The organism is Shewanella salipaludis (assembly GCF_012911865.1).
Taxonomy (GTDB): Bacteria; Pseudomonadota; Gammaproteobacteria; order Enterobacterales; family Shewanellaceae; genus Shewanella; species Shewanella salipaludis.
Window position 1 is genome coordinate 57,672 of sequence record NZ_JAAXYH010000010.1, and the last position, 57,036, is coordinate 114,707.

Consider the following 57,036-nt stretch of genomic DNA (forward strand, 5'->3'; position numbering starts at 1 on the left):
AATATCCCAGTGCCAGGGTCAGCAATATGGTCAGCATCACAGCGGTCGCCGCCGCATTGATGAACTTGTCTATCAGCGTCGCCAGATGGTCGGTACGGGTGGCGATGAGCACCGGCCCGTAGCGGGTCAAGACTATGCCGCCCGTGAGTATATGCAACTTGTCCGGGCCCCCCGTCAGTATCGGGAAGTCCCGGGTCTGGGGCAGCAGGGGCATGTTGTCGGGGATCAGGCTGAGGGCACCGACCATGTCGACGCTGTTGCGCCAGGCGATGAGCGCCGTCTTGGGATCTGCGGCCCGGATCTGGGCCGCGAAATTGCGCCGGCTCACCGTCAGCGCCAATTGCTGATAACGGAGTTTTTCCGATGCCAGGTGTTGCGCGACCTGGTACTGCTGCTCTATCACCAACTGACGATAGAGGGAAAACAGCAGCGCGCCTATGATCAGGGTCACCAAGGTAGAAAAGATGATGGTAATGCGCCAGGCGCTGCTCTGGTAAGGCTTAATGCCTTTGACGTAGGCGATAACCCGCTCCCCTGACGGTTTCGATCAGCTCGCCATGGCCCAGCTCTTCGAACTTGCGTCTGAGCTTGGCGATATGCACATCGATCACATTGGTTCTGGGATCGAAATGATAATCCCACACGGCCTCGAACAGGAGGGTGCGGCTGATGACCTGATTGGGATGTTCCATCAGATACTTGAGTAACTGGAATTCTTTGGGTTGCAGCAGCAGCTCCTGCCCCTCCAGGGTCACCCTGCGGGTCAACAGCTCCATCTGCAACAGGCCGACAGTCAAATCCGTCTGCTGCGGCTGCGACTGACCGCGCTGCATCAGCTTCTCGGCTCTGACCAGTAATTCGGAGAAGGCGAAGGGCTTGGTCATATAGTCATCGCCACCGGCACGCAGCCCCTTGACCCGCTCATCCACATGGCCGAGGGCCGACAAGATCAGCACAGGGGTCTGGTCGCCGGTGGCGCGCAATGCCGCCAGCAGCTTGAGGCCATCGAGCAGGGGCAACATGCGATCCAAAATCACCAGCTCATAGTGGCCGCCGGTCGCCAACAGCAAGCCCTGATGGCCGTCACTGGCCGTGTCTATGCTATGGCCCTGCTCGAGGAAGCCTTTGGCTATATAGTCGATCGTGGTCTTGTCGTCTTCAACCAAGAGTACTTTCATGTGCTCGATTCTCTCCCTTCGCGCCGCAGCGGCGCACTAGTCCCATTTGAGTAACGGCAAGGGCCGCAGATTGGCGATGTCGAACGCCAGCTTATGCCTGCCGGCGGCGCTGAGCAGTTTGAGTTCGAGATAGCTGATCCCCAGATCATGATCCAACTGCGCCTCGATCAGATAGGCATCCAGATCCCCGGTCGCCAGGGTGACGAGTTGGGAAAATTGCAGCTTCTGCTGCCGCATCAAGGTCACGGCGGCCAATTCTTCCAAATCGTCGGACTCGAGCTTGGCGACTTTTTGCTCCAACAGGCTGCCATCGGCCGCCTTGAAGGCGAAGCCGACTGTGGTCTTGGCATCGGGATCCAGCATGTTGAACTCATAGATGAGCTCGCCATTCTGCACATCTATGTCGAATTGGGTGATCACCCCAGGGTAATGCTGCTCCAGTTGCAGCATCACCTGCATAGGCGGCCGATATTGTCCCTGGGACAAGAGGCTGTACAGGCTGGGAGCCGCGACGCTCATCCAGGTCAGCAACGACAAACTCAACAACCAACGTGCCATGAACCCTCCACAATAATGGATAATCTCAGTATCTTATGAGACAAACGCCGAGAAGTCGATGCCGGCAAGCCTGGCTGGGTTGACCGCCAAACTGACCCGGCCACGGCCGGGTGCGGCAGCTATGCTTGATACTCTAACAGAAGTGTACCCGACCGCGGATGGCGACGAGATGAAGTTTTGATCATCTTGCCAACCTGGGCGCTACAGCAGGGATTCGACCGCGGGGATCACCAACACGTTACTGCGGATCCGGCTCAACAAAGATTCGACCGTGTTGCCTATCATATGGCCCAGCAATCCCTGTCGCTGTCGACAGCCTATCACCAGGTAACGACTCTTGATCCTGCATGCCAGTTCATACAGGCACAGATCCGGCTCGCCGACAAGCATGTGCACATCATCGGGACCCAGCCCCAGGTTGCTCAGCTGCAGCTGATGCCGCTGATGGGCCTCTTTGGCCAGGGTGCGGGTATTGATCAGATCCATGTCCCGGATCATCTTGGGTACCCGGATCACATGTGCCAGATGCAGCTGGGTATCGGTGGCTTTGGCCAACAGCTGCCCCTGATGGATCACCGCCTGATTCAGCTGTTGCTTAAGGGGGGCATGACTGTCGAGATCGACCGCTATCAGGGTGGCATTGCCGCGGTGCAGGGGGGTGTCTGTCAGCAGCAACAAGGGGATCTGGACATGGCGGATCAGATGCCAGTCATGGGGCTGATAGTGTTCCGCATGATGTACCGCCTTAACCATATAATCGAAACCGTGACGCTGTGAGTAGTCGCAGGCATGTTCAAACAGATACTTGGCCCAGACAAGGTGCAGGGGAATGTCATCGGCATCCAGCGCCGTCAAATGACGGCGCACCTCGAGTTCCCTTTGCTGCAACAGCTGTTGCCGGGCTGCCCCTTTGAGACGTGGATTGTAGCGTTCACCGCCACTAAAGTCCTCATAACAGTAGGCAAATACTTCGGCGTCTTTTTTCATCGCCCGCGCCAGCAGGATCCCGGTTTCTATGGCATTGGTATGAGCATCTTCTTGCTGTGCAATAATAAACACCTTATCCATTGTTCTCTCCCGCCACTATTGACTACCTTTAGCTTAGACTGGCTGTAGCCCTTCTGTCGCAAAACAACATGACAGGGATCACGCCGGCCTACTTGTGCAGAGGGCGCCATGGCGATCGACCATTTTTTAATGTCAATGTTTTTAATCCTGCTGTTGGGACGGCTGCTGAGTGAGCTGGGCCATCGTCTGGGTTGGCCCAGTGTCGTCGGCGAGATCCTTGCCGGATTACTGATAGGACCGTCGTTGCTCAACTGGGTAACACCGGACCCTACCCTGGCAATTATTGCCGAACTCGGGGTGATCCTGTTGCTGTTCGATATCGGCTGCAAGACCTCGATGAAACACCTCTATCATTCGGGTCGTTCGGTGTTTTGGGTGGCGCTGCTGGGGATCATACTCCCCGGCGTCAGCACCGGCCTGGCGGCGGCATACTGGCTCGAACTCTCGACCTTCAGCGCGATCTTCTTCGGTTGTGCACTGACAGCAACCAGCATAGGCATTTCGCTGCGGGTACTGACCCAGGCGGGCCAACAGCAGAATCCGGCCGGGCACATTATTCTCGGCGCGGCTGTGGTGGATGATATCGTCGGGGTGGCCCTGCTCAGTCTGATGTTCAACTTTGCGATCTCCGGCCGTATCGATTTGGCTTCGACAGCCCGTCTGAGCCTAGTGATAGTGGCTTTCCTGCTGCTGTCACTGATCGCCACCAGAATGCTCATCTACCTGTTTCGCGCGCTGCAGCCAAGGGCGAAGCATTCAGGCTATGAAACCCTGGCAGCGATGTCACTCATCTACCTCTTTACCTGGTTGGCCCACTGGGTTGGCGCGCCGACATTATTGGGGGGCTTCATCGTCGGTATGGCACTGTCACGCCAGTTTGTTTCCCCCATCAATCGTTATCTGCAGAACCCCTTCTCCTTTACCCACCAGCTGGAGCAAGCCACCCGTCCCTTGGTCGACATGTTGGCACCTGTGTTTTTCGTCTATATAGGTATCAGTCTGGACCTGAGTCAGTTGCACATCTCCTGGTCCGGCCTGGCCATACTGCTGTGGCTGAGCCTGATAGCCATAGTCAGCAAACTGCTGGCCGGCCTGGTGGTAAAGGGAAACTGGCGTCAGAAACTGTTGATCGGCAGCGCCATGATCCCCCGCGGTGAGGTAGGACTGGTATTCGCCAAGCTGGGGCATCAGCTGGGCGTGCTGCCGCCCAAGCTGTTTGCCGAACTGATACTGATCATTGCCATCACCACACTGATCGGCCCCTTGCTGTTGAAGTGGGTGCTGTCGGGCCAGCAGACCCACAGCTGAACTGCCAGCCCGGGGCTATCTTAATCTATCGGCAGGAAGCCAGCCCCAGACTGACACCCGAGGCCGTCATGTCCGGCACTGAGACAACGGCTATTCCTGCCACCGCCCGGCGGCGTCCTGATCCCTATCCCTGGCTTCGACCCAACGACGTTCATGGTTATCGGCCTCCAGTTTCCAGAAGGGGGCCTGGGTCTTGAGGAAGTCGATAAGATACTCACAGGCGGAAAATGCCGCCTGGCGGTGGGCACTGCTGACGCCGATGAACACGATTTGCTCGCCCAGTGCCAGCGTGCCGACCCTGTGGATGACAGTCACCCGCCCCAGCGGCCAGCGTGCCCGCGCCTGGGCCACTAAACGCTCGAGCACGCCTTCCGTCATGCCGGGGTAGTGTTCCAGGCTCAGGGAGGTCACCGTCCTGCCGTCATTGAAATCACGCACCTTACCGACGAAGGTAACCAGGGCGCCGTCGGCCGCATCCCCAGCTAGGCGGGCATATTCGTCGGCCACGCTGAAATCCTGCTGCTGCACCCGAATGAGATCCTGCCCGTGTTGGCGCCCGTCACCCCCGGCACTCATGTTAAGCTCCCGGCTCATGTTAACCTCCCGACTCATGTTAACCTCCCGTCATGGGCGGAAAGAAGGCGACCTCATCACCGTCCCGGATCTCGGCATCCCAGTCGCTCAGGGTCTGGTTGACGGCCACCAGCAGGCGCTCCGATGCCATCACCCTGGCCCAGAGCTCGTCTCTGGCCGCCAGCGTCGCCCGCAACGCCCCGGCATTGCGGGTATCTTGACCCGCGGCCAAGGTCAGGCTTGGGGTGTCGAGCAATTCCCGCACCTGCGCAAAAAACAACACCTTAATCATGAGCTGCTACTCTCGTCCACCGTGTCGGCATAAAAATCCCCCGACTTGCCGCCCCGTTTCTCCAGCAGCCTTATCCGGGAAATCACCATGTCCTTCTGCAACGCCTTGCACATGTCATAGATGGTCAGCGCCGCGACCGAAACTGCGGTCAAGGCCTCCATCTCGACCCCTGTCTTACCCGCCAGCTTGCACAGGCTGGCCACCCGCACCCTGTTATGTGCCGGCTGAGGTTCCAGTGTCACTTCTACCTTGGTCAGCATCAGCGGATGGCATAGGGGAATGAGATCCGCCGTCTTCTTCGCCGCCTGAATACCTGCGATGCGGGCGGTGGCGAACACGTCGCCCTTGTGATGGCTGCCGCCGAGGATCTGCGCCAGCGTACTGGCATCCATGTCGATATAGGCTTCGGCGCGCGCCTCACGCTCCGTCACCCCCTTGGCTGTGACATCGACCATGTGAGCATGGCCGGCGGCATCCAGATGGGTAAATTCCTGGGTCATTTCGCTTTCCTTTAACACTCGTATTCCGAGGCATGTCGTGCTATCGAGAGTAAAATCTCATATTGATTGAGACACTCGTTGCCATTTAATTCAGTTTAAATTCCAATTCCCATTGCCATTCCAGCCCTAGCCTCCGATCGAGGCGAGATGCTGAGTCACCCCCGTGAGTCCCTGGTGCAGCATATGGGTCGCCTGTTTATGCTGCAACTGGGCATGCAGGCGTTCGATCAGCTCTCCCTGCTGCGCCCTGGTCTGCAACAAGTCACGCAAGTCTATCCCGGCTTCGGTAAACAGGCATAAGTGCAGCTTGCCCTTGGCCGATACCCTCAGCCTGTTGCAGCTGGCACAGAAGTTTTTCGCGTAGGGCATGATGAGGCCGATGCGCCCCTGGTAATCCGGGTGACTGAAGTTCTGCGCCGGGCCATCGTCGGGCGCCGGGGTCTGGTATTGCCAGCCTTCGGCCAGGAGCCGCGCCTTGATGGCCCCACCCGCCAGGTGATGGGCGTTAAAATAGTCCCGCCCCAAGCCGGTTTCCATCAGCTCTATGAAGCGCAGGTCTATGGGGGTGTGTTTAATCCAGTGCAGGAAGCGCGGCAGGTCCTTGTCGTTCAGTCCCTTGAGCAGGACGCTGTTGATCTTAACCCGTTCGAAACCGGCTTCCAGGGCGGCGTCTACCCCGCGCATCACAGTATCGAATTTATTCTCGCCTGTGATCCGGTAAAACATCCTGGGGTCCAGGCTGTCGACCGAGACGTTGATGCGCCTCAGACCCGCGTCATACCATTCCCTGGCATTTTGTTCCAGCCGATAGCCGTTGGTGGTGGTCGCCAGGGTGCCGATCTTGTCGTTGGCGGCAACCAGCCTCACTATGTCGGTGAAGTCCCGCCTCAGGGTGGGCTCTCCACCCGTGATGCGGATCTTCCGGGTGCCGACGGCGGCGAAGGCCGCCACCAGGTGCTCTATCTCATCCAGAGACAGGAACTTGGGTTTACCCTGGGGATGGTAACCGTCGGGCAGGCAGTAGCTGCATTTGAAGTTACAGACATCCGTGACCGACATGCGTAAATAATGGAACTTGCGACCTAGGCCGTCCTGAAGTTGCGACATGAACACCTTTCCAATTACCTGGGGAGAGTGCTTGCTCTACTCACCCTGTAGCACTATTGCCACGCCCTGAAATCCCTATCTGTTTGATGCAGGACAATATAGGAGCAACGCCATGGGGCCATTATAGGCATAAAGCCGCTGCAGACGACAGTCGGCCTAGGCTAAATGACATAGTGGCCCGGCCGGCGTTAAGGATCTGTGACAATAGACCGGCGAAAGCAGATTTGAATTGCAACGCCCCATGCATGAATCCACTGTGCCACAAGCCAATTTTGAGGTAAGGTGAACCAAAAGTAGAAACACTCGTTTGGTACTAAATTTTAACATACTAGAACACCCGGTTAGAATCGGGGGTAGTTGAAGAAGAGGTGAGCAGATGGAACGCGAGTCAATGGAATTTGATGTTGTTATCGTCGGGGCGGGGCCGGCCGGACTGGCCACTGCCTGTCGTTTAATGCAAATTTCCCAGAATGCAGGTAAAGAAATCAGCGTCTGTGTCGTTGAAAAAGGCTCGGAAGTCGGTGCCCATATTCTTTCCGGTGCCGTGTTTGAGCCCAAGGTCCTGGGGGAATTGTTCAGCGACTGGCGCGAGACAGGTGCTCCCCTGCTCACGGAAGTGACCCAGGATGATATCTATCTGCTCAATTCGGCCACTCAATCCAAGCTGATGCCACAGGCCTTAGTGCCCAAGACCATGCATAACGAGCATAACTATATCATCAGCGTAGGTAACCTCTGTCGCTGGCTGGCCGAGCGCGCCGAGGCGCTCGGAGTGGAAATCTTCCCCGGCTTCGCCGCCAGCGAACTCTTAGTCAACGAAGACAATAGCGTCAAGGGCATACTGATAGGTGACATGGGCGTCGGGGCCGACGGCCAACCGAAAGACAGCTACATGCCAGGGATGGAGCTGCATGCCAAGTACACGGTATTTTCCGAAGGCTGCCGCGGCCACCTGGGCAAGCAACTGATCGAAAAATACCACCTGGATAACGGCAAGACGCCCCAACATTATGGCCTGGGCTTCAAGGAAATCTGGAAGGTGCCGGCGGAACAGCATCAACAGGGCAAGGTGGTGCATACGGGTGGCTGGCCACTGACCCAAGGTGCCTCGGGTGGCGGCTTCCTCTATCACATGGAAGACAACCAGATAGCGGTCGGCCTGATAGTAGATCTCAACTATCAGAACCCACACCTGAGCCCCTTCGATGAGTTCCAGCGTTACAAGACCCATCCTGTTATCGCCCGGTACCTCAAGGGCGGCGAGCGTCTGAGCTACGGTGCCCGCGCCATCACCAAGGGAGGCCTGAATTCGTTGCCCAAGATGAGCTTCCCAGGGGGTCTCATCATAGGCTGTGATGCCGGCACCCTGAACTTCGCCAAGATCAAGGGCACACACACGGCCATGAAGAGCGGCATTGTCGCCGCCGAGACCCTGGGCGAGGCGTTGATGGTCGGGGTGGAAGCCGGCAAAGATCTCAATTGCTTTCAACAGAGGTTCGAACAGAGCTGGCTGCAGCAGGAACTCTATCGTTCCCGCAACTTCGGCCCTGCCATGCATAAGTTCGGCACCTTCTGGGGCGGCGCCTTCAACTATGTGGATCAGAATTGGTTTGGCGGCAAGTTCCCCATCACCCTCAGGGATAACACTCCGGATTATGCCCAGATGGCGACCGTCGATGCCTACGCCAAGATAGATTACCCCAAACCCGATGGGGTACTGACCTTCGACAAGCTGTCTTCCGTGTATCTCTCCAACACCTTCCACGAAGAAGATCAGCCATGTCATCTGCGCCTCAAGGATGCCGGCATTCCCATAGCGGTCAACCTGGTCAAATATGACGAGCCGGCCCAGCGCTATTGCCCCGCGGGTGTGTATGAAGTGGTGGAAGAGGCCAACCAGCCCAAGTTCGTGATCAATGCCCAGAACTGCATTCACTGCAAGACCTGCGACATCAAAGATCCCAGCCAGAACATCACCTGGGTGACACCCGAGGGTGGCGGTGGCCCCAACTATCCCAACATGTAGTCAGCAGCATGACAAGACGCGCCCTCGGGGCGCGTCTTGTCCTTATATGCCCGGGCTTTTTTCGGCCTCAATGGTGCCAAGGCCCCTTGCATCTGGCACAAAAAATCGCCATAATCGCCGCCTCAAAATGAGAAGTATAAATTTCAACCTGAAATTCATATACCTGCCTATACTCTACAGCGTTAATTCATCGACTCGACTGCATAGCTGCAGTTTGCCCTAAAGTTTCAGCGGCAAACTGTCGATATAGTGATCTGCGGTTAACTTTTTCAACCGAGTATTCACCCGGACTGGCTGACATTTATGAACTTGAACACCCTCACCATTAAACAAAAAATTCTGCTGACAGTGACCCTGGCGGTCTTACTGTCTACCGCCTTGGTTGGTGTTCTCAGCCAGCGCAGCGCAAAATCTGTGGTCGAACAACGCATGCTGGACTCGGAAATGCCCAGCCTGCTGATGCAGATCCGCCACAAGATAGAGCTGGAAATCGCGCCGCTGATGAATGCCGCCGAGCAACTGGCCAACAACCGCATGCTGCTCGCCTGGCTGGAAAACAACAGGCCACAGGCGCAGGAGGCGCTGGTCACGAGCCAGCTGGGTGATCTGGTTAGCCAATACAAGTTGGCCCAGGCGTCCTATGCAGATAAGCAGACGGCGGCCTACTACACCCAGGACGGCTTCCTGCGGCTCTTGACCCAGGCACAGGATGGCTGGTTTTTCGATTATCGCAACAGTGGCCAGGAGCGGATGCTCAACGTCTTCACCGAAGCCAACGGCGAGGTCAAGCTCTTCATCAACTACCAGCAGCCCAATGGCCGTGGCCTGGTCGGCCTGGCCAAGTCCATGGCCGATATGGTCAGCCTGCTGGGTTCATTCAAGATAGAGAAAAGCGGTTTCGTCTACCTGGTCGATGCCCAGGGTCAGGTCAAGCTGCACCAGGACAAGCGCCAGGTTGGCAAGGCCAGCCTCAACAGCCTCTACAAGAGCAGCAACGCGGCTCAACTGCTGCACAAGAGCGACTTCAATCTGGTCAAGACCCGGCTCGATGGCGAAGATATGCTGGTCGCCAGCAGTTATATCCCCTCCATGGACTGGTATCTGGTCGCCCAAGTGCCGGCCGCCGAAGTCTTCGCCCTGCTCAATGAGTCCGCCTATCAGATACTGATCTGGACCCTGGTCATCGCCATCGGCTTCATCGCCTTGGCCACCCTGGTTGCCGGCTCTGTCAGCCGTCCTATCGCCAGGGTTGCCGAGATGTTCCGCAACATAGGTGAAGGAGAAGGCGACTTGCGCCAGCGGCTGCCGGTCAATGGCGAGGATGAAATAGCTCAGCTGGCTCAGGGCTTCAACAGCTTCATCAGCAAGATCCAGGAGACAGTCATAGAAGTGGCCCAGACCAGCGAACAACTGGGGAACTCGGCCAAGGACGTGTCCAACCAGGCGCAACAGACGCTGGAAGACAGCCACGATCAGAAAGACCGCACCGTCATGGTGGTCACCGCCATCAATGAAATGGGGGCCACAGTCAACGAAATCGCCAGCAATGCCGCCCAGGCCGCAGTGGCCGCCAAGGATGCAGATACCGAATCCGACGGCGGCCAGCTGGTGGTGACCCGCGCCCGGGATACCATCAACAGGTTATCCCAGGACGTGGAACAGGTCGGCGAAGTGATAGAGTCCCTGGCGACTCATACCAAGTCCATAGGCGGCATTCTGGATGTGATCCGTGCCATCTCGGAACAGACCAACCTGCTGGCGCTCAATGCCGCCATCGAGGCCGCCCGTGCCGGTGAGGCGGGTCGTGGCTTCGCCGTGGTCGCGGATGAGGTGCGCAACCTGGCCTCGCGCACCGCGGCATCGACCAACGAAGTCCAGGGCATGATAGACAAGCTGCAATCGGAAGCGGGACGCGCCGTCAGCGCCATGGCCCAGAGCCGCAGCCGTTCCCATGAAGGGGTCAGCGCCGTCGACGAGGCCAGCCAGTCACTGTCGGGAATAAGCGAGCGTATCGGTCTCATCAGCGACATGAACATTCAGGTGGCGGCGGCGACCGAAGAGCAATCGACAGTGGTGGAAGATATCAACCGCAATGTCACAGAGATCAACGACATCACCCAACGCACGGCAGACACGGCCCAGGCGGCGGCCCAGGCCAGTCAATCCTTGAATCAGCTGGCGCACAGGCTGGACGTGCTGGTGGCCCGTTTCAAGGTGTAATAGCCACGGGCAAGCAGGTGCGACTCATGCCGGCTCAGCGAGCGCCGGGCCATAGAGGCGCATCTGCCAGTTTTCTATCCCTTGATTTGCCAAACGTTTCTGCAGGCTATTGACCCAATGGGGTGCCAGGCCGGGGCAGGCCGCCAGCTTTTCGTAGGCGCCGGCGTCGAACTCGGGCAGGAAGTAGAGCCGCATCGCCTCGGCGACACTTATCTCACTCAGGCGCTCGAGCAGGCGTATCTCGTCCCCCTTCCCTATGGTACCGGGTTCCAGCACCCGGTAAAACCAGCCGCACATGGCGGTCTGCTGCATGGCCAGGGCAAATTCCCTGTGGCCGAACTGCAGATTCAATTTGTAACAGGGGGATCTGGGTTGAGTCACCTGCAGCCTGACCTCACCTATAGACACTATGTCCCCTATGTGGATCTGACTCTCGTTCAACCCCACTGTGCTGATGTTCTCTCCCATGGAAGGCGCATCCCGCAGATCTGTGATCAGATCCCAACGCCGGTATTGGCCATAATGTTCCCTGGGGAAATGATGCAACACCCTGTCGGGGCCGCCATGATGCCTCGCGTCCGCCTGGGCATCGCCAACGACAGTATCTGTCAGCACCTGCAGCCGGCTCACCGCCCGCTTGTTGTCTATGCCACTGGCCAATTCGGATCGAAACGCCAGGCTATCTCCCAGATAGAGGCCGGATAAGCGATTCACTAACAAGGTATTTTCCATATAGCTGTTCCCGAAACAAAGAAGAGACAGGCGCCATCATAGCCAAAATTTTCCCCTGCGCCTATGGCATTTTGCCTGGGTAAAACTGGCGGCCTGAGCCGACAAAAACGCAAAAAAATGCCCCGTTGGGGTAACGGGGCAAACTAAACAAGGCAATAAAGGGATAATAACAATTAAGAGGCGCACCTCAGCTATTGGGGCCAGTCTACGCCTAAGATATGACACTTGTATGACCCTGTGGCTATTTAGAGAACATTTGACGGGAACCGCTTAGAGATTGGCTTAGCCCTGCTTGCGCAGATAATGCTGCAACTCGGGACCAGGCACGGAACTGACGCTGGCGACGGCGCAGGCGGCCCAGTGCGCGGCCTCGGCCATGGACTCGAGTATGGCCATGCCACTGCAGAGGCCATGGAGCAGGCCAGAGGCATAGGCGTCTCCGGCACCCGTGGTATCCAGCACCAGGGTCGACACCGCAGGCAGACGTTCGACACCCGTCGCCTGGTAGAGGCTGGCGCCGTTAACTCCATCCGTGACGATGAAATATTTCAGCTCGTCCCCGGCGATGCCCACGCCATAGTCCCATAAGGAAGCGCCGCAGCGCCCCTGAATATCGCTGCCGGAGGTCAGGAGGATATGGCAGGGTCTGGGCCTGTCATCCTTGGCCAATTGGGCCAACACCAGGCAGTGTTCCAGGGCGTCGCGCGCCCAGTCCGCCGCACCCTCGGCCGAAGAATTAATATAGAGGGCATCCCAGAGTGTCCACTCGGGTGCGGCAGGCAAGACAAATTTCGGACGCTGGGGCCTGACGATGGTGCGCTCACCGTCGGGTGTCATCAGGAGGAGCATTTCACTGCTGTTGCCCCCATGTCGCTGCACCAGGCGACAATCCAGCCCCTGGTTGCCGGCCTCCGCCAGCAGCCAATCACCCAGCGCATCCCGCCCGACCTGACTCACCAGCGCGACCCTATGACCGGCCCAAACCAGGCCGATACCACTGTTGGCACCGCCACCCCCCAGGCGCTGGCCGCCATCCTGATAGTGAAATCGGCCGCCACTTTCCAGGGGTTTATCCAGCAGCAGAATGCGATCACAGTTAAGATTGGCGAGCAGAATGATGTTGGCCATGTCACGGCGCTCCTGGGACTGAGAATGACTCATGGTAAGGGAAAGCAGGCCACCAGGGCTAGGTCAAAGTTCGCCACTCGGACGCCAGCAAGGCATATTGAAACTCGCTGCCCCAATGGCCCTTGAAGAAAATATTCTCGACAAAATGCCCTTCGCGGCGAAAATGCAGCCGTTCCAGCAGCTGCCAGGCGGCTTTATTCTCGGCATCCGTGATGGCGATTAGCCTATGTTTGCCGCACTCTTCAAACAGATATGCCAACAGGGCGTTGAGCGCCTCGGTCGCCAGCCCTTGTCCCTGAAACTCAGGGGCCAAGGTGAAACCAATCTCCAGCTGCTGCTCGTCGATAAAATGCAGCGCCAGATCGCCAATCAGTTGGTCCGCCGTATCGGCCAGTGCCAGTTGAAACCAAGCATCCAGAGTACCGAAAGGCACGCTATTCATGGCAACAAACAGCGCCTGGGCATCGGCCAGACTGTATTGGCTCCAACTCTGGAATCTAGCCACCTCCGGCAGGGCACGGTAGCGGGCAAAGGCCGGCAGATCGGCTTGGGTAAAGGCCCGGATCTTTAACCTGGGGGTCGAAATTGTCGGGTAATGCATGGCATCCGTCTCCTCTGTTGTCTGTTCGATACCCGCACCCAAGAATATCCGCCTGCGTCAGCCTTTGGCTTTCCAGGCTGTAAGCCATATCTCAAGCCGGTGTGGGCCTTGTGCCTTATCTGATGCCATTCGCGGACCAAAGTTCAATCCAGGCATTACCAATACATTGTTTTTCATCGCAAAAAATATCGGTGCGGTGGTTTTTCCGACGGCTGTACTATATTTATCTATGCGCTAACGCTGGCACTCAGGATAAACTTACCCCGTTTTATCGGCGGTCCAGTGGAACTGACTGTCTCATATTTCCCATAGGATGCTTGAATGGATTCAGTAACCAGTATCGACCTGCTCACCCAGAGTTCGGCCAGCCTGCGGCTGAAGCTCGAACAATACCAGTCCTGTCTGAAGGAATTCGACAGCCTGGATTACAGCGACGCCTATGTCACCCTGATAAGACAGGAGATGCAGCTGCTGGAAGCCTTGTTGCAGAATAAACTCTCGGACGAACCCCCCCTGGAAAATAGCTGAATCCCGGCCATGCTTTCCTCAGCTCCACGCCTCATCTTCCACACCCGTCCCGTTAGCCCGTCCCATCACTCAGAAGCGCGCCCCGCCGGCGCTATCGGCGCAACTTGCCCCAGAGTTGCCGCTGCGGCTCGCTCAAGAAGCTCCAGGCCAGCACCCGGGTGATCTTATTGCCCTGGCGCATCTCCAAGGTCTGAACCTCCTTGGCCCCCAGCTTGGCCAAGAGTCGGTAACAGGGCTTGAGATTATCGGCCTTGGACACCAGGGAGCTGAACCAGAGGCATTGGCTGCCAAAGCCGGCACTCTCCTGCAGCATCTGTTGCAGGAAACGCCGCTCTCCTCCCTCGCACCAGAGCTCGGCCTGCCGGCCACCGAAGTTCAGCACGGCCTTGGACTCCTGTGGCCGGGATTCACCGCGATTGTGGCGCAGATTCGCCAGCTTGCGTTGGGTGCCTGCACTGGCCTCGGCCAGTGAGGCATGGAAGGGCGGATTGCAGATGGTGAGATCGAAACGCTCATCCATGCCTATGATCCCCTCGAAGATGGCCTGCTTCTCCCGCTGCAGACGCAACTCCAGCCGCGTCTGTATCTTGGGGTTGGCCGTCGCTATACGCGCGACATTGGCCAGGGCGATCTCGTCTATGTCGGAGGCGACAAACTGCCAGCCGTAACTGGCAATCCCCAGCAGGGGGTAGACGCCATTGGCGCCCGTGCCTATGTCCAGCACGCGAATTTTTTGTCCCTTGGGCGGTTTGCCCCCCTGGGCCAACAAGTCGGCGACATGGTGCAGGTAATCGACCCGGCCAGGGATAGGCGGACAGAGGAAACCGGCGGGAATATCCCAGTCGAGTATCCCATAGCTATGCTTGAGCAGTGCGGCATTGAGGGCTTTCACCGCTGCGGGATCGCCGAAGTCTATCGACGCCTCACCATAGGGAGTGGGCCTGACATGGGCTGCCAACGGCCCCGATGCCTGGATCAAGGCGGGAAAGTCATAGCCCTGGTTATGCAGATTGCGCGGATGCAGTCCCTTGTTGGCCTTGGTCTTGGCCTTGGTTTGAGTATTGGTCTTGGGCCGTGACGCTATCTTGGGGCGGGTCTTGGTCCCAGACTTGGGTTCGGCTGGCCTGTTGGCCTCGGTGCGCTTGCGCTTGTCCCTGTCTGGCGTGCTGGTTCTCGATTTGGAATTGGCGGCTTTAGTATGCATCGGCTCTGCTTTGCGGCCGTCGACAATACCCTGCCGACCGCCGCTGAAATTAGTCGTAGAGATAGGTAGTAAACAAGAGGTTGACTATCAGGGGGCGGCCGGTTTCCTGCTCCATCAGGCGATTGACCATGTCATAGCATTCACGGCGGATCTCTTCCCGCCCAGTAAGCGACTTGATCTTGGCCTCGGGTTGGTTACCCAAGATCTCGACAATCGCCGCCCGCAGCAGGGGATCATGATGTTCTATGGCGATCAGGTCTTCGGGAGCTTTGACCATCAACTCGACACTGAGCTTAACAAACCCCAGCTTCTTGCGGTTGGAGATGTAGTTAGTCACTATCTCGGGTTCGAAACCGTAATAGGCATAATCGGCCAATGCCGCTTCCTCTTCGGCGGCTGAGCACAGTCCACTCGAGAGCAAGAGCAGGCCCGCAGCGAGCCATTTTATCATAGCCACTGTGTGACTCCTTTATTCTGGGTTGGTTCTGAAACTTGGTCTACGGCCGAGGCTGCCGGCCCCACTCATCTACCTGCCCGGATACTGGCATGTTAGACTGCCCGGGTTTAGGTGTATTGTAACGAGTATTTGATGAATGTGACCAGCTTAAGCTTTCCTTACGGCGGATCTATCCGCTGGTTCTCGCCGAATGGCCAGAGTCAACTCCCCCCATCGCCCCTCAGGGATTGGCTGCTGGATACCGGCAGCCTGACTAAAAGACTCAAAGCCTGTGGCGGCCGCTTCGATGTCAGGGTGTTGGGTGAAGGACTGCTGAACACAGTAGACGAAGAATTTCCGCAACACCCCCAGGTTTGGGTGCGTGAAGTGCTCCTCAGCCTGGACCACGTGCCCTGGGTCTTCGCCCGCACCCTGATCCCGGCCGAGTTGATGTCCCTGAAGGGAGATGACTTCATGGGCCTGGGTAATCGCCCCCTCGGCGAGCTCCTCTACAGCAGCGATGCCTTCATCCCGGGACGCATTCAGCTCGCCCGGGTCGACATCTGCAGCAAATTGGCGCTATTGGCCCAATCCATGACCCAGGGCGAGCCGCAGCCACTCTGGGGGCGGCGACGCTACTTTGCCTACGGCGGGCATGAACTCATAGTAGGTGAGATATTTCTGCCCGCCGCCGAAGCCGCCATCGCCAAGCTATGACTCGCGGCCCAGGCCACAAAAAAACGCCCTAATGGGCGTTTTTTACTGTTCCAGACTCGAGTCAGACTCGGCCGATACCCCGGCGGCGCTGCCAGCCCAGCAGGGCCAACAGGCTCAGGCTCAAGGCCCCCAGGCTGCCGCCACCGCCCGAACCCGCAGGCGCGGCCGGCGCCACCAGGTTCAGCTGGGTGCTGGCGCTGCTCACATTGCTTTGGCTGTCGGTCACGGTCAGAGTCACTGTGTAAGTGCCGCCGGCGCTATAGCTGTGGCTGGGCGATGCCAGCTCACTGCTCTGGCCGTCACCGAAATTCCAGTGATAAACCAAAGACCCGACCCCTGCGGTGGAGGCATTGCTGAAGCTGACACTCAAACCGCTGACTTGCCGGGTAAAGGCGGCGCTCGGCGGAATGGCGATATTCAGGGTCACAGCCGCGGTGGCTTTCAGGCCCTTGGCATCCGTCACCACCAGCGTCACCTGATAGCTGCCTGAGTCGCTGTAGGTATAACTCGGGTTCGCCAGAGTGCTGTCGGCACCCGGCACGCCAAAGTCCCATAGATAGCTGTTGCCGCCATTACCGCCGCTGCTCTGAACGCTGAAGTCCACCTTGCCCGCCAGCTGCTGCACCACTATGTTGGCCACCAGAGGCTCTATCTCCCCCACGGGGGTGAGCCTGGCGACCCTCAGGGTGGCGCTGCTGTTATCCACTTCCTGGGCAATGACTTGCATCGTCAGTCCCAACTCGGTCAACTGCATTCCGGATTCGGCTTGTGTCGGCGCGCTGTAATCCAGGCTGTCATCGAACAGGCTGACGGCACTGAGATTTGTGTCACCGCTGTAGGGGCTTTGATCATTCATGCTCAATGCCGCATCCCGCACCTGCACATCGGTACTCGCAGTGCCTATCAGATGCTGATCCGCATCCACTACGCCGATCAAGCCATGGCCTGGATGTTCAGATACTGTGTTATCCGAATAGCTCAAGTCTTCCAGCCAGATCAACACCCCTGGCTCGTACTTCTCGCCTTCCAGGCCACTGTCTATCCCCTGATAGCTGCGCAGCTGCACCAGGTAGCGGCGGGCCTTGCCGGGAAAGCTGTCACCGATACGGCTGAATCCCACCAGAGTCATCCTATCCCCGGTTTCGGCATCGTCCCCATAGACAGGGTCGGCGCCGTTGCTGATCAGCAGCTTGTCTATGGCCATGCCATAGCCACCGCTGGCTTCATCCGTCTGGTATTTGATGCCCAGTGTCACGGTGCGCCCTGCGTAGGCACTGAGATCGTATTCCAGCTCGACCCAGGCGCCGGGTGCCTCGGCGCCTGCGACATCCGCCGAGGCGCCCGTGATGATATTGCGGGCCGCATTCCGTATGTTGCTCGCCTTGGTGTGATTGCCGGGGAGGGCGACGCCATCCACCAACAGCTGCATATAGTCGTAATCTTCCTCTATGTCCCAACGGGCCTTCAGGGTCAGCGTCAGGGGTGACAGGCTCGGCAGGGCCAACTCGACCGACATGGCATTGTTGAGCAGATTGCCCTGGCCCGAGTAGTATTGGAAACTACCTTCATAGGGCGCACCCAGGAGGATATTGCCCGCCGGAATGGGGATGGAAAGCTGGTTGACGCCATCGCTGTCGACCGCCTGGTTCAGCGTCAGATCCATGCTGCTCCCATTGAGGCTGGCCAAGGGGATCTCTTGTTCATTCACCCACTTGCCCTTGTATTTCTGCTGCAGGTAAGAACGGGCATAGGGACTGAAGCCGCTGGGCTCAGAGCCAGGAATGGCCCCGGTCCAGCTGCCGCCGGACATCAGCGACCAGGAACCTACGGGTGAGCCTTTGCCGCCATAGCTGGTGTCATACTCGTCCGGCAGGCCCAAGTCGTGGCCGAACTCATGGGTACAGACCCCGGTCGCCGCATCTATGGGCTGTATGGTGTAACCAAACAGCTTGATGTTCCTGCCGGGAATGCTGACAGGGGCGTTGCCGACAAAAAATCTATGGGACCAGATGGCATCGTCACCCAACACGCCACCGCCGGCTTCTTCACCGACACTCGAGTGGAACACCATGACATGGTCTATGACGCCATCCGGCTCATCCAGATTGCCGTCATTGTCTAGGTCATAGGGGTCTTCGACATCGAAGCTGCCGATCTCGCTGTCGGACATGCCGGCGACCACCTTGGTCACCGCCTCCAGCACCAGCTCCTGCGCCGCCTTGTCGCTGTCATCATTGGCAGGATCGTTGCCACCATAATAGGCGGCAGGATTATCCGCCCGCACCCAGTCTCTCACCTCACCCGTGAAGGAAAAGGTCTGTCCGGAAGCGGCCTGGTAATATTGATAGCCAGAAAGCAAGGTCTCGCCAGAAGGTCCGCTGAAGCCTGTGCTGGAAAACAACAGCCCCTGGTAATGGGCCGCCGGATAGTCAGGGTAATACATACGAGTGTCGGCGGCCGAGAGACGATTGTCATCGTGGGGCAGATCCGGGAAATCGACCAACACCCCCAGCACCCTGACCGTCTTATGTATCTCGCTATCGGCCAGCGCATTCGAGGCCTGTGCCCGCGCCGCCTTGGGCTTGGCGGCTTGCTTGAAACGCTGCTGCTCGTAAGCGACTTCGATCCTGTTCCCCTTGGCCTGGGGCTTGGCCGAACGCGCCAGGAAGGCGGCAACCGCGACCTGTTTTTCCTCGGCGCTGGCATCGGCGGCCAGCTCACCGCGCTTGATCAGCCAATAGAGCACTTGCTCTCTATCGACCACCCCGGCGTCTGCCGGTGTCCCCTGCATGGGTGCCGCCAGCGCGGCCGGGCCACTCAGGGCCAACAAGAGTCCCAACCCGGCGGCGCAGGTTGCAGCTTTAATCACCATGGTGTTCACTTCCTTTTGCAAGATTCGAAGGCTTTCTGTCGTTGGCGTATGTACTCGGCGACCTTGGCATCCGCCTCCGCCTCGCTCATGTCCTCGGTGATGACGCCTTTCTTAATCAGGTTCTGTTTGAGTTTGCTGGTATCCCTTATCGGCGGCATGGCGCCACAGGATCCAGGCTTTATCTGGATGGGGGCCTTGTCTGTGACTATGGTGTCTGTGACTATCGCGTCTGTGACTTGCTTGTCGGCGGCTATCGGGGCCCCTTCCACGGCGGAGCCGCAATGGCTGAGCGCCAGGCAGGCCGACAGCGCAAACAGGCTTGAGTAGAATAGCTTCACAATCACGTCCCCTTAACAGTTCAAACCCATGACATTAACAGCAGAAGCCTGGGGTCACAATATCCCCTGGGCTAAATAGGCGAGCTAATGCCGGGGAATTCAGCCGGCATTAAGCTTGGTGTCGGCTATGTCAATCGATCTTGGGCTGTGACCCGGTGCCGGCCGCGTCGTGCTCCTTCAACCAACGCTCGTAAATCAGCAAGAACACGGCGGCGGACCAGCTGAAGTTGCTGGCATGCAACCCCTCGCCCGTAAGAGGATCGTAATTTTCTCTGATACTGGCATCACCCAGCGCCCCTTGCGCCTGTTCAACCAGTTGCGTCGCCAGGCTACGGGCCTCCCGCCGGTAACCGTATCTATCCAGCCCTTGCAGGGCAAACCATGCCTGATCCAGCCACACTGGGCCACGCCAGTATTGTCGCGGGGCGAAATTCGGGCCGTCGGCGCCGACGCTGGGGAATGGCACCCGGGTGGCGAAGCTTTGGGGATGCAGATCTTGGGCTATCATGCGTCTGGCTTGCGCCGGCGATGCGACGCCCGCCCATAGGGGGATCCAGCCTTCGACTCCCTTGCCCGCCGAGGTGAGCAATTGGGGGCCGCCATCCGTCAGCCTGAGATCGTAGAAGAAGCCGCTGGCCTCATCGAACATGCGGCTGCGTATCTGCCCCCCCAGGGTCTGTGCCTGTGCGAGCCAGTGGGCCGCCTCGACGGCCAGTGTCAGCCGCTGCGCCATCCTGGCCAAAAACTGTTTCTCGGCATAGAGGTAACTGTTCAGATCGACCGACTCCTGGGACAGGGAATAACCCAGCAGCTTACCGGCGGCATCACGGTTCTCCCACACCCGCAGATCCGCGCCGGCATCGAACCTGGGGGCGTTGTCCATGCCCGACTCCCAGGCCGCGGCCTGGATCACGGCGGCGACATCCAACCTGCCTTCCTTCACATGGGCCGAATGCAGGTTCGCCCCATACTCGACCAAGCCATTGTGGTCATGATCACGATTGCGATACCACCATTCATGGTAGGCCTTGAGCTTGGGGTACATGAGCCGCAGCAACGCCAGATCCTGTGTCCGGCTATAGAGCTCCCAGACGGCCCAGGCCGCGAGTGGCGGTTTACCATTGCGTTCATTCCAATTGCCCCCGCTGCCACCCCGCTCGCCATCTTGGTTATAAAACACGGCATCGGGCAAGCCGCCGGCATCCTGCGGTCGCACCGGATCGTCGGCGTCGAACTGATAATCGAACATGGCCAACAGGTTGCCCTTGGCCAAAGCCGTATCGAAGTGAGACAGGGCCACGACCTGTTTCCAACTGTCCCAGGCCCACACCCCATTGAACCACTTGTAGGTCACGGACGGGGTGACCGCATCATGGTGTATGGCGCCCGCCGGGCTGCGCCAGTTATGGACTAAGGTCAGCATGCTCTTCACCGCCAGGGCACGATAGGCGACAGGCTCGGACCCTGACAGGCCCTGCAGCCTCTGCCGCCAGCGTTGGCGATTCTGTTGCAATCCCTTCGCGACGCGAGACCAGTCGCGGCCCAGATAGTCCCGGCTCTCCTGGGCGGTATGAAAATACCTATGGGTCGCCATCAGACTGACACTCTCCCCGGCTTCGAGTGGCAGCGCCTCTGTGCTCGCCCTATAGCCAAACTTGCCCTCGCGGCTCAGGGTCACATGGGTGTCGAAACCCAGTTCATATTCCGCATCACTCAACAAGATGCGCCAGGGATCCCTTATGGGATTGAAGCGCCAGCGTATGCTGTCGCCCTCCAGACTCTGGGAGGCAATCAAGCTATATTGGGGCAGTTCAGGGTGTTGGTTGAAGGGCTGTCCATGCCAGCTGAGGCGCCAGCTTTGGGCTCCAGGGCTCAGGTTATGCAGTTTGGTCGTCACTATGGCGCTGCGCTGGTCGCTGTAGCTCAGGCCGAGCGTCAGCGAGAGATCCCCCCAGTCAAACTGCTGAAACAAGCCGTCGGGCCTGGAATAGATATGAATGCCTGTGGCGGAGGCCAACTCACGCGCCTGCCCTGTGTCGGCATCCTGCAGGCTCAGGCGCTGCAGGCCGTCGCTCAGGTAGAGGCTATATTCCTGGGCGATAAACAGCGGGCCGGTGAAGCCACCATAATAGGCCGGGCTGTCTGGCAGGTGAAAACCATGCCAGGCGCCGGCATCCACATAGACGGCACCCGGCCGCAGGTTGCCGTTGGCATCCCTCGACTCCATGGCGGTGGGCGTCCCGGCATAGGGCAGAAGATCCTCGAAATCGGCAGGCCCAGGGCCGGCCAAGCCAGCGGCACAGAGGAGGAGACAAGTCAGCACAGGGCAACCTAAATTGGATACAATATCCGCATTATGGTGACTAAGGCCTGTGAACGCAATACCTGCTCAATGCAGCGGAGAATTGAGGTAGTTGGACACGCCATCGAGGAACATCTGCACCGAGAGCATCACCAGCACCATGCCCATCAGGCGCTCGACCGCCGTCAGGCCCTTCTCTCCCAGCACCCGGGTGAACACCTTGTAGAACATCAGGATAAAGGCACTGGCGCCCCATGCAGATACCAGGGCTATGGTCCAGTCCGTCATCCGGCCGCTGTCTGTGTGGGCCAGCAGTATCAGTGCCGCCAGGATCGACGGCCCCGCCATCAGGGGAATGGCCATGGGCACTATGAAGGGCTCCTCGCCCGCCGCCAAGCCGACCACACCGCCCGGCTGGGGGAAGATCATCTTGATGGCGATCAGGAACAATATGATGCCGCCGGCTATGCTGACCGACTCGGACCTGAGGTTGAGGAAGTCGAGGATGGCCTCACCCGCATAGAGGAAGAGCAACATGATCACCAGCGCAAACAACAGCTCGCGGATCAACACCTTGCGGCGTTTCTTGGGATCTATATGACGCAAGATGGAGGCAAAGATGGGCAAATTGCCCAAGGGGTCCATGATCAGAAACAACATCACTGCCGCAGAGAGTATATCCATGGTAAATATCTATGAATGAGTCAACATAAGGCCATATTGTATAACCTTTTACCGTCCCATAGGCGAATATTTACGCCTTTAAAACCTGACCCGGCCCTGACTTTCCCAACAGGGACCCGGCCTCGGGAGCACCAGGATTGGGTTGCAGTTATTCACTAAATTCAAGCGACAAGACTGCTCATTTCTGCTGCAGCTGGTATACTATGGCGTTTTTTCGACATTCGCCCCTGGAATCCATGCTCTATCTCGTCGCCAGCTGTATTGCACTCTTACTCGGTCCCCTGTTTTACCGTTACTTCTCTTCGGGTAGCGGGCTGCAGAAGGGATTGGATGGCTTTATCTTCGTCTCCCTGGGCGGATTGGTGCTGCTGCATATCCTCCCCGAGCTGCTGGAGCACGGTGGATTTGCCGCCATCATCTTCGTGGTACTGGGCCTCTGGGGCCCCACCGCCAGCGAACGTCTATTCCACCGCTATTCGGAGATCACCCACAATCTGACCCTGTCGCTGGGCGTCGGTGGCCTGCTGCTGCATACCATTACCGATGGCGGCGCCATGGTACTGGCACAACAGGCGGGCAACTCCAGCCTGCTGGCGCTTGGGGTCATACTCCATAGATTGCCCGTAGGTCTGGCGATCTGGTGGCTGCTCAAACCCCAGGTAGGCACCCGCTGGGCCAGCCTGGTGTTGACTGCCATGATCCTGCTGACGGGGATAGGTTATTTCGCCGGCGAGCAACTCCTGTCGCAGCTGAGCCTGGACAATACCGTCTATCTGCAAGCCTTCGTTACCGGCTCCATTCTGCATGTGGTGCTGCATCAGCCCCACGGGCAACACGAGCCTGATCGCCTGGGCAAGTATGAATATCAGGCGGGCATAGGCAGCCTGCTGGGCATAGGCCTCTTGCTCGTCTTGCTGTTGATGGACACGGGTGGTCATCAGCATGCCCATCACGACCAAGGCGCAGAGCAACTGAGCAGCTGGCTACTCACACTGGCGCCCGTGCTCTTGCTCAGCTATGGCGCCGCCGCCATCCGATTTCACTTGGGCCTGACTCCCAGGGATGCCAGCCTGAGACGCCGCTGGCTGCAACGCCTGCTGGGTCCGGAGGCGCTGGTCATCAGCGCCCTGTTGCTCGGACCCTGGTTTGCCCTCTACCAGGCGCTGGCTGCCCTCGCCATAGGAACTTACCTGAGCTGGATCAAGGCCGAGCTGGCCGATCCCCACACCAACCTGCCGGACTCGGCCTGGCGCTTCGGTTTCGCCCACCTGGTGGATCGCAGCGCCCCCTGGATCTTGCTCGGCCTGGTGCTGGCCAACCTGATAGGTCACCCCTCGCTGGCCTTGACCCAGCCCCTGCTGCAGCTCGCGCTCCTGCTGTTGCTCTTCCTGCCGATGCGCTTCTGCAACCTGAGCGCCGCCGTACTGGCGCTGGCGCTGGCCTACAGCGGCTGGAGTCCGGTCGCTGTGTTGCTGCCGCTGCTCGGGGCGCCGCTGCTCAGTCTGACCCAATTACGTCTGCTGAGATGGCCACAGCAACTTGGGCTATTCCTGCTGCTGGCATTGCTGCTGGCATTGCCGGCATTGAGCTCGTTGCAATGGCAGGCACCACCTCGGCTGCCGGCGCTGCTGGAGCTGCCGAGCCTGCTGCTGCTGGCCAGCCTGTTTGCCGCCAGCCTGTTGCGCCTGGGGCCGCGCAAGTTCCTGCGCCGCCTCACTTGGATAGGCACAGGCCCGCACCCGCATGGCCATGAGCATAAGCGAGGCCATGCCCACTCCCACTCACATAGCCATAGCCATAACCATAGTCATAGCCATCAAACGCAAGCCGGGCCAAGCAGCGAGGCGGATGCCAAGCATTCCGGGCATGATAGCCACAGGCACTGATCTGCGGCTGTTCATTTGGACGCTGACGGGCTAAGTTAAGGCATAAACTCCTAACTTAGCCCGGGCCATTGCCACCATGTGTATTCTCTTCATCGCCCTCAAGATGCACCCCAGGTATCCGCTCGTCCTCTGTGCCAATCGGGATGAATTCCATCACAGGCCAACGGCGCCGGCCCACTTCTGGCCCCCGGAGCACAGGCTGCTCGCGGGTCGGGATCTGCAGGCAGGCGGCACCTGGCTGGGGGTCAATCGCGATGGCGACATAGCGGCGCTGACCAATATTCGCGCCCCGACGCAGCAGGATGGCATGCGCAGCCGCGGCGAGCTGGTCACCCAGGCCCTGACCCAGCCTTCCCTCATGACAGACGCATGGCTGCAGGCCCATAGCCAAGACTATAACCCCTTCAACCTGGTGTTTGGCCGTAATGGCCAATTGCAGTGTTTCAACAGCCAGAGCGGGCAGCTGCAGGCCTTGAGCCCGGGATTTCATGCCATAAGCAACGGTGCCTTGGATGATATCTGGCCCAAGATGGCCAAGGGCCAGCAGGCGCTGGAGCGCCTCATAAGCAGCCGGGATGAGCTCAATCTGGATACCATGCTGGCGCTGATGCAGGATGAGACCCGGGCGCGGGATGAGGAGCTGCCCAGCACGGGCATAGATCTGGAATGGGAGCGGCGCCTGTCGGCCATCTATATCAAGCATCCGGACTATGGCACCCGCTCCACCAGCCTGGTGTTGCAGGATGTTCAGGGGAGAATGGACTTCACCGAGGTGAGATACGATGGCAAGGGCCGCAAGCTGGGGCGGGAGCATTTCCAGCTCGCGCCGCAGCCATGACTTAGATGAGGCGGCTGGGTCAGTCCGAGCTGTGATCATGGGTGATCACCCAGCGATCATCCAGCTTCTCTATCAAGAGGGTAAAGGCGCCGCTGGGCTTATCCTTGATGCGGGCCAGCTCCCAACGGCCAACGACCAGGGCGACATCCTTGCCGAGCAGCCTGATGTCCAACTGGCTGAACTTCAGCTCACCCTGGGTTGTCCTGTCGGGGTAATGCGCCTTATAGCGCGCCAGCATCTCTTCCCAGCCATAGCGAAACTGCCCCTTGGAGACGAACCTCAGCTTGGGGTCATGCCAGTAGCCTTGCATATAGGCATCCAGATCGCCGCGATTCCAGGCCGCCTGCTGGCTGGTCAGCAAGCCGGCTATCTCGTCGTCGGGCCCGGCGGCAACATCGAACGCCAACAGCAGCAATAACAGGCTAAGCCCCTTTTTAATCATAAAATTTCTCCAACTCGGTAATACTAAGTACTATAGCCAACCACAGCGCCAGGCGCCCGGGTACCAGCGGGGCGAGTGCCATCATGAAGAGCAACAAGCGAGTCGTTAACTATGTTTGAAAAATTTTGCCAATGGCTGATGCGAGTCACGGGCTGGCGCATTCAGGGCCAGTTGCCCGACCAGCGTCAGTACCTGCTCATAGTTGGGCCCCACACCAGCAACTGGGATTTCATCGTCGGCGTCATGGCCCGCGGCGCCCTGGGAACCCGGATCCATTTCCTCGGCAAGCACCAACTCTTCATCCCCCCCTGGGGCTGGTTCTTTCGCGCCATAGGCGGCAGCCCGGTCGACAGACGCAGGAATAATAATCTGGTCGATGCGGCGATCGAGCTGTTCGCCGATCAGCCGGACTATAAGCTGGCATTGGCGCCCGAAGGCACCCGCAGCCAGGTGAAACGCTGGAAGACGGGTTTCTACCATATCGCCGTCAAGGCCAATGTCGCCATAGTGCCTGTGGGACTGGATTTCAAACATAAGGCGGTGATCCTCAGCGAGCCCCTGTTGCCCTCCGGCGACATGGCCAAGGACATGGAACAGATCCTCGGCTTCTATCGCTCAGTGTCCGGACGCCACCCCAAGGTGATCCCCGACTTCATTCCCTGATAGCCCGGGCCCGATAGGAATCCAGCCTCATCCCCTGAGGGCCTGCATGTCCATGCCGGTCGGCACCTGGAATGGCCGCAGGCCGAATATCGGCAGGATGGCGAAGATATGATCGAAGATGTCCGCCTGTATGTCTTCATAATTCGCCCAGCGGGTATCATTGGTGAAGATATAGATTTCGAGCGGCAGGCCCTCAGTGGTCGGCGCCAATTGACGCACCATCAGGGTCATCTCCTTATGCACCTTGGGGTGCTGGCGCAGGAACTCCAGCAGGTAAGCCCTGAAGGTACCTATATTGGTCAGGCGCCGGCCATTCACCGGCATGTCGAAGTCCGACACGGCGCGATTCGACTCCTCTATCTCCTGGGTCTTGCGCTGCAGATAGTCTTTGAGGCAATTGATCTTCGCCAGCTTGAGCCGCTCCGCCTCGCCCAGGAAGGCTATGCTGTTGACGTCTATGTTGAGCGAGCGCTTGATGCGTCGGCCACCGGATTCGGACATGCCGCGCCAGTTACGAAAGGCATCCGACACCAAGGCATAGGCGGGGATCATGGTGATTGTCTGATCCCAGTTGCGCACCTTGACTGTGGTCAGGGACACTTCTTCCACCGAACCGTCGGCACCGTATTTATCCATCTGGATCCAATCGCCACGGCTGACCATGCGGTTGGCCGCCAGTTGAATGCCGGCGACAAAGCCCAGAATGGTGTCGCGAAACACCAGCATCACCAGACCGGTGGCAACGCCCAGGCCGCTGAGGAAGATCAGCGGCGACTGCTCCGCCAGCACTGAGATGGCGATGATGATGCCGATGAAGAACAAAAACAGCTTAATCAGCTGCACGAAACTCTTCACCGGCAGACGGCGGCTGACCAGGTTGACGTCGGCCACCTCGTTGGCCGCATCCAGGGCCGCATAGCAACCGCGCACCAGGAGCACCACCATCCAGATGCTGAGCAGGCGATCCGCCAACAGGCTGGCCAGCTTATGCTGGGTCAGGGCTATGGGCAGGAGCAGCTCCAGCACCAGCACAGGCACCAGCATGGCGAACTTCTCCAGCACCCGATAGCGCATGAAGATATCGTCCCAATTGACCCTGGAGCGCTGGATCACCAGATTCATCGCCCGCACCACGCCGCGGCGCACTATGAAGTAGGACAACCCGGCCAACAGGAGGCAGACCAGGATCATCACAGAGGTCGACACCCCATCCGCAGGTTGGCTATCTATGCCAACCCCCGCCAGCCAGGCGGAAATCTCCAGTCTTAAATCTGTATCCAAAATAGCTCCCGCGCCCCATCAAGGGTCCAATCGACGGCCAGGCGCCGGCAACCCGGCTGACACTGGCAACAAATATTTCACATGTGGTTATTTTAAAAAGAGTTTCAATATTACACCCACCCAGGGAACAAAGCGATATGGCGCAGCTTTAGCTTTAAGGCCTCTGGCGAATAAACTAAGGCCACAGGCGAATAAACTGCCCCCGGCAAGATGGGGCATTTTCCCATGAAGGCACATTTAACCTGACAAGCCGCCCCAGACTTGTTTATCCTAGCGCCAATCAACTTGTCCATACCAGTCAGAGGATGACATATATGACTAGAATCCTGTCCTGCGCCTGTCTCATCTGGTGCGCACTCGCATCCCAGGCATTCGCCGCCAACGAAATTGCCCGTACCACACTGGCAAATGGCGCCGTGGTGAGCCTGAAAGACGACTTCACCTGGGAGTATGTCATCACCCAGGCGATCGAGGCCCCAGCGGCCCGGCGCCCCGCGGAGCCCATGATGCCGACCGCCCCCCTAATGCCTGAGGTCACAGCCGTCGCGGCCAAGCCAGAGATGCCGGCGGGCGAGCAGCTGACCGCCCAGGCCATGAGCCACGGCGCCATGCTCGGCCACACGGCCAAGGACGGCATAGGCGTCAGCTTCGAACGGGCCCAATGGCTCGGCGATGAACTGGGACTGGTATTCACCCTGACCAGTTCCAGCAAAGAGCACGTCATAGGGGTCGAAGTCGAGGCCGGCTTCTTCGACGACCAAGGCATGCGCATCAAACAGGAAAAGCTCGAGGTATGGCGCGCCATCACCCGGGTACCAGAGACGTATCTCAGAAACGGCCAGACCCGTCAGAGCCAGGTATTCTGGGTCGAAGGCATCAGCCAGGCGCAGTGGCGCAAGCAGCACCTGAGCCTGAAGATCACCGAAATAGAAACCCGCTAGCGACGGGCGAACACAAGACCAGCGGACCCCCAGGGTCCGCTTTTTTTATCCTCAAGCTCCATGGCGGCCAACGGACACTCGGGCTTGTCCGCGGACAGTTTTCGGACACTCATAGGAAAGAGGCTGGCGCCTGAGCGGACAGTATTTGCCGCCAAAGCCACTGAAATAGTGGAAAAGGGATCTTGGCATGCAAACTGCTACCTATCCGTCAATACCGGTGAAATATCTGCGAAGCCACGGGCATCAAGCGTCAGAGCAATCGCAGGTGTCGGTACCTGAGCCCTGAAACGGGCTAAAACCCAATACAAGGAAGATCCTATGAATATTCGCTCAACACTATTATTGGCCTGCTTGCTCCCCACCCTCGCCGCCCTGGCGGTACACGCTGCCTCGAGCACCAACGACGCTCCCGAGCCTGGCGCCGAAGTCACCAAAGTCGGCTGTCATCCCGACTTTTCCTGGGTGTTGGTCCGTCAAGACGGCAGTATGGCGGTCGGTGCCGGCAACAGCGATGACTGGCAACGACTGAAACGAGAACGCCAAGATCACCCCAGCGACTATCTATGGTTCAAGACGCCCCAAGGCGAGTATGAGATAGTCGATCCTGCCATAGTCGCCCGAGTCGGAGACGTTATGCTGCCGATGCAACGCCAGGGCGAGCAGATGCAGTTGCTGGGCGATCAGATGGAGAGCAGGAGTCATGCCCTTCAGCAGCTGAGCCATGAGTTGGACCAGTGGCGGAGACAGGAAGTGAATGATCCGGCATTGGAGGCCGAAATCGCCGGGATCCAGCTTGAGATGGATCGACTGGGCGAGCAGATGGATCGTATGGGGCAGGAGCAACAAGCCTCGAACAGAGACGCCGACGAGACTGTCTTTAACCTGATACAAACGGCCATAGCCGAGGGAAACGCCGCAATCATCAGAGACAGATGAGCGGCGACTAAGCAGGGTTCAGTCCGGTCATTCGCGCCGCCATGGGGTGATCGGCATGCAATTGCAACAGATCCCAGAGGTTGCCGTACAAGTCCCGAAATACGGCCACAGTGCCATAGTCTTGTTGTTGTGGCTCCCGGACGAAATGAATGCCATCGGCCCGCATCCTATGATAATCGCGCCAGAAATCATCGGTATTGAGAAACAAAAACACCCGTCCCCCGGCTTGGTTGCCGATGAAGTCATGCTGCTCAGGCTGGGATGCCTTGGCCAGCAACAGACCCGCACCCTTTGAACCCGGCGGCGCCACGACCACCCAGCGCTTATCCTGCTCGGGCTGATAGCTGTCTTCCACTAAGTCGAACTTCAACTTATTCACATAAAAATCGATCGCCTCGTCGTAATCTTTAACGACCAAAGCGACATGTACCAAAGCTTGTTTCATGGTTATCCTCGTGATTGATTAGGGGACGACTTTGCCGCTCATCTCAGGCGCTCCATAGCCCCAAGAGATCCTGGCTTCGCCATGATGCTCCCAGAAGCTCTGGTTGCGGCCCTGGTATCTGGCACCGCTGGCGCCTGGCTGAATGAAAATCGGCGAGACACTGTCACCGCGATCGGCGATGAGGGTCGCGGGTTCGGTGTCGAAGAAGGCCACAGGCAGCGGGTTGGTGGCATTGCCATCGCAGGCATAAGCCATTGGGCCTATCATCTCGACCAAAGAGGAAAACAAAAAAGGACCCTGGGGTCCTTTTTTCATTTCATTGAATGCCGGCGCGAGCCAGGCTGTCAATTACAGGCTGGGCAACACCCCTGCCGGCAGGTAGGCGTTGAAGCTGGCCGTATACAACAGATCCGTGGCGGCTTCGATATCCGGGCCGAAGTATCTGTCCTTGTCGTAGTAGGCCACCACTTCGCGCAGCTCGGCCTTGGCCCTGGCCACGGCGGCGCTCGGTGTCAGCGGCGCACGGAAGTCCAGCCCCTGGGCCGCGGCCAGCAGTTCCACCGCCAGCACCCCACGGGTGTTTTCGCTCATGTCGCGCAGGCGACGGGCGGCGAAGGTGGCCATGGACACATGGTCTTCCTGATTGGCCGAGGTCGGCAGGCTGTCGACCGAGGCCGGATGGGCATAGGTCTTGTTTTCCGACGCCAGTGCCGCCGCCGTCACCTGGGCTATCATGAAGCCAGAGTTGACGCCGCCGTTCTTCACCAGGAAGGGAGGCAGCTTGGACAGGCTGGAGTCGATCAGCAGCGCGATGCGGCGCTCGGCGATGGCACCCAGCTCGGCGATGGCGATCGCCAGGTTGTCGGCCGCCATGGCAACGGGCTCGGCGTGGAAGTTACCGCCGGAGATGATGTCGCCCGTGTCCTGGAACACCAGCGGGTTGTCCGTGACGCCGTTGGCCTCTGTGCCCAGCACTTCGGCAGCATGGCGTATCTGGCTCAGGCAGGCGCCCAGTACCTGTGGCTGGCAGCGCAGCGAGTAAGGATCCTGCACCTTCTCACAGTTGGCGTGGCTGACGGCTATCTCTGAGTCCTCGCCCAGCAGGTGACGGAACACGGCCGCCGAGTCTATCTGGCCTTTCTGGCCGCGGGCCGCATGGATGCGGGCATCGAAGGGGCTGCGGCTGCCCATGGCGGCTTCGACGCTCATGGCGCCTATCACAGAGCTGGCGGCGAACAAGTCTTCGGCGTGGAACAGGCCTTCCAGCGCCAGTGCCGTCGAGGCCTGGGTGCCGTTGAGCAGCGCCAGCCCTTCCTTGGCGGCCAAGTCCAGCGGCTGGAGGCCGGCGATGGCCAGGCCTTCGGCGGCGGACAGTATCTCGCCCCTGTGGCTCATCTCACCCTCACCCAGCAACGGCAGACACATGTGTGCCAGCGGTGCCAGGTCGCCTGAGGCGCCCACCGAGCCCTTCTCGGGCACGCAGGGATAGACTTCGGCGTTCACCAGGGCGATCAGGAAGTTGATCACCTCCAGGCGGATGCCGGAGAAGCCGCGGCTGAGGGAGTTGATCTTCAGCACCATCATCAGGCGCACTGTGGCGTCCTGCATATACTGGCCCGTGCCTGCGGCGTGGGACAGCACTATGGAACGCTGCAGCAACTGCAAGTCTTCCGGGGCTATCTTGGTGTTGGCCAGCAGGCCGAAACCCGTGTTGATGCCGTAGACGGTGCGGCCCTCGTCGAGCACCTGCTGCACTATGGCGGCGCTGGCGTTGATTGTCTCTGTGGCGGCGGGTGCCAGTTCCAGGGTCAGCTTATGGCGGCTGATGTCACGCAGCTGCGCCAGCGTCAGGCTGCCGGGTTCTAACACGAGATGATGATGGGTATGGCTCATTATTTGGCTCCCTGGGTGGTTAACATGGGCAAATCAAGACCCTGTTCTTTGGCGCAATTCTTGGCAATTTCGTAACCCGCATCGGCATGACGCATCACACCTGTGGCAGGGTCGTTCCACAGCACCCGGCCGACGCGCTTGGCCGCCGCATCCGTGCCGTCACAGACGATAACCACGCCCGAGTGTTGGCTGAAGCCCATGCCGACGCCGCCGCCATGGTGCAAGGAGACCCAGGTGGCACCGCTGGCGGTGTTGAGCAGGGCGTTGAGCAATGGCCAGTCGGACACGGCATCCGAGCCGTCGAGCATGGACTCGGTTTCGCGGTTGGGGCTGGCGACCGAACCTGAGTCCAGGTGATCCCTGCCTATGACCACGGGCGCCGACAGCTCGCCGTTCTTGACCATCTCGTTGAAGGCCAGTGCCAGACGGGCCCTGTCTTTCAGGCCGACCCAGCAGATACGGGCCGGCAGGCCTTGGAAGGCGATGCGCTCGCGCGCCATGTCGAGCCAGTTATGCAGCTGCGGATTGTCCGGGATCAGCTCCTTGACCTTGGCATCTGTCTTGTAGATGTCTTCGGGATCGCCCGACAGCGCCACCCAGCGGAAGGGACCTATGCCTTCGCAGAACAGCGGCCGTATGTAGGCGGGCACGAAGCCGGGGAAGTCGAAGGCATTGGCCACGCCCACTTCGAAGGCCATCTGGCGTATGTTGTTGCCATAGTCCAGGGTGGCGGCGCCCTTGTCCTGCAGCGCCAGCATGGCTTGCACCTGCACCGCCATGGATTCCTTGGCGGCCTTGACCACCGCGGCCTCGTCCTGCTTGCGCATCTCGGCGGCATGCTCCAGGGTCCAGCCCTGTGGCAGGTAGCCGTTGAGGGGATCATGGGCCGAGGTCTGATCTGTCACCACATCCGGCACTATGCCGCGTGCCACCAGCTCGCTGAACACGTCGGCGGCGTTGGCCAGCAGGCCGACGGACACAGGTGTGCCTGCGGCATTGGCGGCATCTATCATCGCCAGCGCCTCGTCCAGCGAGGTGGCTTTCTTGTCCACATAACGGGTGCGCAGGCGGAAGTCGATACGTGTCTCGTCCACTTCACAGGCCAGCACAGAGAAGCCCGCCATGGTGCCTGCCAGCGGCTGGGCTCCGCCCATGCCACCCAGGCCGCCGGTGAGAATCCACTTGCCGGCGGCCACGCCGTCGAAATGCTGTCTGGCGACGGCGGCGAAGGTCTCGTAGGTGCCCTGGACTATGCCCTGGGTGCCTATGTAGATCCAGGAGCCGGCGGTCATCTGGCCGTACATGGCCAGCCCCTGCTTATCCAGCTCGTTGAAGTGTTCCCAGTTGGCCCAGTGGGGCACCAGGTTGGAGTTGGCGATCAACACCCGCGGCGCATCCGCGTGGGTGCGGAACACCCCCACAGGCTTGCCGGACTGCACCAGCAGGGTCTCGTCGTCTTCCAGGCGCTGCAGCACTTCGACTATCTTGTCGTAGCACTGCCAGTCGCGGGCGGCGCGACCTATGCCGCCGTAGACCACCAGATCCTCCGGACGTTCGGCCACGTCCGGGTGCAGGTTATTCATCAGCATGCGCATCGGCGCTTCGGTCAGCCAGCTCTTGCAGCTCAGTGTGGTGCCATGGGGCGCTATGATGCGGCGGCTGGGATCGTGTCTCTTATCCATGTTTCAACCTCTGTGGTGTTTTACCCTCGGCCTCAGGCGCTCGGGCATATTGTTTTAATTGATCTAACTAGTGTTCTGTTTGGCCCGCCCTCGGCAGGCCTGGTTTGAATCAGCCCTTGCCGAAGGTCAGGTGGCCACCCAGACGGAAACGGCTGCCCGGATGCACCAGGCGGGCGAAGCTCACCACCCCCAGGCGTGACCAGGTACGGCGCAGGATCTGCAGGCAAGGTTCGCTGGCCGGGATCTGCAATTGTCTCTGTATCTGTTCGCTGGCGACTATCGCCTCTATGGTGTGGCGCGCCTCGGTCAGCGGCGCCACCTGGGACAGGTACTCGTGGGGTGTCAGGCTACTGAAGTCCTGCTGCAGATAGTCGGGGATCAGCGCCGGATTGACGTAACGTTCCTCCAGCTGCAAGGCCGCGCCCTGCTCGCAATGCACCAGCACGGAATAAAATACCGGACTGCCGACCTCGAGTCCGAGGGCGATGGCGATCGGCGCCTTGGCCTCGACCTGGGCCAGCTCAAGCTGCTGCACGCTGTAGCCATGGCCCCTGTCCTTGATCTCGTCGGCTATGTTGCGGATCGCCAGCAGGGAGGACTGGGACTTGAGGCCGGCGACGAAGGTGCCCAGCCCCTGGCTGCGCTCCAGCACGCCGTTGTCGGTCAGCTCTGTCAGCGCCCGGCGCGCCGTCATGCGGCTGCAGCCGAACTGCTCGGCGAACTGGTTCTCCGACGGCAGCCTGGCGTTCTCTTCCCACTCCCCCGTCTCGATACGGGCGATGATGTATTGCTTGATCTCGGCAAATTTAGGCGTGGCCATGGTCCTTCCTATGCTGGCATCCAGGACGATTAAACTGATATGTTTAATCTCGCCTGGAACTCGGTTACAATCCTAACTTGTATATACAAGTAAATACAAGTCGTTCACAAATTTTGCATCTAGTATTCATTGAAGGGGAAGCAGCATGTCTTGGGATCAGGTCTGGATCGACGTCAACTTAGCCACCATGAGTCCACAGGTATCAGCACCTTACGGTGCCATCAGCGATGCCGCCATCGCGGTCAGGGACGGCAAGATCGCCTGGCTGGGTCCCAGGAGCGAACTGCCGGAATTCGATGTGTTGGCAACCCCGGTTTACAGGGGCAAGGGCGGCTGGATCACCCCAGGGCTGATAGATGCCCACACCCACCTGGTGTTCGCCGGCAACCGCGCCAACGAGTTCGAGCTGCGCCTCCAGGGCGCCAGCTACGAGGACATAGCCCGCGCCGGTGGCGGCATCATCTCAACCGTCAAGGCCTGCCGCGAGGCGGACGAGGCCGAGCTGTTCGAGCTGGGGCGCCAACGCCTCAATGCCCTCGCCAGAGAAGGGGTCACCACTGTGGAGATCAAGTCAGGCTACGGCCTGAACACAGAGACGGAACTCAAGCTGCTGCGGGTGGCCCGCGAGCTGGGCACACACCATCATGTGGAGGTGGTCACCACCTTCCTCGGCGCCCACGCCATTCCGCCTGAGTTCAAACACGACAGCGACGCCTATGTGGATCTTGTGGTCAACGAGATGCTGCCGGCGGTGCTCGAGGAGAACCTCGCCGACGCTGTGGATGTATTCTGCGAGGGCATCGCCTTCAACCTGGAACAGACGGAGCGGGTGCTCTGTGCCGCCAGGGCAGCTGGGCTGGAGATCAAGCTGCATGCCGAGCAGCTGTCGAACCTCGGCGGCTCAGAGCTGGCGGCGCGCCTGGGTGCCAAATCAGTGGATCACATAGAATTTCTCGACGAGGCCGGGGTCAAGGCCCTGGCCAAGAGCGGCACCTGCGCCGTGCTGCTCCCCGGCGCCTTCTACTTCCTGCGGGAAACCCAGAAGCCGCCGATCGATCTCTTGCGCCAACACGGCGTGCCCATGGTGCTGGCGAGCGACTTCAACCCCGGCTCCTCGCCCATCTGCTCTACCCTGTTGATGCTCAACCTGGGCTGCACCCTGTTTCGCCTGACCCCGGAAGAGGCGCTGGCCGGCGTCACCCGCAACGCCGCCAAGGCCCTCGGCATAGACGGCCGCGTCGGCCAACTCGCCGTCGGCATGCAGGCCGACTTCTGCCTGTGGAACATCTCCACCCCGGCGCAGCTGGCCTACAGTTACGGCGTCAATCCCCTGATGGATGTGGTAAAAGCCGGCAAACTCATTCATCAATGATGGCAAAGGACGGGATGCCAAGCTACGCCCAACGGCGCGGCTTGGCTCTCCCCAGTGCCCAATGATGCAGCCATGCCAGTTCTGGGGTTCCTCTTAGGCATGGCTGCTATCTCACCGGCTCTGCTCACACCTTCAACGGCTGCAGATTGGATCTTGTATCACAAGACAGCGACGGCTATCACCACGGCTGACAACATATACAGGCCACCAGAGAGTGATATAGATTTGAGTAGACTCAGCTCCTCGACTTCCATTTTTTCTATGTCAGCCATGTTGATGGATTTGCCTTCTCCGTACACAGCAAGCTCTGTTGCACCTTCAACCTCAAACTCGAAGGTTTCCCCAGAGTAAGTCGTGATCTTCACATTTTCACCAACATAGCTTGATGCAGGCTTAGCGTCGGCTTGAACCTCATTCAACGAAGAACAGCCCATCATGCAGAAACAAATGACTATCGCAGTAATTAACTTATTCAAAATAAACTCCTTTTTAAGATGCAAGGAGTGTATGAGGCCGGCCATCATAAAACAACCAGGCATGCACTCTCAGCTGCCCAGTTTATGAACAGTCGACAAGACATGCTTCAAACTAATGATGGGGGACCAATGCTGTCAGCCTCTCAACGGCCCCAGATCGGGATCTGGAGCATACTGACGCCATCGAGTCGCTAAAGGGTTGCAGGCGTCCTCACTCTTTGTCTTCAATGAGTAGGTGATGACTGCAGGCCATATGCCGACCAGAGTGCCGGCAATCACCTGCCGTGGGCATTTACATTGCTACACCAGTGACTCGCTGTGAAGCCATCCCTGGCTGCTCGACGAAAACATCCTTGTTTTCGACGGTCACTGGCGCAGCAATGCCAGTTTTGGAGTTCCACTTAGGCCACGCAATGTGTCCCACACCCGACCAAGCTGTGCTTGGCAAACAGCTTGAATCTCTGAGGTTCTCAATAATGCAACTGGTGGCTGCCGGCTATTGTGCCAACCAGAGTGCCGACAATCACCTGCCGTGGGCTTTCGCATTGCTACACCAGTGACTCGCTGTGAAGCCATCCCTGGCCGCTCGACGAAAACATCCTTGTTTTCGACGGTCACTGGCGCAGCAATGCCAGTTCTGGCGCTTCACTTAGGCCACGCAACTTGTCCCGCCATCCTCAACGGCTCCAGATGGGGATCTGGGGCATACTGACGCCTTAGAGTGACTAAAAGTTGTGAATGTCCTCACTCTTTCCAGGCAAGACTCCAACATAGACAATCTATCTCCGTCTAGAAGAGGCTACTAAGCACGCCATTTACTGTGGGTGCCCATAATTACCGTGTCCCTGTAAGCTCTACTAAAACATCCATGTTTTAGAAGGTCACTGCCACGCCAGTGCCTACTCCGGCGCTCCACTCAAGCATCGCAGCTTTGTCACCCAATATTTTTACACCCTCAGCTACACCAGATGAGGAACGTGTGTCATCCCGATGCTTTCAGCAGCAAAGAGTTATGACTGTCCTCGATCTCATTGCTAAATCCAAGGTGACCATATATGTCCTATCTTTTTCTAGCTCTTTTTGTTATGAGTTTCCAAATATTCTTCATTTATTATTTTAATAGAAGAACCTTTGTTAATCAAAGATTCATAGTAGGCTTTTTGTCTTTCAATTAAAGATTGTCTTCCGCCTTCGACAAAACCAAATTCATTAATTATCGGGGAAAAACTATCTCCTAACTCTCCTAGGTCACGACCAGAAATCACTGGCTTTTCATTGTATTCCTCCCAATAAAGCATATAAGTATGGCCTGCCTTAAAATCAACCCCAACTTTGAAGCTCCATTCGGTGTACTTATATTTTGAACCAAAGTCTTGAAAGTTGGTTGACATTGTTCCTTGAAGAGAAGCGTGACCAGAATCTAAGTATATGAGTTCTACAAAATGGCCATCTTGGTAATTAAAAGTTCCAGCTAATTTATTTCCATTCACAACATGAATGAATTGCTGAGGTACATAAACGGTTACGATCTCGCTTTTAGTTTTATTCCCGCTATAAAGAATAGCTTTTGAAGATGTGCAGCCAATTAACTGAGTAAGACATATTGCCAAACCTATTTTTAAAAAAATCTTCATTTAAACTCCATTTAATATTAACATTGCACTTAGACAACTTAAATATAATTCCCTTTTAATTCAATCAGTAGACATGCATAGCATTGCCTATTTCAATTAATTTATGGAAATCCAACCAATCACAAAACCAAGCATGATGTCCACATCTTACACTATTTTTATTCATACAAAAACTAGACTGAAAAAATCAGACTATCCATTATAAAACAATAACATAATGCGCTTTCCGTTTGCGTTCAAGAAATGGCAAGTCAAAGGCCAAGACATCCAAAACCCTTTCCAAGCCTTAAATTACCAGTATGGCTGAAGATGGCACCCATCTCCCTTCGAAGCGGCCGAGGGCGTTGGAGCAGATGAGCGTGAGCGAGGCATGGACGAATATCGCGAAGCGACAAGCTTATGAGCGCGAGGCAGGATAGCCGAGCTGGGAGTGAAGCATATGGATGTGCTTCGCCGAGCTAGCCTCAGGTGAGCCAGGGATGGCGAATATGAGGCGCTAGCTCAGAGGCCCATAAGCCAGAGGCTAATGCTTTAACAAGAGCCCGCTTCGCAGGGACGTCATGGTGAATGCAAGGAGGATAGGACGAGCAGTCCTCCTTGCCCGACTCTCTTTAAAACTGAGGGGCGGGAAGCCCACGACTTTCTCGGTCGTAAGGCCGTTGAAACTCTCGGCAGAGAACGAGTGACCCACTAGTCTAGTGTTGCTGCAAAGTGGATTTGCAGCCTATCACCTGCCGTGGGCTTTCGCATTGCTCTGATATCTATAACGCCAATTCTGGCGTTCCACTTAGGCCACGCAATGTGTCCCGCACCCGACCTAGGTGCGCTTGGCAAGTGGCTTGAATCTCTGAGGTTCTCAATGATGCAACTGATGACTGCCAGCGATTGTGCCAACCAGAGTGCCGACAATCACCTGCCGTGGGCATTTACATTGCTACACCAGTGACTCGCTGTGAAGCCATCCCTGGCCGCTCGACGAAAACATCCTTGTTTTCGACGGTCACTGGCGCAGCAATGCCAGTTCTGGCGTTCCACTTAGGCCACGTAATTTGTCCCGCCATCCTCAACGACTCCAGATGGGGATCTGGGGCATACTGACGCCTTAGAGCCGCTAAAAAGTGATGCCCTCACTCTTTCAGCTCCAAGCAACACAGTTATGACAGAAATACACGGTGGCACATCCACTGGTTAACCTATGCAAACAGCTTGGATTTAACCAACCGGCTTCTGGGCTGCAATCAACAACAGCATTGGCCGTTCAGCTTCCTCGGCCAGGGCGGGGTTGGCAGCTACCTGCTGCACCGAGGGGCCCCATTCGTTCAGCTGACGCAATTCAAACCCGGCTTGCAACAAGGCATTGACCATAGTGCCCAAGGTTCTGTGGTATTTGATCACCCCTTTGGCCATCCAGTCGCTTCGACGTTCGCCTTCGGCCTGGTAGCTGTTGACTGCCCAGGAACGCTTGCCGGCCTCATCCACCAGCCAACCCTGATTCGGGGAACAGGTAAAGACAGGATGTTCGGTGGAGAACACCAGCCGGCCGCCGGGTTTCAGTGCCCGATACAGAGTCGCAAACAAGGGCCGCAGATCAGCAAGATAATGCAGCGCCAATGAGCTGTAAGCCAGATCCACACTCTTTGGTGCCAGCATAAGGCCATCGAGATCCCCCTGCTGGTATTCAATCGCTTCATCCTGGGTTGTTGCCCTCGCCTGGGCCAACATCTTACTGGAGAGATCTATCCCCAATACCGAGTCGGCCCCCAGCTCCCTAGCGGCGCGGCAAAACCAGCCGTAGCCACAGCCGAGATCCACCACCCTGCGCCCCTCCAACGGCGGCAACATCGCCTTGAGCGCCGACCACTCAGGGGCGCCATCCAACCCGTGAACCGAACGGAGCAGCTGTGCATAGGCATCAAAAAAGCCCTGATTGTCATAGATATTTTGTGACATAACTGTCTCCTGCAAACTGGATTCAAAGTATAAAAAAAGCGAACGGGACCCGGTTCGCTTTTGAGAATCGCCATAAGGCGGATACGAAAAAGGGCCACGGATGAAGGTTCATCTGTGGCCCCCGTTGACTGCGCCAAGACATACGCGCCCTTCCCTTGCGGGATGGCGACAGTGCATGTCGTGGCGATGACTGGGTAGAAAGCTCAGGCTTTCCTGTTTGGCTCCGGACAAGGCTTCATCGCAAGCAACTGTACGGAGCACACTCGGGTCACTCGCTGATCCGAGGCGTAAAGAGTCATGAAAGGATACCTCTATGAAATTGGCTGAATTCTAATCAAGGTAATAAATACTGTCAATCACTGAAATCAGTAAGTTACACAGGTCAGCCTGTGCCCGCAACCGCGCCCAGTGACCACATCTTCGCCACACAAAACGCCCTTCAAACACAGGGATTAATCGCTGGATAAGGGCGTACTTTCGGCATCAATCAACTGGCGACGGGCAGTGGTCATGGCAAGCCTCGACAGGCAAAAAGGGGATCACTCACAGCCTAATCTAGGGTGTACGAAACTTTAAAAGTTATGGCTGCTGAGATGGCCACCTCGAGTCAGATTTGGTGTACCTAAATCATGGCACATTGCGATGCCGAGACCGAGGTGACCATATATTTCCTATCTATTTATTATTCTTTCATGCATCCAAATCAACAGTGACTCGCTTTACAACAAAGCTTTTAACACTCGTTACTTCTGCAAGACTTGGATCAAACAACGCAGCATTAAATCCTTCTCCAACAGAACTCTTATAGACCACTCCATCATAGCCATAATGTTTAATTAGTTCACAAAGGAATTGGCTAGGAACGTAATCATAAGCAGCTGCTTCGCGCCTAACAGGGCGAGTTAACTCTTCCCCCAGTTTATCTAGAAATTCTATTCCCTTCTTAAGGGAGCCTATGTCACTCGAAGTACCTAACATTTCAAAAGGTGAGGCCCTCAATTTAGGATCTCTCAGATCCAACAATTTGACACTTTCGCTCATTATTATGGTAGCCACACTAACGGCATCTCCGGTATGTGGCCTCACTTCAGACACAGCTGTATCGACTTGGGAAGCTATATATAAGTAAGGAATGCCTGCTGGGTTGGCCCTTCCATGGCCAACCTTATCTTTGGGTGGAGCGCCCATTTCATGGATACCGTATACATCAGATTGGCTATATTGTAATCTAGCTCTAAACCACTCCTCCGGGCGGTCATTTTTCAAAAGTGTAATATATGGAAACATTTGAGAAAGAATTTGTTCATTGATTTGTTTTTTTATAAAAAAACGATTTGAATGCTTCAACTCCTCTTTGAATTCCTCCCATACTTTCAAAGTTGTATCACTTGGTGAAATCGGCAATGAGTAGAGTTTCCGGACAACATTTGCGTCATCTAAAATTTCTCCGAGTAGCACTTGCATTGCTTGAGAGTTCATCTTACTTGACGAGAATAAAAACCAATCATCTCGAAAACAATCAACCAAAGTTTTTCCATTTTCATCTAAAATATATGCATCAACTAGAGGCTCAAATAAAACACAAAGTGAGTTCGGCTCCACGGTTAATACATCTTTACTTTTACAGTATCCACATGTATCAAGTTCAATTGCTTGGTATCTAATGTAATCATAAAGGTATGAATCATTAAAACAATTTTGGCAGCATTTCATCATGGTCAATTCACTCAACTAAAGAGGCCATGAGCTCTATATGATGCTGCATCATCATCTTCTTTAAATAACCCAATCCTGGAAAGTGCTCGCTGTCATAGAGTTGTCTAAACTCTTTCATAGCGTCTGTTTCAGCGATTACAGAATTTTCGAGTTCCAACTTTGACACAAGCTTAGCTAACGCCTCCAAAAACTTACCAGCCGGATCCGCAGGCGTGTCGTTCCTATCAGACTTAAAGTGAAATAAATACATGGCCTCATCATTAGTGGCATCAACATATGTTACATGTATTGCTACAGAGTATGCAGGACCGCCTGATTCTGAATATTCATCACCAACGATAAGAAAGTCACCAAAAGCATTCACCTCCTCAGCTCCATATGTAACATGCAAGTCTGAAAAAAACTCTGAGTCCGGGTGTAATCTATTAGCACTACGTTTAATGAAACCATCTCGAATTAAAACACGACCTCCATTAGAAAAATGGTTCCTATATAACCTGCCACAGTATTGCTCAATAAATATATTTGTAAACTCTACATTTTGATTATTCGATATTAATGAAACAATATCCCTAACATTCGAATAGCCTGAGTGGATTAACGCAACCTTATTCGCAGAAGATCGATCAACAAGAGCCTTTATTGCTTCTAAGTCAATATCATCAGTAAGTAAAACCCCAGGAGAAAGACCTGGAAAATCTGAATGGTTGTCTTTAAAAAAGAGTAAAATTTCTTCATGGTTATTTTTAAAATCACCATTCACAGGATTAATGATTAAAATCACTTTCCCATTTTCATTCTTGATTGCATCAAGAGTTCTCACCAATCCACTCGTTGCCGACTTCACTGGCTCAATTATAGGTATAAATCCAGAGTTACTTATTAATTTAGCATTTTCCTTAACAACTATAAGTTCATACTGCTTACCACGAAAATACGGATAGTACATATCATTAATTCCATTTCAATGCTTCGACTAATGGGGTGTTTACAACTAACTCAAGGTTACTCACATCTTCTTTCTTCAACGACATTCCCAATACGGCAGCGCGGAGTGAATTAGGGATTTTCTTAATTGTGCTCTTAAGCGAGTTCAAACTCCGAGTCTCTCTTAAGACCTTAACCATATAATGGTGAATCACTTCAGGATCTTGAATACTAAAAATTTTCTTCAACTCAGCATATATTCTTGAATTTGGCAACTCAGGAACAGAAACATCTATTTCTTGTAGTATTTTAATTGATTCCTCCCTTCTAATTGAATCAAAAATTGTACTCGGACATGTCCTGCTTGGGATGTTCACTGCCTCTCTATCAACAGAAATTGTATAATTATTTGTTAATGTCATAATCCCCACATCAACCGGCACTATCTCTTTAACAGCATCTATGTGATTTTCTCCAACGATCACATTAACATTTGCAAAAAACTTGCGATAGGAGTCGATCTGCACTTTCAACCTTGATAACTTGTCTCGTTCAGACTTAATTTCATATACAGTAGAAGTTCCATTTAGAACTGCGATATCAGCCTTACTTTTCTCAACCCGAAACTCAGACAACATGGATGCAGTATTAAGTGAATGCTTTCCTAGAAGCACTTTTTGAACAACAGCAGATTTATAAACATACTCCTGCCTGTTCTCAGTTCTAATTAACATTCTGAACATGTATTCATAGAAATCCGCAACAAGAAAATCACTATCAACCGAATCTAAAAATGACGTTTCTTGCACCAAAGATGAAAAACCATCATAGCGCCCTTTTATGGTCATTTCTTGTAGCACAGACGAAGAAAATAATTTTGAAATCGCTGCCAACTGCGCTGTATCGAGTACCTGCTTCATTATACCAAACTCAGATTCTATTCACATATTCAATAAATCGAGAGATATTAGCACAGTTGTACCTTTAGCCCCACTTCGTTCCGTTAATCAGAACACAAAAACTACTACAGATAAATGTCATCTATCAAGATGCATTCCTATATCATCTAAAATGGAACCAAAAATCAACAAAAAGTTTGTAAATCTGGAAGGGATGAGTGGATGAGACACTCACAACTTTTTTGTAAGCACACTGCCGGAAGAATACACCCATCCCCTTCGGAGCGGCCGAGGGCGTTGGGGGAAATGCCGTAGGCGCGTCATGGACGACGCGCCAGCCTCGGCGGTAAAGGGATTTACCATCCGAGGCGTAGGCAAATTTCCCCCCATAAGCCCGAGGGGCTGTCCGCTTCGGCGGGGCGGCACAGGGCCAGCGCTTTCAAAAGAGTAAGAGGGGGATTGCTGTTGATCCCCCTCTTGGTCGGGTGTGGGGTGGCGAGTGTTGCGCAGCAACTCGCTCACGAGCGAGAGGCATGGATGCCGAACTGGCCTTTGTGCATGGATGCATTTTCCCCACGACTTTATACCGCCTGAAAGGCGGTCAGAGCCAGCGCAGCTGGGTCCATTTACAGCTGAATGAAGCCCGCAACGCTTCACCCCCAAGGCTCTGGCCCAACGCCACAGTCAAAACACCAACAAAAAAGCCAACCCTCTCGGGTTGGCTTTCTGTCATTGCCTATGGCGGCCACTGAAACCTAACTGGCCTTGGCGGCAGCCATGGCCGCTAATCGTGCCCTGGCCGCATGCAGCTTCTTGTAGCTGTCGATCAGCTTCTGGTGCTTCTCCAGGCCTTCGAGCTGCGAATTCGTTGGCGTCAGGCCAAAGAAGCGCACCGAGCCTTCGACAGAACCCACCACGGCATCCAGGGTCTCCTGGCCGAACATACGGCCCAGGCTCTCCTGATAGTCTGTTAGCTCAAGCTCGTCGTCGAGGCTGATTTCCAGCACTGCCTGCACGCCCTGGTAGAAGAGGCCGCGGGCGACCGTGTTGTTGTTGTACTGCAGGAAGGTCTCGGTCAGCTCCAGCGCCTCTTCCAGCTCGCCCAGCGCCAGGCAGATCAGCAGCCTGAGCTCGAGTATCGTCAGCTGGCCCCAGACTGTATTCTCGTCGAACTCTACGCCTATCAGGGTGATGATGTCGCTGTAGATATCCAGCTGGCTCTCGTCCAGACGCTCGGACAGCTTGCGCAGCTGGCGGTTGTTGAGAGTGTGCAGGTTGAGTATGTCTTCGCGGTAGTCCAGCGCCTTGTTGGTGTTGTCCCAGATGAGATCCGACACAGGGTAGACCTCAGAGAAGTCCGGCACCAGGATGCGGCAGGCGTTGCCAAGCTCGGTAAATTCGGCGATGTACACCTCCTTGCCGAGATCTTCCAGTATGGCGAACAGGCGCTCACTCTCCTGCGCATTAGTACCCGAGAAGTCCCACTCGACGAACTCATAGTCATGTTTGGCGCTGAAGAAGCGCCAGGAGATCACCCCGGTGGAGTCGATGAAGTGCTCGACGAAGTTCTCCGGCTCCTGCACCGCCATGCTGTTGAAGGTGGGTTTCTGCACATCGTTGAGGCCCTCGAAGCTGCGGCCCTGCAGCAGCTCGGTGAGGCTGCGCTCCAGCGCCACTTCGAGGCTCGGGTGGGCGCCGAAGGAGGCGAACACGCCGCCGGTGCGCGGGTTCATCAGGGTCACGCACATCACGGGGAACTGGCCGCCCAGAGACGCATCCTTGATGACCAGGGGGAAGCCCTGGGCCTCCAGCGCCTCTATGCCGGCCATGATGCCGGGGTACTTGGCCAGCACGTCCCTGGGCACGTCCGGCAGGGCGATCTCTTCTTCTATGATCTGGCGCTTGACCGCGCGCTCGAAGATCTCCGACAGGCACTGCACCTTGGCTTCGTCCAGGTTGTTGCCTGCGCTCATGCCGTTGCTCAGAAACAGGTTCTCTATCAGGTTCGACGGGAAATATACCGTCTCGCCGTCACTCTGGCGCACATAGGGGATGGCGCAGATGCCGCGCTCCCTGTTGCCCGAGTTGGTGTCTATCAGGTTGGAGCCGCAGAGATCGCCGTCTGGGTTGTAGATCTCCAGGCAGTAGTCGTCGAGTATGCCGTCCGGCAGCGCATCATCCGCCCCCGGCTTGAACCACTTCTCGTTGGGGTAGTGGACGAAGTCGGCGTTGGCTATCTCCGGGCCGAAATACTGGTCGTTGTAGAAGAAGTTGCAGCTCAGGCGCTCGATAAATTCGCCCAGCGCCGAACACAGGGCGCTCTCCTTGGTGGCACCCTTGCCGTTGGTGAAGCACTTGGGCGAGGCGGCGTCGCGGATATGCAGCGACCAGACATGGGGCACCAGGTTGCGCCAGGAGGAGATCTCTATCTTCATGCCGAGCTCGGCCAGCTTGCCCGTCATGTTGGCTATGGTCTGCTCCAGCGGCAGGTCCTTGCCGAGGATGAAGGTATGGTGGCTCTCGTCCGGCTTGAGCATCAGCATGGCCTGGGCGTCCTGATCCAGGCTGGCCACGGTTTCAATCTGGAACTCGGGGCCCGTCTGCACCACTTTTTTTACCGTGCAGCGGTCGATGGAGCGCAGTATGCCTTCCCTGTCCTTGGCGGAGATGCTTTCCGGCAGTTCCACCTGGATCTTGAAGATCTGGTTATAGCGGTTTTCCGGGTCGACTATGTTGTTCTGCGACAGGCGAATGCCCTCTGTGGGTATGTCGCGGGAGCTGCAGTACACCTTGACGAAATAGGCGGCACACAGGGCCGAGGACGCCAGGAAGTAATCGAAGGGACCTGGGGCCGAACCATCGCCCTTGTAGCGGATGGGCTGGTCGGCGATGACGCTGAAATCATCAAACTTGGCTTCGAGTCTGAGATTATCGAGAAAATTTACTTTGATTTCCATTGGATAGTTCCGAATTGCTGCTGGGCTTGCCGCTCGCCCCAGGGCGCTGTTCATGACATGCAGTTTAAAAGCATGCCTCGGCCGTGGACAAATAGTGCGAAATTGGGGGAATTATCTGCTTTTTTGGGCCAATAGTCTTGGATTAATTGCCCGCCGCCCCGGCGGGACGCTCAAAGACGGGGCCGGCATGGCTCAGCTTATTCAGGCTAAGCCATGGCCGCGGCAGGCGCTATTCCCTGCCTGGGTTACCGCCTGTGGCATGCTCAATACTGGACAAATACACGAAACCATGTTCATTTGCGTACATTTCGACTAGAATTGACTCAGACGTTCCCTTTTCATTGCGGCTTAAGCGACATCCAAGGCCGCCTTGTCAGCTCAAGATAAGGAGCCGTGTATGACCGGCCTCAAGCAGCAAGCTCACTCCAAAGCCCAGGCCAAGACCCATTCCCAGGAACAGCGCAGTGAAGCCATGGATTACAGCAAGGCCCTGCCGGTGGTATTCAGGATCATGGACAAGTGGCACTGCAATACCGCGGAGCAGCTGGCGATTCTGGGGATAAGCTCTCGTTCAACATTGAGCAAATACAAGGAAGCCAGCGGTGGGCTGCGCCTATCCTTGGACACCCAAGAGCGCATGAGCTACATACTGAACATACATAAATGCCTGCGGACCCTGTTCAGCGCCGATGACAGCGTTTATGGCTGGGTACGCAAACCCAACAAGCATCCCTTCTTCGCCGGTCACAGCGCCATGGATATCATGAAACAGGGGCGCGTGGCCGATCTCTATGAAGTCGCCAGCCGGCTGCATGCCTGGCGCGGAGGCATGGCTTGATGGAGCAACCGCCGCTGACAGGCTACGAGCAGCAGAAATGTTATCGTGTGGTCCCAAGTCGATACCCCACGATCAACCTCTTCGAAGATGTGGCCAATGAAGACGAACTCGAGGCCGTGTGGGCCATAGAAGCCATGACCAACAGCAGGTTGAACGAGCAGGCCGGCGACTTGAATCGGGTGCCCAAGGCAGACTGGTTAACCGGCCTGCCCGGCTGCAATGCTGTGATGGCCGCCTTTACCCATATCAACCCGGAAGGCGCCAGGTTCACCACCAGGGATTTTGGCGGCTACTACTGTGCGCCCTTGCTGGATACTTCGGTCAAGGAAACTGTCTACCATCAGGAGAGATTACTCGGCTATACCGATGAGCCGCCCCAGAAGATACAGATGCGGGTGCTGGTCGCAGCATTCGATGCACAGCTGCTCGACATCACGGGGCCTGACTTCCAGGAGAGCCTGCTCTATAACGGCACCAGCTATGCCTACAGCCAGATCTTTGCCAACGAACAGAAGCTCAGGGATGTGGATGGTATCCGCTACCTGTCGGTGCGTCATCCGGGCCATGACTGCTATGTCTTGTACCGCCCACGCCTAGTCACCCAGATATTGCAATCCAAGCACCTGGAGTACCATTGGAATGGCAATGCCATCACCAATGTGCTCGAAATCAAGCTCTACGGCGAATAGCCATTATGGCTCTAGCCTGGCATGGAGCCCCACGACCCAGGGTGAACGCCAGGTGGTGGTTCACCCTGAATACACAGGCCTCTCCTCAAGAGAGGCGGAGATGCTGTTTATGCACTCGCTCGAGATGCACATTTCCACGGAGCAAGGGTCTACAGCCTTGTTTTCCGTTTTAGCTTCTCATTAATTTCTTGATTTATCATGTCTCTGGCTTCATTAATATCCGACATAAGATCGTGCTGATACTGCACATAGGCTTTATATTTTTCACCGGAAATCAGAAAAACAGCGCCAATTAACACCGCCATATTTATCAGGCAAAACAATAGCGCAGCAAACGTATCCTGCAATAAAATTGCGGGAGCACAGATCAAGGCAAACATAATAGCTTGAAACTTAAGCCATTTAGCACAAAGGAAAGAGCCTCTCGTCACTTTAAAATTAACAAGGTTCAGCTGGATGGCTAATACCAGCAATATCAAAAAATCCCATCTAGGATCTAATTTATAATAGTTATTTGAGATGATAGACACGGACATGCCGGTGCCTATGAGAAGTAACAGGGTCGCAAGCAAAAATGCAATTAGCGTCTTCTTTTTAGGAAATATCCCTATAGGCTCATCGGCTTTATTGTTAAACATTACTCGGCTAACTCCTCATAAATGCCGACAGCGAGCGAGTTGACAGCGCCTGCAGATAGGGGTGATGCCACTTGGCGATCTAACACAGAGGATTGTATACAAAAATCACGAGATGTTGGCCATTTTTGCTGCTAGGATAACTATCCAAATAAATGTCAGATTTGTGAGCTTATTTTGGCCCTAATGCGCAGCAAGTATAGATACCAATGCTGTGAGCCGATGGGATGAGCCTACCAAATACACCCACTTCACGAGTACCCTATGAAAAAAATAATCAATGGCCTAATACTGGGTTTACTGGTCAGCGGCTGTAGCGACCCGGTTAAACAAGACGCCACACCCACGGCGGCCGAGGCTGCAACCTCTGCCCCTGCCAGCGACATAGAGGCTGCGGCCAGCCTCAAACAGCAATTGGTCGATATGACCAAGGACTATTTCGCCCTCAGGCCCGAGCTGGCCACTTACTATGGGGTGACAGATGCCAATGCAGGTGCCGGGGTCATGTCCAGCCTGACAGATTACAGCCCGGCAGGTGAAGCCCATCGCAGGGCGAGCCTCGCAGCCATGCTGTCCAGGCTCGATGCCATGGACAGTGCCAGGCTGAGCCCATCGGATAGGGTGAGCCTGAATGCCATCAGATCCGAAGTCAGGGGCGCCCTGCTGCCGGCCCAGACAGTCGACTATGGCAACGTGCTGGGCGAATACGGTGTCTGGTTCCTGCCCTATGCGGTGAACCATCTTTCCGGCCTGCAGGTTGAATTCCCAGGTTACATGGAAGACAAGTTCGCGGTCACCGACAGCGCCGAGGCCAAGGCCTATCTGGCACGCCTGAGGGCCTATCCCGCGGCCATGGCCGGGCTTATCGCCAAGATGGAGCAGGATGCCGAACTTGGGGTGATCCCCCCGGACTTCGTGATAGACAAGACGCTGCGCGGCCTGGCGGCCCAGATAGCCATGCTCCCTGCCGAGCATCCTTTGGTGTTGAGCTTCGAGGCCAAGCTGGCGGCGGCCGGCGTGGACCAGGCTGAAGCGCTGGCCACATCCGCGACTGAATTGGTCGACAGCCAATATTATGCCGCCACCCGGGCGCTGATTGCCGCGCTTGAAGTCCTGCGGCCGAAGGCGACCCATGATGCCGGCATAGGCAGACTGCCAAAGGGGGCCGAGCTGTATCAGGCCATGATCAAACACCTGGCCAACTCGGACAAGACAGCGGATGAGATCCATCGGCTGGGCCTGGCCGAGGTGGCGCGGATCACCACAGAGATGGACGGCCTGCTGAAAAAAGTCGGCTACACGGACGGCACGGTGGGCGAGCGCATGCAGGTGCTGCTCAAAGATCCCAAGTACCTCTACCCCAATACGGCGGAAGGCAAGCGGCAGTTGATGGCGGATATTCATGCCGACCTGGACTTGGTCAACGCCAAACTGCCGCAGTGGTTCGGGCGCTTGCCGGATCAGGAGGTCGCGGTCGAGGCCGTGCCCGACAGCCGCGCCGCCTCCACCAGCGGCGCCTTCTACGATGCACCATCCCAGGACGGTTCGCGCAAGGGCACCTTCTGGATCAGCCTGTACGACACTGCCTCCCTGCCATCTTACTCGCTGCAGACCCTGACCTACCACGAGACCAACCCGGGCCATCACCTGCAGACCATAATAGGCCTGTCCGACACCTTGCCGTTGATGAGTACTCTCTTCTACTCCAATGCGGCGGGCGAAGGCTGGGCGCTGTACGCCGAGCGCCTGGCGGCAGAGATGGGTATCTATGCCGATGATCCCATAGACGATATAGGCCGCCTGCAATCCGAGCTGCACCGCGCCGTGCGTTTGGTGGTGGATACCGGCATGCATGCCAAGGGCTGGAGCCGCGAACAGGCGATCGACTATGCGGTGGCTACCGAAGGCATACACCTGGATGAGGCCACGGGCGAGATCGAGCGTTATTGCGTATGGCCTGGACAGGCGCTGGGCTACAAGCTGGGCGAGCTGAAGATCATAGAATTGCGTGAGAAGGCGAAAAAAGTACTGGGCAGTCGCTTCGATATCAAGGTATTCCACGACCGCTTGCTGGAAAATGGCGCCCTGCCACTGGCTCTGATGCAACAGAAGATAGAAATGTGGCTGGATTCTGTGAAGTAAGTTAAGTCAGGCAAGATAGCTATCAGGGTCAAGATGCCTGCATCTTGACCCTGTTTATTGGCGGCTTTCAGGCGCCCTGGCCGGCAAACTTACGCCGATAGTGCTTGCCCAGGTAACGAATGAAGCCGACGCCTATGACCCCGGGCAAGATCCACGACAACAGCTGTAGATTGCCATGGCTGACGAACAAGCGGCTGCCACCGAAGGCGAAGAAGGCGGTGTAACAGGCGATGCCTGAGCCTATCATGGCCCCCAGATGCTCTATCCACCATTCCATCTTGCTCAGGCTGGCCTTGAAGCTGTAGCGCAGGAAGCCCCCACCCACCAGCGTCCCCAGTACGCCGAAGATCACCGGCAATATTTGTTGCTGACCATGACCCCAGATGGCCAACAGCGGACCCGCGGCCGTTAGGCCCGCCATCAGCAGCAGATGGACAGGCGCCTGCAGCTGCCGACGTTGGGTCTTGTGACGCAACACCAGGACCCCATGCCTGACTGTGGTGACGGTCAACAGACTCAGATACAACAAGAAGATCCAGGTGTTGCTGCGCGTCGCTATCTGCTGCGCCAGCGCCTCGGCATCCTTGGCCGGATGCGAGATCACCGCCAGGGGATCGAGCAGGCCAAGGGTCGCCATGATGCAACCTGTGGCCGCGACACAATACATGGCATACACATAATAGCGGCCGAAACGGCTGTGGTTGGCACTGCCCTTCCTGAGGAAGGCCGGTAGCCAGAACAACACCAGGGCGAAGGCGCCGGCGCCGATATGCAATGTTTGTGACAGGGTAAATATGGCGTTCATCATCAAGCTCCTTAACTGTTGAAGCTTGATGATATGAAATGCCCCCATGACCCATAAGTGCCAAAAGTCACTTTATTGCCTCACATTCATGGGGTAATGTCGCCGCCCTTGACCATCGTAGATCGGTTCGCAGGGCAATAAAAAGGCGCCACTGCAGTAGCCGAGTGACGCCTGGAGCCGGCGCTGACAGGCCGGGCGCATGGCTGACCGCCAAGCTCTACACTAAGAGCCTACTCCTTGAAACTGATGCGCACCTTCTTGGCACCATGTTGGAGTTCTTCGGGTTTTGGCACATGGATGGACAACACGCCTCTATCATACTTGGCGGTTATGGCATCGACATCTGCGTTGAAGCCCAAAGGGATCTGACGGTTGAATAAGCCAAAGGAACGTTCCCTGAAGTGGTAGCCTTTCTCATCCTTGTCTTGTTCGAATTTCTTCTCACCCTTAATGCTCAGGTAGTTACCTTGAACTTCGACTTCTATGTCCTTTTCGTCCATATCGGGTAACTCGGCCTTGATCTCGAAGTACTCGCCGCATTCTTTTACATCTATTGCGGGAAACAGGTTCTGCCGCTCTGCCCTGACACCAGGCCAGTTAGACATCCAATCTCTGGCAAACTCGTCGAAGACGTTGTCTAACCTAGATTGCAGTGCAGTCCGGGCATCATCTCTGTGAAAGATGGAGGGGAAAATTGATTTCATGACAACCTCCTTACTACCCTGACGCTATTCAGGGGCCGAATATAGGGCCGACTCACCCAATATTCACGCCCCCCGAAGCCCGGATTTTCCGGACTCCCTACTATTATTTTAGTACAAGGGCTGAGTTATAACCTTACTATTTGCATGGTCTTGAAGTCTCAGTATCGCCCCGGCCAACTTGGCGATACTGAAGCGAATGGCCAGGGGCATGGCAGCGAATTCTATGCTCAGCAGCAGGTTTTTCACCTCCAGGCCCAGCTCGGTATCGCCTTCGATGCAGAGCCGCCGCTGGAAGAATAAGGTATCGGGATCTTCCTTGCCGGCCGCCACCAGCACCAGTTCCTTCGACTCGGCCATGAAGGTCACCGCCGGGGGCTGCTCCCCCATCTCACGCACCAGCCAACGGCCGTCGAAGCCGACTTCGAAGGCCAGCGCCAGATCAGGCACTTGGATCCCGACCCATTTATCCTCCAGGAAGCTTAACTCGCCCTCCTTGGCCTGCCCGGCGAGGATTAACCCCAACACCCTGGCGATCAACGCCGACTTGAGCGGGAAAGGCACCATGGCCAGCGGACGACGGGCAAACCTGGGAACCCCATCCAATAGCTTCTTTGCCGCCACTACGGTGAAATCTGTGTGCATCTTGGCACTCCTGCTGAATGACTCAAAACTGCCGCCAAGTTTAACTGCGCTTTCCTTTGGCAAACCTGTTTTACATCAATTCTCTGTCATTCAAACCCTTCTACACTTTCGCCTCGACCAAACAACAGGGGGAACTGAGTATGGAACTACTGTGTCCGGCGGGTAATCTGGCATCACTGAAAACGGCATTGAATGCCGGTGCCGACGCCGTGTATTTAGGCTTGAAAGATGATACCAATGCCCGCTCCTTTGCCGGGCTGAACTTTACGCCGGACAAACTGCAAGAGGCGGCGCAATTTACCCATAAACAGGGCAGGAAGTTATTCCTGACCATCAATACCTTCCCTAAACCCGGCGAAGAGTCGCGTTGGTATCAAGCCGTCGATCTCGCGGCAAACTGCGGCATGGATGCCCTGATAGTGGCAGATCTGTCGCTGCTGGATTACGCCCACAGTCGCTACCCCCATATCCCCCTGCACCTCTCGGTACAGGCCAGTGCCACCAACCTGGGTGCCTTGAGCCTATATAAGGAAGAATTCAACATAGCCCGCGCCGTGCTGCCCAGGGTATTGTCGATGAAACAGGTACGGGATCTGGCCAAGGTCAGTCCTGTGGATCTGGAAGTCTTCGCCTTCGGCAGCCTATGCATCATGGCCGAAGGCCGCTGTCACCTGTCTTCCTATGTCACCGGCCAGTCGCCCAACACGGGGGGCAGTTGCTCGCCGGCCAAGCATGTGCGCTGGCAGGAACAGGACCAGAGCAGGCTGACCCGGCTCAACGAAGTGCTGATCGATGTCTCCAACGTCGACGAACAGATGGGCTACCCCGTGGTCTGCAAGGGCCGCTACCTCACAGACGCGCAGGACTCACCCGAATACCTGCTCGAGTCTCCCACCAGCCTCAACACCCTGAGCCTGATCCCCGAGCTGGCGCAGGCGGGCATAGTGTCGCTCAAGATAGAGGGGCGGCAACGCAGCCCGGCCTATGTGGAGCAGGTCACCAGGGTCTGGCGCCGCGCCATAGACACCTATCTGCAAGATCCGCAACACTTCCAGTGCCGCAGCGAATGGGATAGTGCCCTGGCCAAGGTCTCGGAAGGGCAAATCACCACCCTGGGCGCCTATGAGCGCAACTGGCAATAGAGGCGAATCACAATGAAGATTTCTTTAGGTCCACTGCTGTACTGCTGGAAGAAACCGCAGGTCATGGACTTCTACCAGCGAGTCGCACACAGTCCCATCCCCCTTGTCTATCTGGGCGAAGCCGTTTGCAGTCGCAGGCGCGAGCTGAAGTTCGGTGACTATCTGGCATTGGCAAGCATGCTCAAGCAGGCGGGCAAGCAGGTGGTGCTCTCGACCTTGGCGCTGCTGGAGGCGCCCTCCGAATACAACGAGCTCAAGAAGCAGGTGGAGAATGGCGAATTCATCATAGAAGCCAACGATGTCGCCGCAGTGCAGCAGGCCAAAGCCCTGGGGCTGCCCTTCGTCTGTGGCCCAAGCATCAACAACTACAATCTCGCCAGCCTGACCCGGCTCCATGGCTGGGGCATGCAACGCTTCGTCATGCCGCTGGAGCTGTCCCGCTCCTGGCTAGTCAAGGTGATAGAGGCTGCCGGCGGCAAACTGCCGTTCGAAATAGAAGTCTTCGGTCACGGTCATATGCCGCTGGCGCATTCGGCCCGCTGCTTTACCGCCAGGCATATGGGATTGCATAAAGATCAATGCAACATAGTCTGCCTGTCACACCCTCAGGGCCTGCTGGCGCAGACCCAGGAAGCACAGCCCCTGTTGAGGCTCAATGGCATTCAGACCCAATCGGCGGCCTGCGTCGACCTGTCGGCCGAAATCGCCGACATGCAAGGCCTGGGGGTCGACTATTTCAGGGTGTCGCCCTCGGATCTTGGCAGCATAGAGATAGCCGGCTTGCTCACCCAGGGCCAACCCTTGCCCAAGCCCGAGATGCCCTGCAACGGCTATTGGCACGACGCACCCGGCATGGTTTCGCGCTGAGGTGCGAGGCGCCAACAGGTGAGCCTGGCGGCGCGGGCCTGGCATGGCGTTGCCGGGCCCGAATTTCGCCGGCAAGGGGCCACAAAGCCGCAGCGAAAGGCTGGTCAAATCTGCTAAATCAGCTTAGGATCTAGCCAGCTAATTTTGCAGGCATATCGGAGTAATCACACATATGGGTATCAGAGCCATAGTCGTAGACACAGCGGGCACGACGACTGATCTTAACTTCATCCAGGAGATCTTGTTTCCCTACTCAGTCAAGGCATTACCCGAGTTTCTCGAACAGAATCAAACCAATGTCTTGGTTGAAAATTGCCTGTGCGACACCCGGGAGATAGCGCTGGAGCCTGAGGCGGACTTGGCCAGGACCACGGAGATATTGCAACAGTGGGTCGCCGAGGATCGCAAGGCCACCCCGCTGAAGACATTGCAGGGACTGATCTGGAAACAGGGCTATACCAAGGTCGACTTCAAGGGCCACATCTACCCCGACTTCATCGAGGCCATACGCCGTTATGCCGAACAGAAACTGAGAGTCTACAGCTTCTCGTCCGGCTCCGTCGATGCGCAGAAGTTACTCTTCAGCCACAGCGATGCAGGTGATCTGACGCCACTGTTCAACGGCCATTTCGACACCCGCACCGGCAACAAACAAGACAAACAGGCCTATTGCAACATACTCAACACCATCAGCCTGAGCCCCAAGCAGGTACTGTTCGTGTCCGATGTGGTGGAAGAGCTCAAGGCCGCCGATGCCGCCGGCATGCTCACCTGCCAGATGGTGCGCAGCCCGGCACAGGCCACGGGCAGATTCCGCCAAGTGAAGAGTTTCGCTGAGTTGCTTATCGAATAAGCGCCGGCGCCGGCAGTGACACGAACACAGACACGCGCCAAATAGGCAAACACGACAGCGACCCGGGGTCGCTGTTATGTTATCCCTGTACGCCCAGGCCCTTGCCTATGCAGCGCCCGGGTCGAACGTCACTGAGGTTTATCGACAGCGACGGCATCCTGGCTATTCTGGGTTTCGCGATGCCTGAATCCCGACACGGCCGAGGCAGACAGGAAGCCCAACAATGCCCCCAACACCACATTGAACGAATGGGATGCCAGCTCGCGTTTCTTCTGATGACTGGCGGTATCTTGTTTCAGGGTCTCGATGATCAGCGACTTGGTCTCGGGATCCTGGATATCGGCGTAGAGGGAGGGATTAAGGTCGATAGTCGGGTTGTGGTCTATTTCGAAAAAAGCCACATAACCTGTCGCGACAAACAGCACCAGATACACCAGCAGTATTCCCGCCCACACCGTCTTGGACAGGCTCTTGGGATTCAGGTTTTCTATGGCAGCCATATGCTAATTCCTTTTGTTACTTATCCATCTAAGGGTAATCAATGTCTCACATTCGGCTAAGTTAGCAGAAAATATCGGCATAAGTTAGCTTTGCAAGGCCCCGCGAAAACAAAAAAGCGACCCAGAGGTCGCTTTTTACATGCCGGGCACACTAGCCCTTGCGCGGCGCGCAGAGTATCGGGGTGTAATGCCAGAGGAAGATGCCGAAGGACAAGATCCAGCAGAGGGCGGCCAGGCTCCAGCCCCAGGCAGGGTTTCCCAGCAGCGGCAAGCCGACCCTGACCAAGGCGCCCAAGAGTATCAGGCCGAAGGCCAGACTCAATGCCGGGTGCGGCTGGAGTGGCCGGCCCGTATGCCCCAGAGACACCCGTGCCATCATGGCCAGGATCATCCCCCCTATGGTGCCGACTGTGATCAAATGTAAGGCCTCGCTGAAACGGATGGCATCCGTGTAATAGCTGGCGCCTACGGCTACCAGTCCCAGCCCCAGCGCCAGATAGGAGGCATGCAGCGACCAGAGCAAGGGCACCCTGAGGGTCGCGCGGGGATCCCAGCACCAGAGACGCAGCAGGTGCAGCACCCCGGCCGCTATCAAGAGCGTCGCCGGGGTGAAGGGCAAGCTCACCAAGTCAGCGGCGAAGAAAACGATGACGCCGGCCAGGGTGACAGGAGGCAAGACTTTATCCAGCAGCGGTGTGGCCACTACCTTGGCATGCTCGGCGCCCCGGCCGGTGAAGAAGGGGATCACCCGCCCGCCCACTATGCCGACCATCAAACCAAACAGGAGGATCACACTACGGGCCAGATGCAATGCCAGCTGGGTATGACCGTTGAAGTCGGCCAGCAGGAAGCCCAGGTTAAGCAACATCATGGCGCCTAACAGCGGAATAAACTGGTAATTGCGCCGGCTGCGGGCGCGGACCAGCATGGAGGCCAGATAGCCTATCGAGCCCAACCACCAGAGCGCCTGCAAGCCTATGGCCAGCAGCTGCAGCCCGGGAGCGGGACTCCAGAGCAACACACGCACCGAGAGCCAAACCAGCGTCAAGGCGATCAGGCCGCCGCCGTGGAGACTGCGCTTGCCCGTCC

At 56.8% G+C, this 57,036-nt stretch carries 54 protein-coding genes (2 of these 54 running past the window's edge); 17 read left to right on the forward strand and 37 right to left on the reverse strand.

Features of this window, described 5'->3' with window-relative positions:
* The 4 genes from HC757_RS13595 to HC757_RS13610 form a co-directional block, all read right to left on the reverse strand.
* A protein-coding gene (locus HC757_RS13595) for an ATP-binding protein (protein ID WP_169565001.1) crosses the window boundary here: on the reverse strand, positions 1-451 show its beginning. Its footprint begins 809 nt before the window's first position; the window shows 451 of its 1,260 coding nt (coding positions 1-451); it begins with the start codon at positions 449-451; its stop codon lies beyond the left edge, outside the window.
* 49 nt (positions 452-500) lie between these two features.
* Positions 501-1,178: a response regulator transcription factor gene (locus HC757_RS13600; protein ID WP_169564919.1), complete on the reverse strand. Its 678-nt coding sequence runs from the start codon at positions 1,176-1,178 to the stop codon at positions 501-503.
* 36 nt (positions 1,179-1,214) lie between these two features.
* Positions 1,215-1,736: a PepSY domain-containing protein gene (locus HC757_RS13605; protein WP_169564920.1), complete on the reverse strand. Its 522-nt coding sequence runs from the start codon at positions 1,734-1,736 to the stop codon at positions 1,215-1,217.
* Between the two features lie 201 nt (positions 1,737-1,937).
* Positions 1,938-2,804, reverse strand: a complete 867-nt coding sequence (locus tag HC757_RS13610) for a universal stress protein (RefSeq protein ID WP_169564921.1) — start codon at positions 2,802-2,804, stop codon at positions 1,938-1,940.
* Positions 2,805-2,933: 129 nt separating this feature from the next.
* On the opposite strand from HC757_RS13610, the gene HC757_RS13615 reads away from it, so the two are divergent.
* Positions 2,934-4,112: a cation:proton antiporter gene (locus HC757_RS13615; RefSeq protein WP_244623553.1), complete on the forward strand. Its 1,179-nt coding sequence runs from the start codon at positions 2,934-2,936 to the stop codon at positions 4,110-4,112.
* A 90-nt stretch (positions 4,113-4,202) separates the two neighbouring features.
* On the opposite strand, the gene moaE is transcribed toward HC757_RS13615, so the two are convergent.
* The 4 genes from moaE to moaA form a co-directional block, all read right to left on the reverse strand.
* Positions 4,203-4,688, reverse strand: a complete 486-nt coding sequence (gene moaE, locus HC757_RS13620) for a molybdopterin synthase catalytic subunit MoaE (protein ID WP_169565002.1) — start codon at positions 4,686-4,688, stop codon at positions 4,203-4,205.
* Positions 4,689-4,725: 37 nt separating this feature from the next.
* Positions 4,726-4,977 carry a molybdopterin synthase sulfur carrier subunit gene (gene moaD / locus HC757_RS13625; protein WP_169564923.1) on the reverse strand — a complete coding sequence of 84 codons (252 nt, stop codon included), beginning with the start codon at positions 4,975-4,977 and terminating at the stop codon, positions 4,726-4,728.
* Positions 4,974-5,477 carry a cyclic pyranopterin monophosphate synthase MoaC gene (moaC, locus tag HC757_RS13630; RefSeq protein WP_169564924.1) on the reverse strand — a complete coding sequence of 168 codons (504 nt, stop codon included), beginning with the start codon at positions 5,475-5,477 and terminating at the stop codon, positions 4,974-4,976. Before moaC ends, moaD begins: the two co-directional genes overlap by 4 nt.
* Before the next feature lie 126 nt (positions 5,478-5,603).
* The gene (moaA, locus tag HC757_RS13635; protein WP_169564925.1) at positions 5,604-6,584 is read right to left on the reverse strand and encodes a GTP 3',8-cyclase MoaA; all 981 of its coding nucleotides are present in this window, start codon (positions 6,582-6,584) and stop codon (positions 5,604-5,606) included.
* 376 nt (positions 6,585-6,960) lie between these two features.
* Between moaA and HC757_RS13640 the strand changes: the two genes are divergently transcribed.
* Positions 6,961-8,610, forward strand: a complete 1,650-nt coding sequence (locus HC757_RS13640) for an electron transfer flavoprotein-ubiquinone oxidoreductase (RefSeq protein WP_169564926.1) — start codon at positions 6,961-6,963, stop codon at positions 8,608-8,610.
* 303 nt (positions 8,611-8,913) lie between these two features.
* A complete protein-coding gene (locus HC757_RS13645; RefSeq protein ID WP_169564927.1) occupies positions 8,914-10,830 on the forward strand; it encodes a methyl-accepting chemotaxis protein in 1,917 nt (638 codons plus the stop codon).
* A gap of 24 nt (positions 10,831-10,854) precedes the next feature.
* Here the strand turns inward: HC757_RS13645 and HC757_RS13650 are convergent, their stop codons facing one another.
* The 3 genes from HC757_RS13650 to HC757_RS13660 all read right to left on the reverse strand — a co-directional run bounded on the left by HC757_RS13650 (position 10,855) and on the right by HC757_RS13660 (position 13,291).
* Positions 10,855-11,562 (reverse strand): MOSC domain-containing protein, encoded by a 708-nt coding sequence (locus HC757_RS13650; protein WP_169564928.1) that lies wholly within the window; start codon positions 11,560-11,562, stop codon positions 10,855-10,857.
* Positions 11,563-11,844: 282 nt separating this feature from the next.
* Entirely contained in the window at positions 11,845-12,690 is an 846-nt protein-coding gene (locus HC757_RS13655) for a PfkB family carbohydrate kinase (RefSeq protein WP_169565003.1), read from the reverse strand.
* 58 nt (positions 12,691-12,748) lie between these two features.
* Complete coding sequence (locus HC757_RS13660) at positions 12,749-13,291, reverse strand: GNAT family N-acetyltransferase (protein ID WP_169564929.1); 543 nt, start codon at positions 13,289-13,291, stop codon at positions 12,749-12,751.
* 321 nt (positions 13,292-13,612) lie between these two features.
* On the opposite strand from HC757_RS13660, the gene HC757_RS13665 reads away from it, so the two are divergent.
* Positions 13,613-13,819, forward strand: a complete 207-nt coding sequence (locus HC757_RS13665; protein ID WP_169564930.1) for a hypothetical protein — start codon at positions 13,613-13,615, stop codon at positions 13,817-13,819.
* A 91-nt stretch (positions 13,820-13,910) separates the two neighbouring features.
* Here the strand turns inward: HC757_RS13665 and rlmF are convergent, their stop codons facing one another.
* Positions 13,911-15,023, reverse strand: coding sequence for a 23S rRNA (adenine(1618)-N(6))-methyltransferase RlmF (gene rlmF / locus HC757_RS13670; protein ID WP_169564931.1), 1,113 nt, complete (start codon positions 15,021-15,023; stop codon positions 13,911-13,913).
* A 49-nt stretch (positions 15,024-15,072) separates the two neighbouring features.
* Complete coding sequence (locus HC757_RS13675) at positions 15,073-15,474, reverse strand: flagellar basal body-associated protein FliL (RefSeq protein ID WP_169565004.1); 402 nt, start codon at positions 15,472-15,474, stop codon at positions 15,073-15,075.
* A gap of 138 nt (positions 15,475-15,612) precedes the next feature.
* Between HC757_RS13675 and HC757_RS13680 the strand changes: the two genes are divergently transcribed.
* Positions 15,613-16,176 carry a chorismate--pyruvate lyase family protein gene (locus HC757_RS13680; RefSeq protein WP_169564932.1) on the forward strand — a complete coding sequence of 188 codons (564 nt, stop codon included), beginning with the start codon at positions 15,613-15,615 and terminating at the stop codon, positions 16,174-16,176.
* Positions 16,177-16,237: 61 nt separating this feature from the next.
* On the opposite strand, the gene HC757_RS13685 is transcribed toward HC757_RS13680, so the two are convergent.
* The 4 genes from HC757_RS13685 to HC757_RS13700 form a co-directional block, all read right to left on the reverse strand.
* Positions 16,238-19,048 (reverse strand): immune inhibitor A domain-containing protein, encoded by a 2,811-nt coding sequence (locus HC757_RS13685; RefSeq protein ID WP_169564933.1) that lies wholly within the window; start codon positions 19,046-19,048, stop codon positions 16,238-16,240.
* Positions 19,049-19,053: 5 nt separating this feature from the next.
* Complete coding sequence (locus tag HC757_RS13690; protein ID WP_169564934.1) at positions 19,054-19,386, reverse strand: hypothetical protein; 333 nt, start codon at positions 19,384-19,386, stop codon at positions 19,054-19,056.
* 130 nt (positions 19,387-19,516) lie between these two features.
* The gene (locus tag HC757_RS13695) at positions 19,517-21,709 is read right to left on the reverse strand and encodes an MGH1-like glycoside hydrolase domain-containing protein (RefSeq protein ID WP_169564935.1); all 2,193 of its coding nucleotides are present in this window, start codon (positions 21,707-21,709) and stop codon (positions 19,517-19,519) included.
* 66 nt (positions 21,710-21,775) lie between these two features.
* On the reverse strand, positions 21,776-22,372 hold the full coding sequence (locus HC757_RS13700) for a YhgN family NAAT transporter (protein WP_169564936.1): 597 nt from the start codon (positions 22,370-22,372) through the stop codon (positions 21,776-21,778).
* Positions 22,373-22,608: 236 nt separating this feature from the next.
* Here HC757_RS13700 and HC757_RS13705 point away from each other — a divergent pair, with 236 nt between their 5' ends.
* Together HC757_RS13705 and HC757_RS13710 are read left to right on the forward strand one after the other, a co-directional pair.
* Positions 22,609-24,258, forward strand: a complete 1,650-nt coding sequence (locus HC757_RS13705; protein ID WP_169565005.1) for a ZIP family metal transporter — start codon at positions 22,609-22,611, stop codon at positions 24,256-24,258.
* A 76-nt stretch (positions 24,259-24,334) separates the two neighbouring features.
* Positions 24,335-25,096 (forward strand): NRDE family protein, encoded by a 762-nt coding sequence (locus HC757_RS13710; RefSeq protein WP_169564937.1) that lies wholly within the window; start codon positions 24,335-24,337, stop codon positions 25,094-25,096.
* A gap of 19 nt (positions 25,097-25,115) precedes the next feature.
* Here the strand turns inward: HC757_RS13710 and HC757_RS13715 are convergent, their stop codons facing one another.
* A complete protein-coding gene (locus HC757_RS13715) occupies positions 25,116-25,538 on the reverse strand; it encodes a YybH family protein (protein WP_169564938.1) in 423 nt (140 codons plus the stop codon).
* A gap of 111 nt (positions 25,539-25,649) precedes the next feature.
* Between HC757_RS13715 and HC757_RS13720 the strand changes: the two genes are divergently transcribed.
* Positions 25,650-26,201, forward strand: a complete 552-nt coding sequence (locus HC757_RS13720; RefSeq protein WP_169564939.1) for a lysophospholipid acyltransferase family protein — start codon at positions 25,650-25,652, stop codon at positions 26,199-26,201.
* A gap of 27 nt (positions 26,202-26,228) precedes the next feature.
* Here HC757_RS13720 and HC757_RS13725 read toward each other — a convergent pair whose 3' ends face one another.
* The gene (locus HC757_RS13725; RefSeq protein ID WP_169564940.1) at positions 26,229-27,482 is read right to left on the reverse strand and encodes a mechanosensitive ion channel family protein; all 1,254 of its coding nucleotides are present in this window, start codon (positions 27,480-27,482) and stop codon (positions 26,229-26,231) included.
* 314 nt (positions 27,483-27,796) lie between these two features.
* Between HC757_RS13725 and HC757_RS13730 the strand changes: the two genes are divergently transcribed.
* Positions 27,797-28,423 (forward strand): DUF3157 family protein, encoded by a 627-nt coding sequence (locus HC757_RS13730; RefSeq protein ID WP_169564941.1) that lies wholly within the window; start codon positions 27,797-27,799, stop codon positions 28,421-28,423.
* 318 nt (positions 28,424-28,741) lie between these two features.
* Positions 28,742-29,359, forward strand: coding sequence for a hypothetical protein (locus tag HC757_RS13735; RefSeq protein ID WP_169564942.1), 618 nt, complete (start codon positions 28,742-28,744; stop codon positions 29,357-29,359).
* 7 nt (positions 29,360-29,366) lie between these two features.
* On the opposite strand, the gene HC757_RS13740 is transcribed toward HC757_RS13735, so the two are convergent.
* The 5 genes from HC757_RS13740 to hutC all read right to left on the reverse strand — a co-directional run bounded on the left by HC757_RS13740 (position 29,367) and on the right by hutC (position 34,199).
* Positions 29,367-29,804 (reverse strand): VOC family protein, encoded by a 438-nt coding sequence (locus HC757_RS13740; RefSeq protein ID WP_169564943.1) that lies wholly within the window; start codon positions 29,802-29,804, stop codon positions 29,367-29,369.
* Between the two features lie 18 nt (positions 29,805-29,822).
* On the reverse strand, positions 29,823-30,092 hold the full coding sequence (locus HC757_RS13745; RefSeq protein ID WP_342343072.1) for an MliC family protein: 270 nt from the start codon (positions 30,090-30,092) through the stop codon (positions 29,823-29,825).
* A 60-nt stretch (positions 30,093-30,152) separates the two neighbouring features.
* Positions 30,153-31,697, reverse strand: coding sequence for a histidine ammonia-lyase (hutH, locus tag HC757_RS13750; RefSeq protein ID WP_169564945.1), 1,545 nt, complete (start codon positions 31,695-31,697; stop codon positions 30,153-30,155).
* Complete coding sequence (hutU, locus tag HC757_RS13755) at positions 31,697-33,379, reverse strand: urocanate hydratase (RefSeq protein ID WP_169564946.1); 1,683 nt, start codon at positions 33,377-33,379, stop codon at positions 31,697-31,699. Before hutU ends, hutH begins: the two co-directional genes overlap by 1 nt.
* Positions 33,380-33,488: 109 nt before the next feature.
* Positions 33,489-34,199 carry a histidine utilization transcriptional repressor HutC gene (gene hutC, locus HC757_RS13760; RefSeq protein ID WP_169564947.1) on the reverse strand — a complete coding sequence of 237 codons (711 nt, stop codon included), beginning with the start codon at positions 34,197-34,199 and terminating at the stop codon, positions 33,489-33,491.
* Between the two features lie 145 nt (positions 34,200-34,344).
* On the opposite strand from hutC, the gene hutI reads away from it, so the two are divergent.
* The gene (gene hutI, locus HC757_RS13765) at positions 34,345-35,571 is read left to right on the forward strand and encodes an imidazolonepropionase (protein WP_169564948.1); all 1,227 of its coding nucleotides are present in this window, start codon (positions 34,345-34,347) and stop codon (positions 35,569-35,571) included.
* A gap of 158 nt (positions 35,572-35,729) precedes the next feature.
* Here the strand turns inward: hutI and HC757_RS13770 are convergent, their stop codons facing one another.
* The 7 genes from HC757_RS13770 to HC757_RS13800 all read right to left on the reverse strand — a co-directional run bounded on the left by HC757_RS13770 (position 35,730) and on the right by HC757_RS13800 (position 46,130).
* A complete protein-coding gene (locus tag HC757_RS13770) occupies positions 35,730-36,047 on the reverse strand; it encodes a hypothetical protein (RefSeq protein WP_169564949.1) in 318 nt (105 codons plus the stop codon).
* Between the two features lie 1,070 nt (positions 36,048-37,117).
* Positions 37,118-37,681 (reverse strand): hypothetical protein, encoded by a 564-nt coding sequence (locus HC757_RS13775; RefSeq protein WP_169564950.1) that lies wholly within the window; start codon positions 37,679-37,681, stop codon positions 37,118-37,120.
* A gap of 1,212 nt (positions 37,682-38,893) precedes the next feature.
* Positions 38,894-39,631, reverse strand: coding sequence for a class I SAM-dependent methyltransferase (locus tag HC757_RS13780; protein WP_169564951.1), 738 nt, complete (start codon positions 39,629-39,631; stop codon positions 38,894-38,896).
* Positions 39,632-40,321: 690 nt separating this feature from the next.
* Positions 40,322-41,362, reverse strand: a complete 1,041-nt coding sequence (locus tag HC757_RS13785; protein WP_169564952.1) for an RES family NAD+ phosphorylase — start codon at positions 41,360-41,362, stop codon at positions 40,322-40,324.
* Positions 41,355-42,296 (reverse strand): sce7725 family protein, encoded by a 942-nt coding sequence (locus HC757_RS13790; RefSeq protein ID WP_169564953.1) that lies wholly within the window; start codon positions 42,294-42,296, stop codon positions 41,355-41,357. The genes HC757_RS13785 and HC757_RS13790 overlap by 8 nt, the downstream gene beginning before the upstream one ends.
* 4 nt (positions 42,297-42,300) lie before the next feature.
* Positions 42,301-43,194: a sce7726 family protein gene (locus tag HC757_RS13795; protein ID WP_169564954.1), complete on the reverse strand. Its 894-nt coding sequence runs from the start codon at positions 43,192-43,194 to the stop codon at positions 42,301-42,303.
* Between the two features lie 734 nt (positions 43,195-43,928).
* Positions 43,929-46,130, reverse strand: coding sequence for an OsmC domain/YcaO domain-containing protein (locus tag HC757_RS13800; protein WP_169564955.1), 2,202 nt, complete (start codon positions 46,128-46,130; stop codon positions 43,929-43,931).
* A 397-nt stretch (positions 46,131-46,527) separates the two neighbouring features.
* Between HC757_RS13800 and HC757_RS13805 the strand changes: the two genes are divergently transcribed.
* Both HC757_RS13805 and HC757_RS13810 read left to right on the forward strand, forming a co-directional pair.
* Entirely contained in the window at positions 46,528-46,968 is a 441-nt protein-coding gene (locus tag HC757_RS13805; RefSeq protein WP_211164416.1) for an MbcA/ParS/Xre antitoxin family protein, read from the forward strand.
* Complete coding sequence (locus HC757_RS13810; RefSeq protein ID WP_169565007.1) at positions 46,968-47,657, forward strand: RES family NAD+ phosphorylase; 690 nt, start codon at positions 46,968-46,970, stop codon at positions 47,655-47,657. The genes HC757_RS13805 and HC757_RS13810 overlap by 1 nt, the downstream gene beginning before the upstream one ends.
* Before the next feature lie 149 nt (positions 47,658-47,806).
* On the opposite strand, the gene HC757_RS13815 is transcribed toward HC757_RS13810, so the two are convergent.
* Positions 47,807-48,295: a hypothetical protein gene (locus tag HC757_RS13815; RefSeq protein ID WP_169564956.1), complete on the reverse strand. Its 489-nt coding sequence runs from the start codon at positions 48,293-48,295 to the stop codon at positions 47,807-47,809.
* Between the two features lie 261 nt (positions 48,296-48,556).
* Between HC757_RS13815 and HC757_RS13820 the strand changes: the two genes are divergently transcribed.
* A complete protein-coding gene (locus HC757_RS13820; protein ID WP_169564957.1) occupies positions 48,557-50,434 on the forward strand; it encodes a DUF885 domain-containing protein in 1,878 nt (625 codons plus the stop codon).
* 67 nt (positions 50,435-50,501) lie between these two features.
* Here the strand turns inward: HC757_RS13820 and HC757_RS13825 are convergent, their stop codons facing one another.
* The 3 genes from HC757_RS13825 to ubiT form a co-directional block, all read right to left on the reverse strand.
* On the reverse strand, positions 50,502-51,242 hold the full coding sequence (locus tag HC757_RS13825; RefSeq protein WP_169564958.1) for a hypothetical protein: 741 nt from the start codon (positions 51,240-51,242) through the stop codon (positions 50,502-50,504).
* 227 nt (positions 51,243-51,469) lie between these two features.
* Complete coding sequence (locus HC757_RS13830) at positions 51,470-51,943, reverse strand: Hsp20/alpha crystallin family protein (RefSeq protein WP_169564959.1); 474 nt, start codon at positions 51,941-51,943, stop codon at positions 51,470-51,472.
* A gap of 108 nt (positions 51,944-52,051) precedes the next feature.
* A complete protein-coding gene (gene ubiT, locus HC757_RS13835) occupies positions 52,052-52,585 on the reverse strand; it encodes a ubiquinone anaerobic biosynthesis accessory factor UbiT (protein WP_169564960.1) in 534 nt (177 codons plus the stop codon).
* A 140-nt stretch (positions 52,586-52,725) separates the two neighbouring features.
* Here ubiT and ubiU point away from each other — a divergent pair, with 140 nt between their 5' ends.
* From ubiU to mtnC, 3 genes are all read left to right on the forward strand, one after another.
* A complete protein-coding gene (gene ubiU / locus HC757_RS13840; RefSeq protein ID WP_169564961.1) occupies positions 52,726-53,727 on the forward strand; it encodes a ubiquinone anaerobic biosynthesis protein UbiU in 1,002 nt (333 codons plus the stop codon).
* Positions 53,728-53,739: 12 nt separating this feature from the next.
* Complete coding sequence (locus HC757_RS13845; RefSeq protein WP_169564962.1) at positions 53,740-54,594, forward strand: U32 family peptidase; 855 nt, start codon at positions 53,740-53,742, stop codon at positions 54,592-54,594.
* A 172-nt stretch (positions 54,595-54,766) separates the two neighbouring features.
* The gene (gene mtnC, locus HC757_RS13850; protein WP_169564963.1) at positions 54,767-55,447 is read left to right on the forward strand and encodes an acireductone synthase; all 681 of its coding nucleotides are present in this window, start codon (positions 54,767-54,769) and stop codon (positions 55,445-55,447) included.
* 128 nt (positions 55,448-55,575) lie between these two features.
* On the opposite strand, the gene HC757_RS13855 is transcribed toward mtnC, so the two are convergent.
* The gene (locus tag HC757_RS13855; protein WP_169564964.1) at positions 55,576-55,947 is read right to left on the reverse strand and encodes a hypothetical protein; all 372 of its coding nucleotides are present in this window, start codon (positions 55,945-55,947) and stop codon (positions 55,576-55,578) included.
* 151 nt (positions 55,948-56,098) lie between these two features.
* On the reverse strand, positions 56,099-57,036 hold the 3' portion of the coding sequence (locus HC757_RS13860) for an NnrS family protein (protein ID WP_169564965.1). Its footprint extends 376 nt past the window's final position; 938 of the gene's 1,314 nt are visible here — the last part of the coding sequence; the start codon falls outside the window, past its right edge; the stop codon is at positions 56,099-56,101.

What these genes read in the sequence shown, in the direction of transcription:
- HC757_RS13820 (WP_169564957.1), top strand. Translation starts at nt 48,557, where the DNA reads ATGAAAAAAATAATCAATGGCCTAATACTGGGTTTACTGGTCAGCGGC.
- HC757_RS13740 (WP_169564943.1), bottom strand. Translation starts at nt 29,804, where the DNA reads ATGAAACAAGCTTTGGTACATGTCGCTTTGGTCGTTAAAGATTACGAC.
- HC757_RS13780 (WP_169564951.1), bottom strand. Translation starts at nt 39,631, where the DNA reads ATGTCACAAAATATCTATGACAATCAGGGCTTTTTTGATGCCTATGCA.
- HC757_RS13600 (WP_169564919.1), bottom strand. Translation starts at nt 1,178, where the DNA reads ATGAAAGTACTCTTGGTTGAAGACGACAAGACCACGATCGACTATATA.
- HC757_RS13685 (WP_169564933.1), bottom strand. Translation starts at nt 19,048, where the DNA reads ATGGTGATTAAAGCTGCAACCTGCGCCGCCGGGTTGGGACTCTTGTTG.
- hutH (WP_169564945.1), bottom strand. Translation starts at nt 31,697, where the DNA reads ATGAGCCATACCCATCATCATCTCGTGTTAGAACCCGGCAGCCTGACG.
- moaC (WP_169564924.1), bottom strand. Translation starts at nt 5,477, where the DNA reads ATGACCCAGGAATTTACCCATCTGGATGCCGCCGGCCATGCTCACATG.
- moaD (WP_169564923.1), bottom strand. Translation starts at nt 4,977, where the DNA reads ATGATTAAGGTGTTGTTTTTTGCGCAGGTGCGGGAATTGCTCGACACC.
- HC757_RS13735 (WP_169564942.1), top strand. Translation starts at nt 28,742, where the DNA reads ATGAATATTCGCTCAACACTATTATTGGCCTGCTTGCTCCCCACCCTC.
- HC757_RS13665 (WP_169564930.1), top strand. Translation starts at nt 13,613, where the DNA reads ATGGATTCAGTAACCAGTATCGACCTGCTCACCCAGAGTTCGGCCAGC.
- HC757_RS13605 (WP_169564920.1), bottom strand. Translation starts at nt 1,736, where the DNA reads ATGGCACGTTGGTTGTTGAGTTTGTCGTTGCTGACCTGGATGAGCGTC.
- HC757_RS13790 (WP_169564953.1), bottom strand. Translation starts at nt 42,296, where the DNA reads ATGTACTATCCGTATTTTCGTGGTAAGCAGTATGAACTTATAGTTGTT.
- HC757_RS13855 (WP_169564964.1), bottom strand. Translation starts at nt 55,947, where the DNA reads ATGGCTGCCATAGAAAACCTGAATCCCAAGAGCCTGTCCAAGACGGTG.
- HC757_RS13730 (WP_169564941.1), top strand. Translation starts at nt 27,797, where the DNA reads ATGACTAGAATCCTGTCCTGCGCCTGTCTCATCTGGTGCGCACTCGCA.
- HC757_RS13610 (WP_169564921.1), bottom strand. Translation starts at nt 2,804, where the DNA reads ATGGATAAGGTGTTTATTATTGCACAGCAAGAAGATGCTCATACCAAT.
- rlmF (WP_169564931.1), bottom strand. Translation starts at nt 15,023, where the DNA reads ATGCATACTAAAGCCGCCAATTCCAAATCGAGAACCAGCACGCCAGAC.
- mtnC (WP_169564963.1), top strand. Translation starts at nt 54,767, where the DNA reads ATGGGTATCAGAGCCATAGTCGTAGACACAGCGGGCACGACGACTGAT.
- HC757_RS13655 (WP_169565003.1), bottom strand. Translation starts at nt 12,690, where the DNA reads ATGGCCAACATCATTCTGCTCGCCAATCTTAACTGTGATCGCATTCTG.
- HC757_RS13710 (WP_169564937.1), top strand. Translation starts at nt 24,335, where the DNA reads ATGTGTATTCTCTTCATCGCCCTCAAGATGCACCCCAGGTATCCGCTC.
- HC757_RS13800 (WP_169564955.1), bottom strand. Translation starts at nt 46,130, where the DNA reads ATGGAAATCAAAGTAAATTTTCTCGATAATCTCAGACTCGAAGCCAAG.
- HC757_RS13705 (WP_169565005.1), top strand. Translation starts at nt 22,609, where the DNA reads ATGCTCTATCTCGTCGCCAGCTGTATTGCACTCTTACTCGGTCCCCTG.
- HC757_RS13720 (WP_169564939.1), top strand. Translation starts at nt 25,650, where the DNA reads ATGTTTGAAAAATTTTGCCAATGGCTGATGCGAGTCACGGGCTGGCGC.
- HC757_RS13715 (WP_169564938.1), bottom strand. Translation starts at nt 25,538, where the DNA reads ATGATTAAAAAGGGGCTTAGCCTGTTATTGCTGCTGTTGGCGTTCGAT.
- HC757_RS13825 (WP_169564958.1), bottom strand. Translation starts at nt 51,242, where the DNA reads ATGATGAACGCCATATTTACCCTGTCACAAACATTGCATATCGGCGCC.
- moaA (WP_169564925.1), bottom strand. Translation starts at nt 6,584, where the DNA reads ATGTCGCAACTTCAGGACGGCCTAGGTCGCAAGTTCCATTATTTACGC.
- HC757_RS13805 (WP_211164416.1), top strand. Translation starts at nt 46,528, where the DNA reads ATGACCGGCCTCAAGCAGCAAGCTCACTCCAAAGCCCAGGCCAAGACC.
- HC757_RS13810 (WP_169565007.1), top strand. Translation starts at nt 46,968, where the DNA reads ATGGAGCAACCGCCGCTGACAGGCTACGAGCAGCAGAAATGTTATCGT.
- moaE (WP_169565002.1), bottom strand. Translation starts at nt 4,688, where the DNA reads ATGAGTGCCGGGGGTGACGGGCGCCAACACGGGCAGGATCTCATTCGG.
- HC757_RS13680 (WP_169564932.1), top strand. Translation starts at nt 15,613, where the DNA reads ATGAATGTGACCAGCTTAAGCTTTCCTTACGGCGGATCTATCCGCTGG.
- HC757_RS13640 (WP_169564926.1), top strand. Translation starts at nt 6,961, where the DNA reads ATGGAACGCGAGTCAATGGAATTTGATGTTGTTATCGTCGGGGCGGGG.
- HC757_RS13795 (WP_169564954.1), bottom strand. Translation starts at nt 43,194, where the DNA reads ATGAAGCAGGTACTCGATACAGCGCAGTTGGCAGCGATTTCAAAATTA.
- HC757_RS13845 (WP_169564962.1), top strand. Translation starts at nt 53,740, where the DNA reads ATGAAGATTTCTTTAGGTCCACTGCTGTACTGCTGGAAGAAACCGCAG.
- HC757_RS13830 (WP_169564959.1), bottom strand. Translation starts at nt 51,943, where the DNA reads ATGAAATCAATTTTCCCCTCCATCTTTCACAGAGATGATGCCCGGACT.
- HC757_RS13660 (WP_169564929.1), bottom strand. Translation starts at nt 13,291, where the DNA reads ATGCATTACCCGACAATTTCGACCCCCAGGTTAAAGATCCGGGCCTTT.
- HC757_RS13645 (WP_169564927.1), top strand. Translation starts at nt 8,914, where the DNA reads ATGAACTTGAACACCCTCACCATTAAACAAAAAATTCTGCTGACAGTG.
- ubiT (WP_169564960.1), bottom strand. Translation starts at nt 52,585, where the DNA reads ATGCACACAGATTTCACCGTAGTGGCGGCAAAGAAGCTATTGGATGGG.
- HC757_RS13650 (WP_169564928.1), bottom strand. Translation starts at nt 11,562, where the DNA reads ATGGAAAATACCTTGTTAGTGAATCGCTTATCCGGCCTCTATCTGGGA.
- hutC (WP_169564947.1), bottom strand. Translation starts at nt 34,199, where the DNA reads ATGGCCACGCCTAAATTTGCCGAGATCAAGCAATACATCATCGCCCGT.
- HC757_RS13815 (WP_169564956.1), bottom strand. Translation starts at nt 48,295, where the DNA reads ATGTTTAACAATAAAGCCGATGAGCCTATAGGGATATTTCCTAAAAAG.
- hutI (WP_169564948.1), top strand. Translation starts at nt 34,345, where the DNA reads ATGTCTTGGGATCAGGTCTGGATCGACGTCAACTTAGCCACCATGAGT.
- HC757_RS13700 (WP_169564936.1), bottom strand. Translation starts at nt 22,372, where the DNA reads ATGGATATACTCTCTGCGGCAGTGATGTTGTTTCTGATCATGGACCCC.
- ubiU (WP_169564961.1), top strand. Translation starts at nt 52,726, where the DNA reads ATGGAACTACTGTGTCCGGCGGGTAATCTGGCATCACTGAAAACGGCA.
- HC757_RS13775 (WP_169564950.1), bottom strand. Translation starts at nt 37,681, where the DNA reads ATGAAGATTTTTTTAAAAATAGGTTTGGCAATATGTCTTACTCAGTTA.
- hutU (WP_169564946.1), bottom strand. Translation starts at nt 33,379, where the DNA reads ATGGATAAGAGACACGATCCCAGCCGCCGCATCATAGCGCCCCATGGC.
- HC757_RS13675 (WP_169565004.1), bottom strand. Translation starts at nt 15,474, where the DNA reads ATGATAAAATGGCTCGCTGCGGGCCTGCTCTTGCTCTCGAGTGGACTG.
- HC757_RS13615 (WP_244623553.1), top strand. Translation starts at nt 2,934, where the DNA reads ATGTCAATGTTTTTAATCCTGCTGTTGGGACGGCTGCTGAGTGAGCTG.